Source organism: Syntrophorhabdus sp., from assembly GCA_012719415.1.
Classification (GTDB): domain Bacteria; phylum Desulfobacterota; class Syntrophorhabdia; order Syntrophorhabdales; family Syntrophorhabdaceae; genus Delta-02.
The window spans coordinates 1-57,671 of record JAAYAK010000137.1; the positions used below are offsets into that span (position 1 = coordinate 1).

A 57,671-nucleotide genomic window follows, 5' to 3' on the forward strand; every position below is an offset into this window, starting at 1 on the left:
CACGCAGCATGCCAGTAGGTAAGGTGAAATGGTTCAACGATTCCAAGGGGTACGGTTTCATCGAACAGGATGGCGGCGAGGACGTGTTCGTCCACTTCTCCGCGATCCAGCAGGATGGTTTCAAATCACTCAAGACCGGCGAGAAAGTGGAATTCGAGATAGTGAAGGGGCCGAAGGGTCCACAGGCGGCAAATGTAATGAAAGCTGAATGAGTCAAGGGGCTATTTGCCCTTATCCTCCAGGGATTTGCTGTCATTCCAGAGTTTGTCCATCGTGTCGGCGTCAGAATTCCGGATATCCGTATTGTTCTCTATGTAGCTGAATCTTCGTGTGAACTTGTCCGAGGTTGCCCGTAGCGCATCTTCGGGGTCCACCGACAGGAACCGGGCGATGTTGACGATGGTGAAAAGCAGGTCACCGACCTCCTCCCTGACCCGCTCCGGGTCGCCTCCCGCCTCGGCCGCCTTCAACTCGGCGATCTCCTCGTACATCTTGTCGTACACGTCCTCGATCCTCTGCCAGTCGAACCCGACCTTCGCGGCCCTCTTCGTCATCACATAAGCCCTCAGGAGAGCGGGCATGGAAGAAGGGATGTTCGCGAGAAGCGAGTATCCATCATCCTTCTTCTCCTCCCTCTTCAGATCTTCCCACTTCACCTCGATGGGAACGTCGAGGACCTCTTTCCGGAAGACATGGGGGTGGCGATGGTACATCTTTTCGTAGACGTTCTCGATGACGTCGTTGATGTCGAAGGCGTCGCGTTCCCTGGTAATCTGGGCGATGAAGACGATATGGAAGAGGAGGTCGCCCAGTTCCTCCTTGAGTTCCTTCGTGTCGTCCTTCTCTATGGCCTCGATGATCTCATAGACCTCTTCGAGCATGAAGGTTTTGAAGGCCGAGATCTTCTGCTTGCGGTCCCAGGGGCATCCCTCGTCGCTTCTCAACCTCTCCATGAGCCATACAAGCCTGTCAAAGGATTCCATTCTCAGTCCGTTCTCCTGTTTCGAGGCCCGGCGAGGCCTTTTATGATCCTCGCCGTTTCGTCCATGACGTGCTTCTGGTCGGCAATGATCGCGTAGCCGGCCCGCTGCACGGAATCGTACAGGTCATTGTCGGCAAGGAGCCTCATCACGGTGCGGTGTATGTCGTCGGCCGTCTCAACGAGGAAGCCGGCCTTTCTTTCAAGGATGGAGGCGGCGATGTCATGGAAGTTCTCGGTGTGGGGGCCGAACAACACGGGCGTGCCCACGAAGAGAGGTTCGAGCATGTTCTGCCCCCCGTAGGGCGCAAGGGAACCGCCGACGAAGGCGGCCATGCTTCTCGCGTAGATCCCCAGGAGGTCACCCACGGTATCGACGATCACGATATCGGCGCCGTCGTCTCCTTTGCCCTCTTTCATGCGGGAGTACCGGGCAGTCCTGAAGGTTTTTGAAAACTCCTCCTCGATCGCAGCGGCCAGGTGGAGTTCCCTGGGTGCTATGAATATCCTGTGATCGGGGAGATCGGACTTGAGGAGCTTGACCGCCCTGTATACCTCGGCAAGCTCCTTTTCCTTCACGCTGCCGATGACGATGGTCCTGTCTCGCGCTTCCCTGCCCGGGATGTCCTCCGGGACCGGCCGGTAATACTTGATGTTCCCCGTGGTGAAAACGCGCTCCGGGGACATGCCGATGGAGATGAAACGCCGCCTGTGCTCCGCGGATTGAGCGACGACGGTGTCCACCGCCGCCAGGGCCGATCTCATGAACACAGACAATCTCCGGTATGTGGCGAGGGTGCTGTCCGATATGCGGCCGTTGACGATGGCGACAGGGATGGCCCGCCTCCTGGCCTCCCAGATGAGGTTGGGCCAGATCTCCGTCTCCACGATGATGATGACCGAGGGTTTGTGATGGTCGAGAAAGCGGCGCACGGAGAAGCTAAGGTCGAAGGGAAGGGCGGCCACCCTTCTGCCTTCCCTGGCGCCTTCCTTTCTTTCAAGCATCTCCTGCGCGTAGGACGTGTTGGCGGTGAAGAGAAAGTCTGCCGGGCCACCGTTCTTCGCGAGATAGTCGGCCATGCCTTCGGCGATGACGGCCTCTCCTATCGACGCGCCGTGGATCATGCACGATCCTGTTGCCGGTTTACCCTTAACCCGCGGGAAAAGGCGTTCGCGAAAATTCTTCCTCATCTTCGCGTTGGCGAGGCCGATGACGATGAAGACGGGCAGGGCGCAGAGGGTGAGCAGATTATAGATCACTTTCCACATGCCGCTTCTTCCGCTTTTTCGGTCAGTTGGATGAGTGTTGCCTCGAGCTTGAGGCGCGTTCTCTCGGTCTCTTCGGCGCTGAGGTCACGTGCTACAGGGATAGGGTCTCCCCAGAGAAAGACAACCCGGGAGAAGGGGTAGGGGAGTATGAAGCGGTCCCAGGAATGAAAGGTTTTTTTTTACCCGCACCGTAGCTGACGGGGAGGAGTTCCTTGCCGGAGAGCCGTGCAAGCTCGACGATGCCTTTCTTCACGGTAAAGCGCGGCCCCTTGGGGCCGTCAGGGGTGATGGCGATATCGATGGTGTCCTTAAGGTCCTGGAGGATCTCCCTGAGCGAGGAGACGCTGCCCTTCCTGTAGGAACCCCGGACGGTGCCGATCCCGAAGTAATTCACTATCCTGGCAATGAACTCCCCGTCCCGGTGGCGGCTGATGAGAACCTTGCCCCCTCCGCCCTTCTTCGCGAAGGGCATCATGAGGAGCCTGCCGTGCCAGAAACAGACTATGTAGTTGCGGAGGTTCCCCCACGCGTCGTCGGGCGGCCGGTTCACGTGTTCGACGCGCAGTGTTAACCGCAGCGCCGTCAGGAACACGAATACCATGGGAGGCATGACGTGCAGCATCAGGAAGGATTTGATCCTCTTCTTCATCAGCGCTTCTTTCCCAGGGGGATGACCTTCTTGCGGGCCCCTTCACGGAACTGGATCTCGTAGAGCTTCCTGTAGGGTCCTTCCTGCTCGATGAGCGAGCCGTGAGTGCCTTCCTGGACTATCATACCCTTGTCGATGACGATGATACGGTGGGCATTGATGATCGTCGAGAGCCTGTGGGCGATGATGATCGTCGTCCTGCCCTTCATCAGGTTCTCGAGGGCCTTCTGGACCTCTATTTCCGATTGGGCGTCGAGGGAGCTCGTCGCTTCGTCGAGGATGAGGATGGGGGCGTTCTTGTAAAGCGCCCTGGCTATGGCGATGCGCTGTTTCTGGCCGCCGGAGAGACGGACCCCTTTCTCGCCGACGACGGTGTCGTATCCTTTTGGAAGCTTGAGGATGAAATCATGGGCGAAGGCCATCCTGGTCGCGGCGTAGAGCTGCTCTTCATCGGGCTCGACGCCGTAGGCTATGTTGCTCCGTATCGTATCGTTGAAGAGGATGACGTCCTGCGTAACGAGGGCGATGTTCTTTCGGAGGGAATCGAGGGTGACGTCGCGGATATCGGTGCCGTCGACCCTGATGAGACCCTCGGTGACGTCGTAGAACCGGGGGATCAGGTTGACAAGGGTCGTCTTTCCCACTCCGCTCTTGCCGACGACGGCGATCACCTCGTTCCTCTCGATCCGGAGGCTCACGTGGTTGAGGACCATCTTCTCGTCGTACCGGAAGGAGATGTCCTCGAAGTCTATGACGCCTTCGACCTTCTCGAGCGGGGCGGCGTCCGGCCTCTCCATCACCTCCGGCTGCCTGTCGATGATCTCAAAGACGCGCTGACTGGCGGCGAGGCCCTGCTGGACGTTGTGGTTCTCCTTGTTGATCTTTTTGATGGGTTCATAGAGCATGATGAGGGATGCCATGAAGGCGAAGAAGGTGCCGGGGGTGGAATTTCCCAGGATGACTTCCCTGCCGCCGTACCAGATGACGACACCGACGGCAACCCCGCCGATGACCTCCATCACGGGATGGGACAGTGCCCGGATCTTCGTGCGTTTCATGGATATCCTGAAGAGCGTTTCGTTCTCCGCCGTGAACCTCTTGTTCTCGTACTCCTCCATGGAGAAGGCCTTGACGATCCTCTGGCCGGTGATGGTCTCATGGAGAAAACTGGTGAGCCGCGCGAGGTATTGCTGGATATTGAGCCCTATCTTCCTGAGCTTTTTGCCGAAGGCGACGATGGGATAGATGGAGAAGGGCAGGATAAGGAAGGCGATGAGCGTCAGCTTCCACTCCATGCGGAAGGCCACAATGACGAGACCGATGATCGTGAAGGCATCCTTGAGGACCGCCGCAACGGAATCGGAGACGGTGCTCTGGACAAGGGAGACATCGTTCACTATCCGGGAGATGTTGGAGCCCGTGGGCGTCTTGTCGAAAAAGGAGAGGGGCTGCTTCTGCATGTTGTAGAAGACGAGGTTCCTGATGTCGGTGACCACCCTCTGTCCGACATAGCCCATGAAATAACCCTGAACATACTCGAAGGCGCCCTTGATCAGAAAGAGAAGGATGACGGCGCCGGGCATGATGTAAAGCTTCGTCATGTCCTTCTCGAAGAATATGGAGTCGAGGACGGGCTTGACGAGGTAGGCGCTGAAGCTCTGGGCGCCGGAGCACAGCGACATGAAGATCATGGCAATGATAAGCTTTGTCTTATAGGGGTACGCGAATCTCAGCAGTCTCAGGTAGAGGTTCATGTTCTCTCGAAAAAGTGCAATATCGCGTTGGCGGCCAACCGGTAGGAATCCTCTTTCTTGAGTTTATCGACGATCGATCCCAGTTCGCCCGCAACGCTCTGTCTTCCTTTATCTATCATAGAAAGAACCTTCCTGGCAATGGTTTCAGGGTCGAGGCGCTGAATGAACTCGGGAAAGACCTCCTTGCCGGCAATGATGTTGGGAAGGCCAATGAAGTCGACGTGGACGATGAGGCGCGCGATGGAGTAGGAGAGCCAGGATATGCGGTAGATGATGGCGGTGGGTGTCTTGAGAAGGGCCGCCTCCAGGGTCGCGCTGCCGGAGGCCACCACGGCCGCGTCGCAATATGCCAGGGCGTCATGAGAATTCCCCTTCAGGACCGTGATACCGTGGTCGCCCTGAAGAAAGGGCCTGACATCCGTTTCGTCGATATTGTCCGCGAGGGGCAAAAGGACGGTGAGACCGGGGATGCTCCGGCGCATGATGCCCGCCGTCTCCATGAGGACGGGCATGTGCCGTCTTATCTCGTTCCGTCTGCTTCCAGGCATGACGGTGACGATCGGCTTGTCCCCGCGGACCCCCGTTCTCGTGAGGAACTCGCGACGGGTGAGCGACGGCCGCACGGTCTCGGCAAAAGGGTGGCCGACGTAGACCGCCGGGACCCCCGCCTTCGCGTACAGGTCTTCCTCGAAGGGAAGGATGCAGATGACCATGTCGACGCACTTCCGGATGTTCCTGAGGCGCCCCTTCTTCCAGGCCCAGACCTGGGGCGGGATGAAGTATGCCACGGGCACGCCGAGAGACCGGGCGAAGGCGGCGATCCTCATGTTGAACCCCGGGAAATCGACGAGGACGACGAGATCCGGCCGCTCCTGCCTGATATGGGTCTTGACGGTGTCGAAGGCCCTCCGGATATTTCCCGCGTGGGAGAGCACCTCGCTGAGTCCCGTCACGGAGATGTCCCGGTAATCCCGGACAACCGTGACGCCGGCCGCGGCGAGTCTTTCGGACCCCATGGCGGTTATGCGCAGGCCTTCCGTTTTGTTGAGGGATTCGACGAGATGACAGGCGTGGGTTTCCCCGGACAGCTCGCCCGTCGATATGAATATCTTCCTATCGATGGCGTGTACCCTGTCCACCCGCTATGCAGTCCTGGATCCTGCTCGCGAGCTCGAGCGCCCTGAGGCCGTCCGCTCCGCTGACGCTGGGGGACGAATTGCCCCCCACGGCCGCTACGAACTCGATGAGCTCGTCCCTGACGGGGTCCATCTGCGGGGCGGAATACTCCGTTGTGTCAGCCTGTTCCCCTTCCTTTCTGAGGATGCCCGTGAGCTTCCCCTGCATCAGGTCAAGGGAGAAGTACCTGTCCTCTTCGTAGATGGTCAGGGAGCGCTCGCGGAACGTCGAGACCCTGCTTGCCGTGATGTTTGCCACGCACCCGCCGGTGAATTCGATACGGGCGCTGGCGACGTCGGAGAGGTTCGTGAAGAAGGGGACGCCCTCGGCCCTGACGTCGGCAACCTCTTCGCCGACGAGGGACAGGACAAGATCGATGTCGTGGATCATGAGGTCGAGGACGACATCGACGTCGGTGGACCTGCCCGTGAAGGGACCGATCCTGCGGGCCTCGATGAACCGCGGCCTTCGAACGAGGGGCAGCGCCTGCCTGAGCGCGGGGTTCAACCTTTCGAGATGGCCCACCTGGAGGACGAGTCCCCGCGCGCTTGCCATGTCGACGAGTTCCCGCGCCTCTTCCGGGAGCACGGTGATTGGCTTCTCCAGGAAGACATGGATGCCCCGTTCGAGACACGCCTTGGCTATGGCGTAGTGGGACTCGGTGGGTGTGGCGATGACGGCGCAGGCCGCGTCGGGCAGCGCATCGGAATAACGGGAGAACGATGGTACCCTGTATTTTCCGGCATATTCGCCGACGAGAGCGTCATCGACATCCACAACACCGCACACGCGGACGTCCTCGAAGGAGCAGAGCTTGCCGAGATGGATCCGGCCCATGTGTCCGAGACCGATGAGGGCGACATTTACCGGCATATTCCCCTCGTTGACGATTCTATGAACTCGATGAGATACCCGATGTTGTCCCCGTCCAGTTCCTCCCGGATGATCTTGAGGGATGTCTTGAGAGGGAGAGCGGACCTGAAGAGAATGCGGTATGCCTTCTTCAGTTTCACTATCTCTTCCTTGGGGAAATTGCGCCTTTCGAGGCCCACGAGATTAAGACCGTAGAGCTTTGCCCTGTCACCGGCGGCAATGACGAAAGGGGGCACGTCCTTGGGAATCCCCGTGAGGCCGCTGATGAACGCGTACTTGCCGACCCTGCAGAATTGGTGGACGGCGCAGAGGCCGCTGAAGATGACGAAATCCGAGACCTCCACATGGCCCGCCAGGGTCGCCCCGTTCGCCATGATGATATTGTTCCCCACCTTGCAGTCATGGGCGATGTGGGCGTACGCCATGATGAAGTTGTTGTCCCCCACCTCGGTGACGCCGCCTCCCTTCATGGTTCCCCGGTTGATGGTGACGTATTCCTTTATGGTGTTGTTCCGGCCTATGACCACCCGGGTGGGCTCGTACTTGTACCCGATGTCCTGGGGAGGCCCCCCGATGGACGCGAAAGGGCTCACGGTGCAGCCTTCGCCTATGAACGTGTTCCCCTGAACGACGACGTGGCTTTCAAGTCGGCTGCCCGCCCCGATCCGCACGCCCCCTTCCACTATGCAATAGGGGCCGATCTGTACGTCCTCTGCGATCTCGGCTTTGTTGTCGACGATGGCGGTTTGATGTATCACGTGGATCTCCCTCACTCCTGTTTGAGCATTGCCATTATGCGTGCCTCGGCCACGACGTCGTCCCCGACGAAGGCCTTCGCATCGAATACCCAGATCTCCCGTCTGTGCTTCACGACGTCGACCACGAACCTGAGCTGGTCCCCGGGAACCACCGGTTTGCGGAAGCGTGCCTCGTCGATGCCGGTAAAGAAGACGGAACCCTTCATACCGGGGAAGGACTTGAAGGCAAGGACGCCGCCTGCCTGTGCCATCGCTTCCAGGATGAGAACGCCGGGCATGATGGGCCTTCCCGGGAAATGACCCTGAAAGAAAGGCTCGTTGATGGTCACATTCTTTATGGCGACTATCCTCTTCGTCTCCTCGAATTCGATGACACGGTCCACGAGGAGAAAGGGATATCTGTGGGGCATCAGGCTCAGTATCTCATTTATGTCGACCATCGTCTTCCTCCGGTGAGAGTCGCTTTTCCAGCTCCCTGATCTTTTCAAAAAGGGCGGGGAGCTTCTTTATGTACATCTGGAGTCTCATGTATTCCTTGTGGGGCATGTGCGGGGTCCCCCATATGAGGGACCCGGCGGGAACGTCCTTCGTGATGCCCGTTCGTCCCCCGGCCATGACCTGGTCGCCCACGCTGACGTGGTCCTTGACCCCCGTTTGACCGGCAAGGACGACATTGTTCCCTATGCGCGCGCTGCCCGCTATACCGACCTGGGAGACGATGATGGAATTCTGTCCTATCGTAACGTTGTGGGCGACCTGAACCAGGTTGTCGATCTTGGTCCCCCTGCCCACCACCGTGGCGTCGAGCGCGGCACGGTCAATGTCGGTGTTCGCCCCGATCTCGACATCGTCCTCGATGATGACGGAACCGACCTGGGGGATCTTCGCGTGTCTCTTGCCGTCCCAGGTGTAGCTGAACCCGTCGGCGGCTATGACCGTGTTCGCGTGGATGATGACATTTCTCCCCACCGTCGTGTCCCGGTAGATGGTGACATGGGGGTATATGGTGCTGCCCTCGCCGACGGTGACGTTGGGGCCGATGTAGCAGAAAGGATAGACCACCACCCTCTCCCCGATCTTCGCCTGACCCTCTATGCAGGCGAAGGGACCGACGGAAGCACTGGGGGCGACCTCGGCCTCGGGGCTCACGGCGGCTCGCGGGTCGATGCCGGCGGGCGGGGAGGGTTCCTTCCTAAACATGCCCACGACCTCTATGTACGCGAGGTCGGGATTGTCAACAACGACAACGTTCATTCCCCGGACGTCTTCAAGGGGTGTTTTCTTACCGATGATAACGGCGGAGGCGCTGCACCCGGCGACATACTTGATGTAGCTCGCGTGGGAGAGAAAGGTGATCTGCCCTTCCCGGGCGCTCTGAATGCCGGCAATGCCGTCGATCGGGATATCCCCGTCACCAATCAGATCTCCCTTGACCGCGGCAGCGATATCCCTCAGCCTGACCATTACTTGACAGGTTTCTTTTTGGCCGCCTCGTTGAAGAGTGTAATGACCTTGCCCGTGATGTCTATGGCGGGGGTGGCGTAAAGGATGCCGGCCTGGCTCTTTTCGAGTATGAGGGAGTACTTCTCCTTCTCACCGAGGGCGCGCACCACCTCTTCGACCTCCTTGAGGACCCTCTGGGTGTATTCCATGTCCTTCTGCTGGAGTTCGGTCTGGTAGTCGTTGTACAGCCTCTGGTAATCCTTGAGCTTTGCCTGGTACTGTTTCTCCTTGTCGGCCCTGGCTTCCGGCGTGATGGTGGCGCCCTGCTTCTCAAAGGCGTCCTTGAGCCTCTGGAGTTCGGCCTGCCTGCCATCGAGGTTCTTCTTCAGCCTCTCGGCATCCTGTGTGAGAATGGCCCGTATCTGTTTGCCCTGATCCGATTCAAGCATGACTTTTTGCAGGTCTATGTACGCGACGCTGACCGACTGGCTCATCGCCGCAAGGGGTGTCAAAAGAACGGCTACGACAAAAAAGACCGTGATAAAGCGTTTCATAAAACCTCCTGACTAATATTGGGTGCCGATGGCAAAATCGAAGAGACTTTTCCTCTCGTTTTCCTTGGGGTTGAGGTTGAATCCGAGTTCCAGGCGGATGGGACCCATGGGGGAGAACCAACGTATGCCGAAGCCTGCCGACGACCGCATCCGCAGGCTGTCGAAATTGTCGAAACCGGCGCCGGTATCGGTGAAGAGGACCCCCTTCACACCTGCCGGCTTGTAGATGGGGAATATCCATTCGAAGTTGAAATACAACTGGTTCTTCGCGCCGATGGGTTCGTCGTTCTCGTCCATGGGACCGGCCTCACCGTACCTGAAACCGCGGATGGAGCTGATGCCGCCGACGTAGTACTTTTCGGTGATGGGCACCTGGTCGCCGCCGTAGCCCCTGATCGCTCCCGCGGTGCCTTTGACGAAGAACGAGCTGTCCCAGAACTTGATGGGGAAGTACCTGCCGTAGAAACCGGTGAGGGACCAGAACTTATTGTCGGCGCCGAAGGGGCCGCCGGCTATTTCCGTGGATATGCCGCTGTTGATTCCCTTCGTGGGGTTCATGACATCGTCGATGGTGTTCTTGTTGAGGCTGAAGGTCATGCTGCTTGTCAGGCTCGAACCGGACTGCTCCTTGATATAGGTGCTGGCGTCGTCCGTGACGTTCGTGACGTCGATCTCCTCGAGGCGGTACATGACGGTTCCCTTCACGTCATCGGTGAGGGGCTTGATGAGAGATACGTTGCCACCCGTTCTCTTGTAGTCGTACGTATCCATGTAGCGCTTGAAATTGAAGAGACTGATCCCTGCCGAGAGCTTCTTGTCGAAGATGTACGGTTCAAGGTAGCTCAAGCGGAACTCGTTGGTGTAGCTGCTGAGAGCGGCTTCGAGGACGATCCTCCGGCCGGTGCCGAGGAAGTTCTCCTCCGAGACCGCCCCGGAGACGATCACCTTTTCAGCCGTGCTGTAGCCGGCGCCGACACTGAAGGTGCCCGTGGGTTTCTCCTCGATGCCGAGGTCGATATTGACCTTCCTGGGATCGTCGGTCTTGACGACCTTGAAATCGGTGTCCTTGAAGAAGGTGGTGTTCTTCAGCTTTTTCTTGCTGTCCTTGATGGTGGTGATGGAGAAGCGGTCACCCTCGGCGAATTTCAGCTCCCTGCGCACGACCTTGTCACGGGTCCTCGTGTTCCCGATGATGTTTATCCTGTTGAAGTACACCTCCTGGTTCTTCGTGACCTGGAAGGTGACATTGACCACATGGTTGGCATCGTCGATGGTGGTGAGCGGAGCGACGTCGGCAAAGGCGTACCCCTTGTCCTGATAGAGGTCCGTCACCGTGAGGACGTCCTCGTAAAAAACGGTGGTCCTGAAGAGCTTGCCCTGTTTGGTCTTGATCTTGTCGAGGAGCTCTTCCCGGGGGAAGATGATGTCTCCCGCGAAATCGATGGTCCCGACGGTGTGTTTGACGCCTTCCTCGACGGGTATCATGATGGAGATGCTCTTGCCGTCCTTGGAGAGTTGGATATCGGGCGCGCCCACGTGGACCTTGGTGTAGCCGTTGTCGTGGTAGAAGGCCTCGAGGTTTCGGCGATCTTCCTGGAGGACATCCTCGTCGAGTATGCCCGATCCCGTGAACCACGAAAGCCAGCCTTTTTCCCTGGTTTGCATGTAACCCTGCAGCTTGCTGTCCTTGAAGTTCTTGTTGCCCGTAAAGGCGATCTTCCTCACGTAGGATATCTGCGGTTCGTCGATCACGAAGTTCACCGTGGCCTCGTACTTCTCGCCGTAGTCTATTTCGTAGGTGATCTTCGCGGCGTAGTACCCTTTGCTGGCATAGAACTTCCGGATCTCGTCCATGCTCTCTTTGACCTTTTCGATGTTGAGGACGGTACCGGTCTTGATCTTCAGCTTTTCCGTGAGATCATCGGTCTTGATCTTCTTGTTGCCTGTCATCAGGATGCTCTTGACGGGGGGCCTTTCGATGACGACGAAGGTGACGTTCTTGCCCTTGTCGGTGTCCTTTACGTCTATCTGGACATCGCTGAAAAAACCCGTCTTGTATATGCTCTTCATGTCCTCGCGGAGCTTGTCGAGGTTGTATGCGTCGCCTTCCTTCGTCTTGATGTTGGCGGATATGACGGCGGTGTCGACGCGTTCGTTGCCGGTGATCTCTATCTTGGCAACCCTTTCGGCTTCCTGGGCCTCTATCAGGAGGGGCAGGCACAGTATCAGGAGGAGGAGGATGACGCACTTCAATTTTTTCATAATGTTTTGCAAAATTACCAAATAAACCTACTCTTTGTAAAGGTAAAAAATGATGGTCACCACGATTCGGTCCTGAGCCCTTCCATTCCCTGGTAGACGATCTCTCGTCCGGCGGAGTCCCGGACCACTCTCTCCAGCAGCTGCCTCCTGTCGATGCCCGATGAAGACGTGAGCCTGGCAAGGAATCTCAGCCTGTCCCGCGGCCCGATCCTCTTCGGCAGCGTGGTGTTGAGCTGGAGGAGCATCCTGTGGAGGACGTCCCCGTCGGCTTCGTGGAAGGTGATATCCTCGACATCGAGGAAACGGAAAGTGCCGTCGTCCAGCCTGAAGACGTTGCAGGCCTTCAGATCGCGGTGGACGACCCCTGTTTTCATCGCCCCCTTCAGGAAGAGGGCGAGGGAGTCCGCCAGGGCCTTCCTCTGCCCGACGGAGGCCCCGTCATATACCCTGTCCACGTGGCGGTCCAGTTCCTCGCCCTTTCCGCCAAGATCCTCCATGGCAATGTACCCGCGCCGGAAGAGGGCGGGCAGGGAGAGGCGGAACGTCTCCGGGATCAGGGGAAGGTTCAGGTAGGCGAGGGCGATGTGTGCCTTCCACGCACGTCTCAGCCTCCTCCTGCCGCGGTATATCTTCCTCACGTGGTCGGTGTACCTCTCGACGACGACCTTCGCGTCCTTCTTGATGGTCTCGAGGTAGGTCCCGCGGCCGCTGTCCTCTCTGCCTACGATCAAGAGGTGCCTGCCCTCCCGCCGTGTCTTCGACGTGTTTTCGAAGGCGCGGCGCTGCTTTCTCAGGATCCATCGCATGTGCATGGCCCGGAGAGTCTGCTCCGTTTCATCCCGTATTCCATCTTTTCCGTAGCACCGGAAGAACGTCTCCTTTTCATCGGGGGTCATTGTCCAGTAGGCCATGGCAAGGGCGTGGGAGAGGTTCGAGATCTCGTCGCCGCCGGTGAAGGACCCTTTTATCTTCATCTTGTGGAGGTCTATGAGGTAGAGCCGGCCGTTGGCGACGAGCACGTTGTGCAGGTGGAGGTCGTTGTGAAGGACATGGTGCCTTTCCAGCGTCTTGAGCAGCTCCGCGAGGGCCGCGATGAGCTTTCCCCGGTCACCGGACCTGTGGAAGACATCTATGAAGCTCTCCCCCTCGATGTACTCGTGAACGACGCATGAGGTCCCCGGTCCCGATCCATAGCCGTAGGAGACCGGTGTCGATATCCCGAGAGAGGCGAGTCTCCGGCTCATGAGATACTCGACCCGTCCCCGGGGATGCACCCTGTTCCGTATCGCCCCGAGGAGGCCCTTCTCCAGGAAGGACTTGACGAACACCCTGCCGGCCCTGAAGGGATAGGCGCCATAGGCTCTTCGTTCCCCTCCCCGGTGGGAGAAGGGCCGCAGGACCTCGATGAGCCCCCTGTCGTCGAGGTGCCACTCGATGCCGTTCATGCTGGCGACCGTCAATCCATCAGGGTCTTTCATAGGGTGTCCATGATCTCGGCAAACCTTTTGCCCCAGGTCTGCAGGGAATACCTTTCCACCGCTGTCTGCCGCGCCGCCGCGCCGATCTGCCGGCGAAGGGCCACGTCGGAGCCGAGCGCCCCTATGGCCTCTTCCCATCCCCTCATGTCGGCCCTCAGGAACCCGTTAACGCCGTCCGCGACGATCTCCTTCGAGACGCCGACGGGGTTTGTGACCGAAGGGAGCCCCATCGCCATGTACTGGATCAGTTTCAGACCGCATTTTCCCCGGGACCAGAGGTCGTCCTCGGCGGGCATGATGCCCATGTCGAGATCGAGGAGCATCGCCTTTTCCCTTTCCTTGTTCCATCTTTGAAAGGTTATTCCCCGTTTCTCGACGCCGAAGGGCTTGTCGGCGATAACCCTGAACTCGAGCCCCTCCCTGTCGGTGATGGAAAGGATAAGCTCCCTGATGCTGTCGAGATACCTGAGCGTCGAACTTGTCCCGATCCACCCCACGACGAAGATTTTCCGCTCTTCGTGGACCTTCACCGGGTATTCGTCGATGTCCACGGTCGTGGGCATGTAGTGGATGCCGGAATCCCTGTATCTGCCGGCCTCCTCCATGAGAAAGGAGTTTCCGCAGAGGACAGCCTTCGAGGCCCTGACGATGGCGGAGAACCTCTTTCTTCTTGTCGCGCTCTCGCCCTTGTTTCCATGCATGACGGCGTCATCGAAATCGTAGACCATCTTCTTCGCGAACACCTTCAGGAGGGAGAGTTTCATGGGGCTCGGGAGGAGCCTCTGGACAACGACGACATCGGACCGCGACGCGGTCCTCAGCACGGTGCCGAAATCCGCCTTCGTTGTCAGGAGGGAGACCTTGAAACCTCTTTCCTGGAGATACGGAAAGTACTGCTGGATCCTGTATCCTACAGGGTTCTCCTTCGTGAATATGTTGTGGGTGTAGAAAAGTATCTTTTTCATGGGGTACGGCGCGCCATCGCCTTTAAGGACATGTTGAATATATCATCGCCGTATCGGGCTGTCAACGGCGGGGACGGGCAGGGGCTGATCGTTGCGACGGCTGCCCCCCTATCTCGACCTCGTCACCCCATTCCTCGGGCAGAGGTCTTCAATGGGGCACTCACTGCATTTCGGCGACAGGGGAGTGCATATCCGCTTGCCGAAGGTCACGAGCAGGGAGTTGTAGACGATCCAGTATCGCCCGGGCAGGACCTGTCTCAGGGCGTCTTCGGTAGCGTGGGGGTTCTTCGTCGAGACGATACCGAGCCTGTTGGATATCCTGTGCACGTGTGTATCCACGCAGATTCCCGGCTTCCCGTATCCTTCGGTGACGACGAGGTTCGCCGTCTTGCGGCCTATTCCCCGCATGGAAAGAAGCTCCTCGATCGTGTCGGGGACCCTCCCGCCGTACTTGTCGATGATGGTTCGGGCGACCTCCTTGAGGACCTTCGCCTTGTTCCGGTAGAAACCAACGGGATAGATCATCCTCTCCAGCTCCCCGTCGGGGATGCCGAGGAGTTCCCGGGGGGTCCCGGCGCGAGGTGTCAGGGCCTCCATCACCTTCTCCGTCGTCTCGTCCTTCGTCCGAAGGCTGAGGAGCGTCCCGACGAGCACGACGAAGGGGTCTGACGTCTCCCCCCGGGAAATGCGGGTGATGATCGGTGCCGCATCCTCGGGGAAGACATCCTTGAGGGTCTTCATCATTTTGTCGAAGGGGAATCCTCTTTTCAACGCTTGTACCTCGTATACCCCCGTGCCCGTCGGCTCATCGACCGGCACGGTCGATGAGCTTCTCAACCCACTCAAGCATTTCTTCCGCGTGCGAGCCCTCCCAGTAAACCTTTTTGCAGGACGGGCAGGTTCTGAACCGGTCGTGATGGTGGTATATGTATTCCGGGACGAAGGGCTCGATCTCCTCCCTGGGCGTGTCGATGAGCGGTACGTTGCATTCAAGGCAGCGCGACATGAACGCCTTCGGGTCGATGTATCTCTCTATGATCTCTTTTATCTCGAGGATCTGTTTCATGGGGTCGTTCTCATGGATGACCACCGTGTGGGGACGGCCCGTCCTGTCCTGTCTTCTCGTGAGGAAGACGCACCTGTCGGAAGGCGCGGGAAAGGACGCCGGGTCCTCTCCCTGGCGGATGTACGGGGCGTCGAAGCCCAGGGTCCTCAGGTACCGGGCAAGCTTTCCCAGCATGACGTCGCAGACGAATATCATCTCATGACGAGGGCGCGGGCCGTCTCGGCGGCCTTTGCCATGATCTCCTCTTCACCGGGAACGATCCGGTTCTCCATGAGAACCTCTCCCAGGCAGATGACCGTGTCCACGGCCGAGCTGTTGGCCGCGTAGACCATATCGGAATAGATGTCGAAATTGGGGACGAACTCGGGTCTCGCCAGGTCGATGAGGATGATGTCGGGGCTTAAGCCTTCCCTGATCGACCACTCGCCTAGGCGGAAGATCTCCGCGGCGGTCCGGGTGGCCATGTCGAATGTCTGCCTCGCCGGGAGCATGGTCGGGTCCGATGCGTGGAACTTGGCGAGCAGGGAGGCGAACTTCATTGTTTCCAGAACGTCGAGATGGTTGTTCGAGGCGCATCCGTCTGTCCCGAAGCAATAGGGTATCCCGGCCTTCCCGACAAGGCGGTGGGGAAAGACCCTTCCCACGGCGAGCTTGAGATTGGAGACGGGCACGTGGACGAGGCGGGCGTGCCGCTCGCTGAGCACGCGGGCGTCGGCCTCCTCGAGGGCGCAGCCGTGGCAGCCGATGTAGCGCTCGGAAAGGATGCCGATGGAGTCAAGGAAGTCCACGGGGGACATTCCATACTTCTCCTGAGAGAAACGTATCTCGTCGGCGGTCTCCGCGAGGTGCATGTGGATGAGGATGTCCTTGTCGATGGAGAAATCGCGCATCCATTCGAGGCTTGCCTTCGATACCGTATAGAGCGCGTGGGGGCCGAAGGTAAAGGTGGCGTAGGGCTCGTACTTCTTCGAGAGGGCGTAGAGTTCACGGTTGAGCGCTATCTGCTCCCGGGCCTTGCCGTCCTCGAACATGTCGATGAAGACGGCGCTGATGAAACCCCGTATCTTCATATCAGTGACGGCACGGGCCGTTGCTTCCCAGTGCCAGTACATGTCGTTGAAGGCGGTGACGCCGTTCCTGATCATCTCCAGGCAGGCAAGCTTCGCGCCCCAGTACACGTCCTCTTCGGTCAGCTTCGATTCGAGGACCCATATCTTCTCTTCGAGCCAGGTTTTCAGGGGCATGTCGTCGGCATAACCCCGGAAGAGGGTCATGGCGGCGTGGGTGTGTCCGTTGATGAGAGAGGGCAGCGCGGCCTTGCCCGTGCCGTCTATCACCCTGTCGGCCGGGCGGGTGCATGACGGGGAGATCTCGAGGATGACACCGTTGTCGATGAAGATGTCCCTGACGGCGCCGTCGAGGAGGACGCCCGTGATGAGGATCGTCACGAGAGGCCCCGCGTGATGAGGGTGTCAAGCACGCTCTCGATGGTTGAGAGGTTCCGTGTCACGTTCGCCCGGATCTCGTCCATCGTCAGGGGCACCTCGACTATGCCATGGCAATAATTGTCGATGGAACAGATGCTGGCGTAGGGCAGGTCCATCTCCATGGCGAGGGTCGCCTCGGAGGCGAGCGTCATGCCGACGATGTCCCCGAAGCCCTTGAGGATGTTGATCTCTGCCCGTGTCTCCAGTCTCGGCCCGATGGTCTGGACATAGATGCCTCCCATCCGCACCGCCATTGTGTGTTCCCTGCATGCCACGAACACCTCGTGGGCGAAGTTCCCGTCCATCACGGGTATCATGAAACGCATCTCATCGTCGAAGAAGGTTTCGATGTGCCAGGGAGAGACGAAATCGTCGGGAACGAGGAGGGTGCCGGGCTCAAGGGAGAACGTGAGGCTCCCCACGGAATTGACGGCCACTATCTTGTGGACGCCCAGTTCCTTGAGGGCCGCGATGTTGGCGCGGTGCCGTATCCTGTGCGGAGGTAGAGGGGGGCTGCCGTGTCTCTGGAGAAACACAACCCCATCTCCCCTCTTCACGGTGACGGTGCCGAAAGGGGTTTCCACGGTTTCCTCGGTCCAGCCGGAGAAGATCCGGCAGTCGAGCAGCGATGTTCCTCCAATTATCGCGAACATGGTTTTCAGATAATCTTCTACAGGGAATGAGGCGACGAGTCAATAGAATTGTTGGAAACCACCCCGGCTCACCATGTAAGGGTGATGGCGGGGGAATCGCTGTACCCGCCGCTCGATGTGGGCTGATCTGGATCTATCCTGCCGTAGACGGGAACATACACCTCTTCATTCGCGCTCACCCCAACCGTCACCATTGCTCCGGTGGTGCCGTCACCCCACAACCGTTTACGTGCCGGGTCCGTGTAAAGGTTATATCTCAGGGGATTCGCTCCTGTCATTGTCATCGTTCTGTTGACTGTATTCCCCGATGCACCGGGGCCAATGGCAATGGTCACCGTTGCGGGTGCATCGCATTTCACGGTGATCCATCCGTCCATATAGGCATATCCTTCATCGAGGGCGTTGTATTCGGAGCAGTGGATGCCGGCCCCGAGCACGTTGCAAGCGCCGGTGCCCTGGGCATCCGCGGCGAGGGGAAGCAACAGGAGGCATAGTGAAAGGAGAAGCAGCAACGGCCTCACCGGCGGTTTCTTCGGGTCAATGGAGGTCTTCGGCAAGGATACCTCCCAGATCTACGGTCATGTCGTCGGAGGACGGAATGACCAGGGTAAATGAATACGTCCGGCGGGCGTCGCGGAGCGTGCCGGTGTACCGGCCGGCGGGAATGTTCTCGAGATAGAACTCACCGTTTCTGCCGGTGACGAAGGAGACCTCTTTTCCGTTCAGCGTGAATGCGGCGTGCCCGAGGGCCACGGGGACGGATCGCCCTGCCGGTCTTGTTTCCATCCGACCGGTGAGAGCCCTGGTCTTCACGGCGTCGAAGGTCAGGAATGTACCACTTCTGAAGGGGGGCGAAACGTATTTCCCCACCTTCTCCAGGGAGTACTCCACGGGTATGTCCCTGTCGTCAATAGAGACATAGTTGTCCGCGTAAGAGATCATATTCGGTATGAAGAGCCGGCCGGAACGGTCTGTGCGGCCCAGTAGATGGTTGTTGTGATATACCCCGACACCCTCGAGGTCCCCCACCCTGACCACGCCGTAACTGTCGCTCACGGGGCGTCCGAAGTGCAGCTTCCTCCCCACGTACGCAATGCTCCCTGAGGCGCCGATCGACATGGACTGCCGGGAATCCGCAGACCCCGCGCCGTAGTCTCCGCGGAACTCAGCGCTATAGGTCCCGTATGTTCCTTTGTACTGGACAAAGGGATCGATGGAAGAGGTTTCGCTTCCCGACGTGCGCGTCCGTGATGCCGTCACCCTGTAACCGCAACCTTCACCCGCGGGGGTACTCTTCTGCAGCTGAACGGTCTGGTAGTCGCTGCCATCGCCCTTTTGCAGACTCGCCGAGAGCGTGACATCCTTCCAGGGGTAGAAAATAAGGCCAAGATCGAATCGGGTGTCCGAGCAGCCGTTCTTCATGCGCGTCACTGAAAAATGGAGGTTCGCATTTCGCGTGATGCCTCGTGAGTATCTCAGGGTGTACCTCTCGCTGTCAGTGGCGGTGTACCTGCCGATGGCCACGAAGTCGAGGGAGACCGAACCAAGCCGGGGCGTTCCGTATCCAATACCCGCTCCCAGTTCCGTCCGTGTTCTGTCGTCCGTGGTCTGTGTCGAGATCGTCGAGTATTCCCTGGTGTACCTGGTGAAAAGGAGCCTGAGGCTCGCGTTGCGTGCCTGATAGGTATAGCCCAGGGAAGCCGCATAGCCGGCCTGTTTCCCCCGTGAGAGGCTGACACCCGCGCCGAGACCAAGGGTGCCGTAGCGCCTGACAAGGCAGGACATTCTGGGGCCCACGTTGACGTGATCGCTCAAGCCCTCACCTCTTACGCCGATGGTGAGGGAGTCGGTCAGGCCGTAGTTGTGGAAGAAAGACGCGGCGAACCTCCCGTAGTCGCTGCTCTCAGTTCCGTAGTTTCTCCTCAGGAAACCGGTGTTGTAGCTGAACTCATGCAGGCCGCCGCGCAACAGCGTGTCCGCGGAGTAGAAGGGATAGCGAACCGTTTCCTCTCTGCCGAAGGCGTCCCTGACGGTGATCGTGAGATCGTGGACCCCGTTGAAGGAGAGGATGTTCCTGAGATCGAAAGGGCCGGGACCCAGCTTTTCCGATCGGATCTGTGCGCCGTCCATGGAGACCCTGATCTCCGAGGGCAGCGTCGCGAACCCCGTGTAGTCCACCATCGGTTGCTTTATGAAATAGGGATCGATGCCGAAGTTTCGGGAGAAGCTGATACCGCCCATGTTCACGGTGCTGCCGAGGTGACCGGAGGTGGCATAGAGGTCACCGAGTACGGCGCGATCGAGGTTAAGCCGTGACTCATGGATCATGTTCGTCGACAGCCGGACAAACCTTTCATCGTCGCCGCTATTGGTGTAGGTTGAATCACCCAGGAAGAGGAAATCGCCGGCACGCACACCGACCTGAGTCGTCCCCGTAAAGGCTGTGTGGCCGAGGGGCTGCCGGCCGGCATAGTTCAGGCCGTAGTTGAAAAAGGCGCCGGTGTCTCTCGGGTAATAGACTTCGGGCCTTCTTGCGGGCCTGAGATCAATGGAGTTTCTCCTCAGGAGATGGGGTGCGGCTGTGATATGCAGCGATACCGTTTCCTCGTCGAGGTGATACGTCACGTCCTTCATCGATCTCAGGGATATGAACGTCTTTCCTCCTATCCGCGATGTGGTGCCCGCGGGGGCCTCGAAGCCAATGGCGACAAGGTCTTCCCTATCTATGAGGGAGTCCCCGTCATGCGTAAGATAGACAAAGAAATCGCCCTTCGTCTCCGTGTTGAGGGCCACCTCCAGGACAACGTGTTCCCAGGCCCGGCATTGTGAGGGGGTCGCGAAGATGAAAGGAAGCATCAGGACAACCAGCATTGCTTCCGCGCGGATCCGGAACAGGATCATTTGACGGGCGGTCCACACATGCTCCCTGTCACCTCCACCACGTCCTCAAAGGAATTCCTCTCCGTCCTGACAACCGCGCGGAGTCTTGTAAGCCTGGCGCAGAGCGCCTGCGGAATATCGGCCTCATAGGTCCTGGATGAGCCGCTCAGGATATACCAGCCGGTGAGGCTCTTCGAGAATACCTCTTTCTCCCGGGAATCCTGACCGATCATGCTCACGGATTCAATGGTGGTGTGGGCATTGTCGTTGTTCAGAGCGCTGACGAGGACCTTTCCCTTTTCGACCGCCAGGGAGACGCTGAGCTGCTCCCGGGAGTTCTGAAGGGGGCTGAGGAATACGGGTATCCCCACCTTGAACACAAGATCGATCCCTGAGCGCGGCGTTTTCGGGTCTCTGACGGGCAACTCTTCCACGAAGACCCTGTAGGCACGTTCCCGCGACGCGGGGCCGGGCGTTGTTCCCAGGCGCACAAGCCTCTGTTCTCCCTTCCTGACCGTGAAGATCCTGGGGAAGATGACGATGTCGGAGGTATCCTCGTATATGTCTCTGCCGTCCTTATCCTGGGACCATTTGCAGACGCCCGCCTGGAGGGAAAGGTCATGAGCGCTCCTATTCCTTATGACCAGCTTTTGCGCCTTCGTGTTCCTGTCGAACGATACCTTTGTGGGCTGTACGCTGAAACTCTGCGCGCAGGCCGGTGCACAGGAAAACAGAACGATGGCGATAAGCAGGATGAAAGGCGGAACAGGACGATGGCCGGTTTTCTCAACCGGCCATGCCAGGGTGTCTCTCTTCGACATGTTGTTCTAGTACAGCAGTGTGACCGTCAGGGTCTTGCTGTAAGAGCCTGCCTTCAGGGACTGACCGTCTCCCGCCGATATCTTCCCGTTGATCGTGAAGGGGACCTCTGCGTTTGACGCGGCTTCCAGTTCCCCGGCGGTCGACTCCGATTCAGGAAAGACCGTCGAGTAGTCGTCCTTGTAAAGCTGGAACGCGAGCTTGTTGGTCTCGTCCGTGCCGTCGAGCAACATCTGCCGTTCTCCTTCTATGTAAAGCCTGTATTTTGTTCCTGTGACACACCTGTAACTCCACGACGCCTGCGCTATGGTTTCGGTGTTGCTCAGCGGGTCGTGCGGGCCGAATGCGAGATTCGTCCCCTGTGTCAGGAACTCACAGCTTGCGGAACACGTGGCGGATACTTGCAGGTTTGCGGTCTGCGATCCGGCCATGGCGTTCGCGCAGAACCCCGCCCCGACGACGATGAGTGCGAGACAGAACAACCCGGAAAGACTGGTAATGCGTTTCATTGCATCCTCCTTGCTGTTTATTTGTCTCTATTAATGTACGCAAACAGGGTCGAAGGGTTTGTTGACGTGCCCAATCAGACCTGAGAAGTGACGAATCGTTGGGATGTGGAGGGTTTTTGAACTGGCTACGCGAGGAGGTCCATGAATTCCTGTTCCGTGAGTATCGCGAGGCCGAGCTGCCTTGCCTTGTCGAGCTTGGAGCCGGCCTCTTCGCCGGTGACGACGTAGCTGACCTTCTTGCTCACCGACGAGGCGGTCTTAGCGCCGAGTTCCTCGACCTTTGCCCGCGCCTCGTCGCGGGACAGGGACGAGAGGGAGCCGGTGAAGACGAAGGTAAGGCCGGCCAGCTTCCGCGTGCCGCCCCGTTCGTACTCGAGCTTGACGCCGGCGGCCAGGATCCGTGCTATGGTCTCGCGGTTCTTCGGATCGCGGAAGAAGGCGGTGATGCTGCCCGCCGCCTCGGGACCGATCTCGGGTATGGCCAGCAGCATCTGTGTGTCCGCCGCCATGAGCTTGTCGATGGAGTCGAAGCGTTCGGCCAGAAGGTCCGCCGCGTGTTCGCCCACCTGGCGGATGCCCAGCGCGTTGATGAAGCGCGCGAAGGGCCTCTGCTTTGACGCCTCGATGGCGTCGATGATGTTCCCGGCTGATCTGTCGGCCATGCGCGCGAGGCCGGCAAGGGTTTCCTTCCTTATATAATAGAGGTCCGCCACGTCGCGGATGACCTGCCTGTCGACGAGCTGCTCCACGAGCTTCGTCCCCAGGCCGTCGATGTCCATGGCCCGCTTGGAGGCAAAGTGCTCGATGCTCCCCTTGATCTGGGCGGGGCAGTTGATGTTGACGCAGCGCCGAATGGCCTCTCCTGCGGGCCGCACCACCACCTCGCCGCAGACGGGGCATTTTTCGGGCATTCTGAAAGGCCCGGCCCGGCCCGGCCTTCCGGCATCGAGGACCCTGACGACCTCGGGGATGACGTCGCCCGCGCGGGTCACGATGACCCTGTCGCCCACCCTCACGTCCTTTCGCGCTATCTCGTCCTCGTTGTGAAGGGTGGCCCTTGAGACCTCCACCCCGCCCACGGTGACGGGTTTGAGGGCGGCGACGGGGGTTAGGGCACCCGTCCGGCCGACACTGACCAGGATGTCCTCGACCGTCGTCTCCTCTTCGATCGCTTCGAACTTGTAGGCGATGGCCCAGCGGGGTGAGCGCGAGACGGTTCCAAGAGTTGTCTGGTGATCGATCCTGTTCACCTTGATGACGGTGCCGTCTATCTCGTAGGGAATTTCCTCGCGGATGGACCTGATATGGTCGTAGTGGTCCACCACCTCATCGATGGTACGGCAGAGCCGGGTGTTGCCGTTGACCCTGAAGCCCCACGCTTTGAGGCGATCGAGGAATTCCATGTGGGTGGAGAAGGGGGCCTCCGAAACGTTGCCGGGGGCGTAGCAGAATATGTTGAGCTTCCTCGTCGCGGTGACCCTGGGGTCGAGCTGGCGGATGGAGCCTGCCGCCGCGTTTCGCGGATTCGCGAAGAGAGGTTCTCCCGTTTGCTCGCGCTGTCCGTTCAGGGCAAGGAACTCTGTCTTGCCCATGTAGACCTCTCCGCGGACCTCGAGGCGGGACGGCACGGGTGCGTCCCCATCGGTCCGAAGACGCAACGGAATGGCCCGGATCGTGCGCAAGTTCTGTGTCACGTCCTCGCCGACGTTGCCGTCGCCCCGCGTGGACCCCAGGGTGAAGATCCCCTCGATGTAGACGAGCTCCACGGCCAGGCCGTCTATCTTCACCTCCATGACGTATTCGACATCGCTCGTCCCGAGGAGCTTCGTGACGCGTCTGTGGAAATCCCTCACCTCCTCCTCGTCCATGGCGTTCTGCAGGCTCAGCATGGGGATGGAGTGCGGGACCGAGGTGAAGGCATCGAGGGGTCGCGACCCCACCCGCTGCGTCGGTGATGCGGGGTCCGCGAATTCCGGGTGTTCCGTCTCGAGGCGCGTAAGCTCGCGCATGAGGTCGTCGTATTCCCTGTCCGTCACCGCGGGGTCGTCGAGGACATAGTACCGGTAGTTGTGGTACTCCAGCTCCTCCCTGAGGTGCCCGATCCTTTTTTCGATATCTTCCCTGTCCATGCGTTCCTTCCTTCTTATGTCCGGAACCCGCCCGGGGGCCTGTCGATGATGTGTCTATCATATCGCAGGTGTCAATTTGGCGTCCACATATTTGCGGCGATGGTGTACCCGGGTGGTTTGAACGTGCGATATTCGGAGGAATATGGTAAACGATTTCAAAGACGTGCCGATAAGCCAGTTATACGGTGGCCGGCAGCGGCACCGAAGAAGGGACATCTATGAACCACAACAGGGCTGTTGAGGGGCCCAGAGACCGACAGGTCAGGATCGTCACGCTCCGGGTTTTCTTTGTTGTTCTGTTTTCCCTTATCATCGCGCCTGCCTTCGCGGTGGCCGAAGGGGAGGGCAGGGAGCCGTCGGGACTCGCCGCGATGCCCATCGAAGAGTTGATGGGGGTGGAGGTATCGACGGTACTCGGCGCGTCGCGGTACGAGCAGAGGATATCGGATGCTCCCGCCTCCATCAGCATCATCACCTCCCAGGACATAAAGCGCTACGGATACAGGACCATGGCGGACGTTCTCAACAGCGTGCCGGGGTTGTACGTCACGTCCGACAGGAATTACGGGTACCTGGGCGCGGGCGGTTTCCTGAGGCAGGGCGACTACAATACGCGAATGCTGCTGCTTGTCGACGGCCACAGGATGAACAACAACATTTACGATACCGCGGCGGTGGGCAACGATCTCATCCTTGACCTCGACCTCGTGGACCGCATCGAGGTGATACGGGGGCCGGGGTCGTCGCTCTACGGGAGCAACGCCTTCTTCGGTGTCATCAACGTCATAACGAAGGGTGCGGGCCACGTGAGCGGTCTGGAACTATCGGCCGAAGCGGGCAGCTCGGATGCGAACAAGCAGAGGGCCACCTTCGGCCGCGCCTTCGGCAGGGGATTGGAGATGGTGCTGTCGGCGACCCGCTACAGCAGCAGGGGACAGAGCCTGTACTACAAGGAATATGACAGTCCGGCGACGAATTCGGGGCGGTCCGACGGCAATGACCACGAGGGATACTCATCGTTCTTCACCAACCTCAGGATCCACGGCCTCGACGTTCAGGCCGCCTATGGTTCCCGCGCCAAGGGCATCCCCACGGGGGCCTGGGGAACCGTTTTCAATGACGACAGGACGAAGTCGACCGATACCCAGGGCTACATAGACGTCAGGTACCGCAGGGCGCTCAAGGACAACCAGGACCTCTCGGTGAGGGTCTTTTACGATTATTACCGCTATGACGGGAAATACCTCTTCGACTATCCGCCCCTTACCATGAACAGGGACCTTGCGGTGGGCAAATGGTGGGGAACGGAGGCGTTCTACAAGACCCGGATAAAAGACCGGCACACCGTGATAGCGGGATTGGAGTACCGGGATAACCTTGTACAACAGCAAAAGAACTATGACGACAGTCCCCATGCGGTCTACCTTGACGACGACAGGGGATCGTACAGCCTGGGCGCCTACGCCCAGGGAGAGTTCGTAGTCACCGACAGGGTGCTTGTCAATCTGGGCGCCCGGTACGACCACTACAAGGATTTTTCGGGGAGGCTGAACCCCAGGGCCGCGCTCATATGGAACCCCATGGAAAAGACGACGGCGAAGCTCATCTATGGTGAGGCCTATCGCATACCCAACACCTACGAGCTGTACTACACCGACGGGAACGTGACGCAGGGGGCAAACCCCGGCCTCGACCCCGAGACGATCAGGACCTACGAGCTCGTTCTCGAGAAATACGTGAAAGACTTCCGCCTGTGCCTTTCCGGGTTCTACTATGATGTGGAGAATCTTATAAGCCAGCAGATCGACCCCGCCGGGCTCATGGTCTTTGCCAACACGGGAAGGGCCGAGGGTAAGGGTATCCAGTTCGAGATGGAGAGGAAGTGGCTTGCTGGTTTTTCGGGACGGTTCTCCTACTCGTTTCAGGAGGTCTCGAGCGATCAGGACGGCGTTGAGTTTGCGAATTTTCCGAAACATCTCGTCAAGCTCAATGTTTTCGGCCCGGTGATCAGGAACTGGCTCGGCGCGGGAATGGAGATACAGTACGCGAGCGCGCAGAAGAACCTCGACGGTACCCGCGACGGGGGTTACACCCTGGTGAACGCCACGCTGCTCAGTGAGAGGATCTTCAGGGATCTCGACCTCTCTTTCAGCGTTTACAACCTCTTCGATAAGAAGTACAGCAATCCCGGGTCGCGTGAGCATGTCCAGAGCGACATCGAGCAGGATGGCAGGACCTTCAGGCTGAAGGCGACGTACCGGTTCTAGAAAGATGAAGACCCTGTTGATCATAGCGGTCCTTTGGGGATTCGCACTTACGGTCCAGCCGGATTCCCTTCACGCCCAAGTCCGGGAGTTCGGCGAATACGACGTGAAGGCGGTGTTCATGGCGAACTTCTTCAAGTTCGTCGAATGGCCTTCCCCGGTCCGGGAATACAGGATGTGCATTTACGGTTCGGACCCCTTCGGAGAGAGTATGCGGATCGTGGAAGGCATGACGGTGCGGGGACGGACCCTGGAGGTCAGAAGGCCGGCGTCCTTACGTTCCCTCGGCGACTGCCACGTGCTTTTCATCTGCTCATCGGAGAGACGGCGCATCCATACCATTCTCGACGCGGTCAGGGGTATGGACCTCCTGACCGTGGGAGACACGGAGGGTTATGCGCAGGAAGGGGTCATGGTGAATTTCTACATAGAGGCAAGCAAGGTGAAGTTCGAGATCAATCTCAGGTCGATACAAAGCTCCCGCATCACGGTCAGCTCCCAACTCCTTAAGCTGGGAAGGGTGGTGGACGGTGAGTAGGAGCAGGGACCTGCGCTCCCGGGCAATGGCTCTTTTCAGGAATCTGCCCCTGAAGCGCAAGCTCATTCTTATCCATCTCATTTCCACGATAGCCATCCTGGCTTTTGTCGGGACGATCATTACCGTCAACGAGGTGCTGTCCGCGCGGAAGACCTTCATATCCGATTCGGAAGGGCTCATGGAAGGTCTGGCGAAGAACAGTGCGGCGTCCCTCGTCTTCCGCGATCAGAAGGACGCCGAGGAGACCCTGAGGGTCCTTCAGGCGTTTCCCGATGTCCGGTACGCCGCTATCATCGACAAGGCTGGGGCCATGCAGGCCGAGTACAGGCGCGACGCGTCGCCCGGCGAGATTCGCCGGGGGAGGGGACTTGGGAGCGGGTACGGCTTCGGTCTCTCGGAGGCGTGGTTCTCTCGTGCCGTAACGCTGGACAGTGAACGGGTAGGATCTGTTTATCTTCTCCGCGACCTGACGAGGCTCTATGGGAACCTCTATCGGAACATCGGGATCCTGGCCCTTGCCGTCATCGCGTCCCTCGTCATCGGATACTACCTTTCTCTTTACCTCCAGCGGATGGTTACCGACCCCATGACCAGGCTCCTCGGGATGATGAAGACCATCGCCGACAGGCAGCAGTACGAGTTGAGGGCAGATGCGGCGGGGAAGGACGAGATAGGTGACCTCGCGCGGGGTTTCAATGATATGCTTCAAAAGATAGAGGAAAGGGACACGGAACTGACCGCGCACCGCCAGCACCTGGCCGAACTGGTGCGGAAGCGCACGGAGGAGCTCGTCAGGGTGAACGCGGAGTTGACGCGGGAGCTGGAACAGCGTGAAAGGTTCGAGCAAGCCCTCGGCGAATCGGAGAAACGCTACCGTGCCATCTTCGAGAACACGGGCAATGCGAGCATCATTATCGAAGAGGATTCCACGATCTCTCTCGCGAACGCCGAGTTTGCCCGCCTCTCGGGATACGATCTCGATGAGGTGATCGGCAAGAGGTCCTGGACGGAATTCATCCACCCCGACTTCGTGGAGCAGCTGAAGGAGTACCATGCCCTTCGGAGGATGAGCGGTGACGGCATTCCGAGCGGTTACGACGTCAAGGCCGTCGACAGGTCCGGCAGGACGCTTGAGGTGCATCTCACGGTGGGTCTCTTGCCTGACTCCAGGAAGACCATCGCGTCGATCCTTGACATAACGGAATGGAAGGCCATGGAAGTCCAGCTTCTGCAGTCCCGGAAGATGGAGGCCGTGGGACAGCTCGCAGCGGGTGTCGCCCACGATTTCAACAATATCCTGACGGCCATCATCGGCTATGGCAGTGTCCTGCAGATGAGCCTCAGCGCGGAGAGCCCCGAGAGGACATACGTGGATTCCATACTTCACGCCGGGCAGAAGGCCGCCGCGCTCACACAGGGCCTTCTTGCCTTCGGCAGGAAGCAGGTAATAGCTCCCCGGGAGATCGATCTCAACGATGCCGTCAGGAACATGGAGGGGCTTCTGCGGAGAATGATCGGTGAGGACGTGGAGCTGAGGTGCCGTTACCGCCCGGAGGAGACGGTGGTCCTTGCCGACTCCGGGCAGATAGGGCAGGTGCTGATGAACCTGGCGACGAACGCCCGGGACGCGATGCCGGGCGGTGGTCTCCTGTTGATAGAGACATCGGTCGTTACCGTCGGGAGGGACTCCGGAGGGGAGGACGCGGGCATGGAGCCCGGGAGCTATGCCCTTCTCACGGTGAGCGACTCGGGGACGGGCATACCGGAGGAGATCGTGGAGCGCATCTTCGAGCCTTTCTTCACCACAAAGGGGGTGGGGCAGGGGACGGGCCTCGGGCTCTCGATCGTCTACGGGATCGTTACCCAGCACTCCGGGCATGTCCATGTTCGGAGCAAACCGGGAATAGGGACCGTCTTTTCCGTCCATCTTCCTCTCATCAAAGGCGCTCACGCGGCCGCGGTCGATGTGGATCCCTCCATATCGACGGGACTCACCGACGGGACGGAGACGATCCTCCTTGCCGAAGATGACGAAATGGTGCGGAGATTCATCGGGATGGTCCTTACGGAGCGCGGCTACGAGGTCATCGAAGCCCGGGACGGAGAGGAGGCCCTGCGCATCTTCGAAGACCGCGGGGACTCTGTCGACCTGCTCCTTCTCGATGTCGTCATGCCGGGGATGAGCGGGAAGGCGTTCTATGACAACGCCGAAAGGATGAGGCCCGGCGTCAAGGCCATCTTCATGAGCGGCTATACCGCGGACATCATCCACAGGAAGGGCGTGCGGGAGGAAGGGGTACACTTCATCTCGAAGCCCATCATTCAACAGGAACTGATGAGGAAGATCCGGGAAGTGCTGGACGCATAGAACGGTGTTCAAGGCCAAAGAAGGTTCAAGAGTTCAAGGGTTCAAGGGTTCAAGGGGGTTTGGGGGGGGATGGGAAGGCGGGGGCAGATTGGTCCCGGAAGTACCTCGCAGGGCGTTGCCTGTTCGTGAAATTTGTCTTGACAAACAGGGTGTATGGCTGTAATTTGGTTGTACTTTTTGAGCTGGAATTTTGCCGAATCCAACCGAATGAGGTTAATACGTGATCAAGTCACTGAAACTGAGATTCATTCTCATTGCTGTTTTCCTCGTCGTTTCCATCGTTTACTGCCTTCCCAATGTTGTGGAGCTCGAGGGCGTCTGGAAGAAATACCTTCCCAGCGATAAGATCCACCTCGGGCTTGACCTGAAAGGCGGCATGCACCTGCTCCTCGAGCTCGATACGACAAAGCTCATGGACAACATAACCGACCGGCGGGTGAGCGCCCTCAAGGACGGCATGATCTCCGACGGCGTGAGGTTCCTCGGCATAGACAGAAAAGGGAGCAGCATTCACGTCTCTATCAGGCCCGACCAGAAAGAGAAGCTCTTCAATGTTGTGGGGAACAAGTTCCCGGACCTCAAGGCCGGCACGGCGAAGGCGGAAGGGGATCTTTTGAATATCGAGTTCCTTCTGCCCGAGAAAGAGCTTGCCTCGATCAAGGAGAACGCCGTCAACCAGGCCCTGGAGACGATACGCAACAGGATCGACCAGTTCGGTGTGTCGGAGCCTGTGATCGTGAAACAGGGAGAGAACCAGATACTGGTGCAGCTCCCGGGCGTGAAGGACCCCGACAGGGCGCTCGAGCTCATAGGCAGAACGGCACAGCTGGAATTCAAGCTCGTCGACGAAGAGGCCATGAGACAGGGCGGCGAGACCGGGGCAATACCCGCGGGCAGCGAAGTCCTCAAGATCAGGTCCAAGAACAAGGAGACGGGTATTGAGACCACAGCCCCCATCGTTCTGAAGAAACAGGCCGTCCTGACGGGCGAGCTTTTGACGGACGCACGGGTCCACATGGGCAGCGGGGATATCGGCAGCGAGATATCGGTGGGCCTCGAATTCAACAGCGAAGGCGGGAGGATCTTCGACAAGGTGACGGCGGAGAACGTGAACAGGAGACTTGCCATAGTCCTTGACAACACCGTCTATTCGGCACCGCAGATCCGCGAGAGGATCTCCGGCGGCAAGGCGTCCATCACCGGCGGCTTCACGCTCAATGAGGCAAAGGATCTTGCCATCGTGCTTCGGGCGGGCGCCCTCCCGGCGCCGGTGAAGGTGGTGCAGAACATCACCATCGGTCCGACGCTCGGTCAGGACTCGATCAATAAGGGCATGCTGGCCACGCTCCTCGCGACCCTCTTCGTTGTCATATTCATGATCGTCTACTACCGGTATTCGGGCATCATCGCCAATATCGCCCTTGGACTTAACCTCATATATCTGCTCGGTGTGTTCAGCGCCTTCAAGGCCACGATGACCCTGCCCGGCATAGCAGGTATCGCGCTCACCATCGGCATGGGCGTCGATTCCAATGTCCTCATCTTCGAGAGGATACGCGAAGAGCTGCGGTTGGGGAAGACGGTCCGGGCGGCGGTTGACGGGGGCTACGCCAAGGCGTGGGTGGCGATATTCGACTCCCACATCACCACGCTCATCACGGCGGCCGTCCTCTTCATATTCGGAACAGGGCCGATAAAGGGTTTCGCGATAACCCTGATCTTCGGCATGATCATAAATCTCTTTACCGCGGTGTTCGGATCGAAGACCATCTTCGACTGGATACTCGTGAAATTCAAACCCAGAACACTGAGTATATGAGGCGGCGCCCATGATGGAGCTCATTAAAGATACGAAAATAGATTTCATCTCGCTAAGGAAGAAGGCATTTGCCATATCGGCGATACTCGTGGCCGTGGGGATATTCTCTTTTATCATGATCTCTCTCGGCAAGGCCAACCTCAGCATCGACTTCACGGGCGGCACGAACGTGCAGGTGAGGTTCGCCGAGAAGGTCAATATCGGCGACCTGAGGTCCGCCCTGGAGAAGGGCGGTATTGACGATGTGCAGATCCAGGAGGTCAGCGGAACGCGGGATTTTTTCATCAAGACGAAGCTTTCGGACACGGAGAAGGAGTCCCTCACAACGAAGATAACCTCCATCCTGTCGACGCAGTTGAAGGGCGCCAAATTCGAAATGCTGGGAAGCAACATGGTCGGTCCCGGCGTAGGCCAGTCGCTGAAGAAATACGCCATCATCGCCATCGTTCTGGCCCTGCTCGGGATCATCATCTACATTGCCTGGAGGTTTACCTTCCTATCGGGCATCGCGGCGACCATCGCCACCTTCCACGATGTTCTCGTTATAGCGGGGGTTTTCTACTTCCTCAACAAGGAGTTCAATCTCCTCATCATCACAGCTCTTTTGACCATAGCGGGATATTCCCTCCAGGACACGGTCGTTGTCTTTGACCGCATCAGGGAGAACTCGGGCAAGATGAAATCCCGCGAGGATTTTGGCAGTATCATCAACGCGAGCATCAACGAGGTCCTTTCCAGGACGATCGTCACGGGTATCAGTACCCTTATCAGTCTAGCCGCCATTATGATCTTCGGCGGGGAAGTGCTCTTCGATTTCGCCTTCGCGCTTTTTCTTGGCCTCATTGTGGGCACTTACTCTTCGATCTTCGTGGCGAGCCCGATTCTCTATGCATGGCGCCAAAAGATCCGTTAACGGTAACGTTGCCGTTCAGACACCCAGGAAAGATGTAATGCGGACGATCTGCTGCAGACTCGTGCGGCCGGGGGAGATTGCGTGAAGGCGAAGCTGGAAGAGGTCCTGAAGGAGAAGGAGAGGGAACTCAAGCTCTACCGCAGGTTCCTCGACCTCAGGAGCTATTGCGAGAAAAAGGTCTTCCCGCGGATAGACGCTCCCATCGCGGAGCACGTGGAAACCTTGAAGGGCATCATCGAGAAACTCATCCCGGACCCCAAGGACCGCACGGAAGAGATGTTCTCGGGCGAGATCTTCGCCCTCCTCGGGACGATCTACCTCCACGATGTTTCCCTGATGAAGGAGTTCGACTGGCCGCTCAACGGGAACATACTCAACGCCCGGGACATGGATGTGAAGGGCGTCTTCATGAACTACGAGCTGGCGCGGCGCCTCGAGATCCCGGAGGGTGCCGTGGAGGCCATCAATGCCCTGAGCTATGCGCATCTCGTCAAGAAGGTCCCCCTTGAGACGGAGATAACGGATAACACCTCCAAGGCCATAATACGGAACATGAAGGTCTTTGAGTACCTTTTCAACTTCGCCCATCTCCTCGTGGACGTTTTCTTTACCGATCTGTCCCACAACCGCTTGAAGAGGTACAGTGACCACGAACTGGCCTTGAGGCCGGGAGAGGCGGTGCTCGATGTCGACAGCCGGGAGGGGATCATTTCCATAGAGTACAACAGCAGGGTCCCTTATGAAGCGCACATGCTCGAGAGTGTGAAACGGTACGTGGAAAGCATGTTCGTAAGGTTCAAGAACCACGTCAACGGGAAACTCGGATTCCAGTACCGCGAGATCGTGTGGATCATCACCAGCAACTTCTATTACGAACGCGACGTCTTCAGGATACCGAAGGTCTCGCCATACTTCGAATTCGAGGGTGTGCCCGTGCAGCGCTGGGATGAGGCGTCCATCGTCCTCGACAGGCTCTTTAACGAGCGTTCCGTTGTGGTGGCGGGCGAGGTGTCGGCGGGCAAGACCACACTGCTCACGTACTTTGTCCTGCCGCAGCTCACCACTGTACACGAAAACGTCTATTACTGCGAGCTCTGGTCGCAGCCGACAAAGGAATTGCGCGATGTGATAGGAAAGCGCCACAGGATCCCGCGGGTGGACGACCTCGACATAACTTCACTGAGCAAGACACTCCTCAAAAGGGGGCCGTGCTTTTTCATCATCGACGGCCTGGAAAAGATCGTTTTCATGGAACAAGGAGAACGGGAAAAGCTGGTGCGCTTTGTCGAGTTCATGCTCGGGGAGCCGGGGGCCTACTTTGTGCTTTGTGGTGAGAAGGAGACATTCTTTGACTGGTACCGCGTGTTCCAGGGTATGCAGATATCCTCTCTCTATGAGCTGAAGGCCTTCGAGAGGACATCCTACGGGCACAGGCCGGCAAACCCGCGGAGGATAGAAGGCCACGCACGGACCCTTCCCCTCGATGAAGATCTCCCGAGGAGCGCGACCGAGACGGATAGTTTCGTGCGGGAGGCTTTACAGGGGATCGAGAATGACGGCGACCTTGCCCTTATCATGTCGGTCTTTGTGGACGCCGCCGGCCCTATCATGAAAAGGTACGATGTTGACGACATTCACGGCGAGACGGCGATTCCCCACGAGGGGATCATGCCTCTCGTGTCCTCCCTGAAAGAACGCGGGATCCTCCGGGAGGCCGAGTACCAGGGAATTTCCTATTATGTTCTCGCCAACAGGGTTCTCAGGGAACCGCTCTGGCGCATCCTCGATCTCGGCCGGTTCGAGGAGAAGAAGATGCTTCGTAACAGCCTCGGCAATTTTATTGTAAACGAGACCTTTCTTGATGACGAGACCCTGGACCTCGCGGAAAGATGGCAGGACCGGATCGTTATGTCGAAGGAAGAAATGGGTGTCACCCTCGCAAGTCTCATCGCGCGGGGAAGGGATTGGAGGGTCCTTTTCGAAACCGCGAACAGGTCGGAACGGGGCATCGACATCCAACCCATCCTGAAGCTTCTCTACAGTGAAGACGTGGAGAAGAGAAAGGATGCCATCAGCATCCTCGTGGAGATCAACGATAAGGATATGATCAACCCCTTGCTGTTGCACCTCAAGGAAGAGGACGTCCTGGAGATCAAGGACCTTGTCATTCAAGGCATCAGCCAGACGGGCAAGAAGAGGGCCATCATCGCCATCATGAATACCCTGAAGGAGATAGGGGACAGGGACGTGAAGCTCCGAGCCCTCAGCTTTCTCCAAACCCTCTTCGGCGACAACTCCCACAACATCCTCGCCGAGATCAAAGAGATCGAAGAAGACCCGCTCATCACGAAAAGGATCAACGAACTCCTCAGAGCCTGAACCCTTGAACCCTTGAACCGTCTTCCTATCCTATTTTCTCCGCGCCGTGCATGTACGGTCGTAAGGCCTCGGGGATGGTTATTGTGCCGTCTGCGTTCTGGTAGTTCTCCATGACGGCCATGACCGTCCTGCCTATGGCGAGGCCGGAGCCGTTCAGGGTGTGGACGAGCTCCGTCTTTCCTCCCTGCCTGCGGAAGCGGATCTTCGCCCGGCGGGCCTGGAAGTCGGTGAAGCAGCTGCATGAGGATATCTCACGGTAGATGTCCTGCCCGGGGAGCCAGACCTCGATGTCGTAGGTCTTGGCCGAGGAGAACCCGAGGTCTCCTGTGCACAGGGCGCTGACACGGTAATGGATATTGAGCTTCTTGAGAACGTCCTCGGCATCGAGCAGGAGGCCCTCCAGCTCGTCGAAGGAGTTGTCGGGGTGGGCGAACTTGACGAGCTCCACCTTGTTGAACTGGTGCTGGCGCGTAAGCCCCCGGGTGTCCTTCCCGTGGGCCCCCGCTTCCTTGCGGAAACAGGGGGTGTACGAGACATACTTGACGGGGAGTTCCTCTTCCTTGAGTATCTCGTCGGCATGGATGTTGGTCACGGGTACCTCGGCGGTGGGTATGAGGAAGTAGTCCACCCCCTCGAGGTGGAAGAGCTCTTCCTCGAACTTGGGCAACTGGCCCGTGCCCGTCATCGAGGCGCGGTTGACCATGAAGGGAGGCAGCACTTCGGTATATCCGTGCTCCCCGACGTGGAGGTCGAGCATGAAGTTGATAAGGGCCCGCTCGAGGAGTGCCCCCGGGCCCTTGTAGAGGGTGAAACGCGAACCGGTGATCTTGGCGGCACGCTTGAAATCGAGTATGTCGAGGCCCTCGCCGAGGTCCCAGTGGGCCTTCGGTGTGAAGGCGAAGGAAGGCTTCTGACCCCAGGTCTTGACGACCGTGTTATCCTCGTCCGTCGACCCCAGGGGAACCGAGGGGTCCGGTATGTTGGGAATGACGAGGAGAAGCTGCTCCCATTCCTCTTCAACGGCCTTGAGACCGTTCCCTGTCTCCTCGATCCTCCTGCCCAGCGAGCGCTGGTACTCTATCTTATCGGCGGCATCGGCACCGGACTTCCTCAGTTTCGCTATCTCGTTGGAGAGGGTGTTCTTCTCGTTCTTCAACTTCTCCGTTTCCTGGATAAGCCTGCGGCGCTCCCCGTCGAGCTCGACGAGCCTGCCGGCATCGAATGAGGCCTGCCTTTTCGCCAGCGCGGCATTCACCGCCTCTATGTTCTCGCGGATCATTCTTGGGTCGATCATTTAATCCTCCAACATCTGAGAGTTGAACTCTATCGGTTTGTAGGTGTAGACGGTCCCGCCTATGGTAAAGATGGCCTGGCCCGCGGCGAGGAGCTGAACGTCCTTCGCCTTCGTGAAGTTTGCAAGAAAGGAGTTGACGATGGCATAGACCGTCTGTATCTCCATCAGCGGATCGAGTTTCAGAAGGGCTATGTCGGGCGTGAAGTTGAGTATCACCGTTCCCTCCATGTCGGCCGCGAAATCGGTAAGGGAGAGGGTGTCGGGAAGGACCTTGCCCGTCTTGAGGGCCGACATGATGGCATCGGCCTTTTCCCTGTCGGTGAGCGTGTTCTTGACGGGGACGGCTTTCAGGCTCAGCTTTGCCGCCGGGGAAGGATAATAGATCTTGAGCTCGTTCACTTCCGCTACGACCACCGTCTTCGGGGGCCTCGCCAGCCTGGCGTAGCGGTAGGCGAAAAAGCCGGCCGCCGCTGCAACTATGACCACCAGGACAACGATGTAGGGAGTGCGGATGAGTTTCCTGCGCGCCGGGGGTCTTCCCCCGATATAGATGTCCTGCTTCTTCCCTCTCATCGCATGTCTCTTTTGAGCTCCTCGATGAGCTCATTGGAGCTCATTACGCGGAAGATGGGATACAGCACGTTCTTGCGGTAGGCGTCGAGGAAATTCTCATGGATCTCTCTCTTGTAAGCGGCGCTCATGTCCTCGAGGATGATGGTCGCGAAGTCGTTGCATATGGCATCGAGGGCGGTGGCGAGCACACAGAAATGGGTGTTGATCCCTCCCACCGCCACGGTGTCGACGCCAAGGGTCCGGAGCGTCTGGTCGAGGTCTGTCTTAAAGAAGGCGCTGAATCGCCGTTTGTCGAGGACGATGTCCGACGGCTGGGGTTCCAGCTCGGAAAGCGGTTTCGTCCCTTCCGTTCCCCGGATAGCGTGGGGTTTCATGCGGCCTTCGAAGATGAAATCATTTTCCAGGAAGCTGTCGCAGGCAAAGATGACGGGGATATCGAGGCCCCGGACGATCTTGAGGAAGTCCCGGACGACGGGGACGATCTTCTCTTCTTCCTTGATGCCCGTGATGGGTTTGGTGTAGTTGCCTTCCAGCATGTCAACGATGATTATGGCGGGTTTCATGATCTGTCCTTTCGTGGATCCCTGAGAAAGAGGCTGACGAAATTATCTCGCAGGAGTGGCGCCAGTTCACCGGTCTTAACGCCGCGCTCCTTCGCCATGGCCTCGATGGTTATCTTTACATGGGAGGGGATGTTCCGTTTTCCCCGGTGCGGTACGGGTGACAGGAAAGGTGCGTCGGTCTCGGCAAGGAGCCGGTCGACGGGAACGAAACGCACGACGTCCCTCAAGCCTCCGGCGGTCTTGTATGTGACCGTTCCGGGGATGGAGATGAAAAATCCCATGTCCAGGAACTGACGGGCGGCCGGCACGTCGTAGGAGTAGCAGTGGATCACCCCGTAACCCGAAGGGTACTCCTTCTTCAGGATGTCGAGGGTCCGCTCCTTCGACTCGCGAGAGTGGACGATGATGGGCAGTCCGAGTTCCTGTGCCAGACCGAGCTGCCTGATGAAGACCTTCTCCTGGACCTCGCGGGGCGAGTGGTTCTTGAAGAAATCGAGGCCGACCTCCCCGTAACCCACTATCCTGGGATGCCTCGCCGCCTCGCGGATGACGTCCTCGGTCCTTTCGCTGAAGTCCTTCGCGTTATGAGGGTGGATGCCGATGGCCCCGTAGATGAAAGGATACCTCTCGATGAGTCCTCGCACCTTTCCGAAATAAGATTCCTCCGTCCCGACGGTGAGGACATACTCAAGCCCCTCGTCGACACAGTTCCTGACGACAACATCCAGGTCCCTGTCAAAATCCTCCATCTCAAGATGGCAGTGAGAATCAACGAACATGTCTGTTTATAACATGAAGACCGTTCAAGGTTCAAGGAAGTGAAGACCGCGAAGACCGTTTCAGGGTCCGGGGTTGTTCCTGCTTTTAGCTTAAAACGTAAAACCTAAAACCTAAAACCTAAAACGGTCTTCTATCCCTGGAACCGCTTTTACATGTGACACAGGTTTCTTGCCGTGCAGTCCGCGCAGCGGTCGGTGTCGAAGGCCTCGAAGGGGTTGTCCGGGTCGAGCATGTGACTTATCACCGTTTCGATGCCTGAAGTGTAAGCGTCGAAAAGGCGTATGTTCTCCTTTTCGTCCTTTCCCTTCAGAAAGACCTCGTCGGTATTGTTGCCGAGCAGTATCAGTGCGGCGTCAACCCTCTCGACGGGTATGTTCCTCTCCGCCGAGAAGATGTGGATATAGATGGGCAGCTGGAATGAGGGAACGTGATCGTGGATGGACCGGATGTCGCCAAAATCCGCTTTTTCCATGATCCTTGGCGGATACTGTCTCGTTGTGCCCGTCTTGTAGTCGAAGACGGTGTACCTGGCGGACGTGATGTCGCGGTCGACGCGGTCGATGCGTCCGTAGAGAGAGACGGCGGAGCCCCGTATCTCCAGGCGTTTTCTGAAACCCTCCTCCAGGCATTCTATGGCCACGGGTTCGTTCAAGGTCCTCATGTGGCGTCTCAGGAAGGAATCCAGCTTGTACGAGGCTATGCGCTGGAAGAGATAGTAGTCTCCCGACCCCGGAATGTCTTTGAAATTCTTTTCCAGCGCCCTCTGCAGGCTTTCCCGGAGGCCGTCCTCGCTCTTTCTGGTCAGGGTGAGTCCGAGGTAGGGGCTGAAGGTGTCGCTGAGGATGCGGTGAATGATGGTGCCGCGGTCCGTCGCCTCTATGTCGCCGGAGAAGACCCTGCGTTCCTCGAGGCCCATGAGGCGCGTGAAATAGAAGAGCAGAGGGCATCGCACGTAGGTGTCGATGGCACTCGGCGACAGAACGCTGTTCGTGAGGGCGCGAAGCACGGTCCGGGTTTTTTCGATGACGGGGGAGGATGCCTGTCTTCTCAGGTTGACGGGGACCGGTTCCTGCCGAACGGGAATGACATCCAGCCGTCTCTGCCTCTTCTCCTCTTCCCAGAGGATCTCCTCAATGTACCTGCTTCTCGACCTGTCATCGGAGTTGCGGTATATGAGATGGACCTCCCCGGCGCTTCCCACGAGGCGGTAGAAATTGTACCTGTATATAGCCTCCGTGAATTCGGGGGGCGGGATGCCCAGCGTTTCGAAGACACCGGCAGGGATCACGGGGCTTACCTCCCTCGGCCCCGGCAGGACGCCCTCGTTGACATCGAGGATGATGACCCTATCGAAAGATATGTTCCTCGATTCGAGCATGCCGATGATCTCGAGCTCCTCCACGGGGTGCGTGTCGAAGGGCAAGGCCGTGCCTTCCAGGTGATGAAGGGTGAGGTCACAAATGGCGCGCGCGTTCTCAGCCGGCTCGCCGGACAGGGGCAGGGAACTGAAGAGGGAGGCTTTCAGAGAGCCCAGGGCCCCGAAGATGCTCTCGAAGATCGTCCCTGAGAGTACGTAGGAGCGCACGTCCGTCTTAAAGATTATCGCTTCCAGGGCCTCCTCCAAAGCCACAGCGACGTCTCCCACGGTGGTGACGTTCTCGAAATTCCGGAAGAAGAGCCGGTGCACCTCAAGGAGCGCTTCGAAATGTCCCTCCTGTCCCGAAGAAGATATGAAGGCCGCCGCGGCCTTCTCTATATCTCCGAGGCTCACAAGCGACCGGCCCGCCAGCAGGCCTTTTCCGGTCTCGTCCGACAGGGAGCGCTCCACGTGCACGAGGAGGCTCCTGAGACCCGAGTCGGATTCCAGGTTCTTTATGAAGGGATGGAGGACCACGGCGAGATATCGCGGCGAGGGGTATTGTCCGTCGGTCCTTCTCTCGACCCGTGCGGCGAGGATGGCGCGCGTGAGATCAAAGATGGGTGTCCTGTCCACGGGGTAGCCAAGGGAGATGTTGCACCGCAGTTCGGTCCTGTCGGCGACGAAACTGAGGAGCGGGAAGAGGGGATCAGCCTCGGGAAGGACGATGGCGGTCTTTTTTCGGGGCGCTTCCTGGAGGATGCGGTATGCCTCGAGGACCTCTGCGTGCGTGTCGTGGCCAGCGTGAAGGCTGACCGCCGGACGGCCGCCTTCAGCGGCGTGCCCGTATTCCACCTTTGCCTTGAGATGCCCCACGAGGTCCTTGAGCACCGGCCAGTCCTCCGGGTCGCCGGAGAGGAGAACCGTGGCCTGCCCGGCGTCCCAGAAGGACCTGAGCACGTGTCTCTCCCCCCCCGTGAGGCCGAAGAGCCCGGCGAAGACCACCCGGCGAAGGTCATCGGGGACACGCTCACCTGTCTCTTCAACCGCTGCTATGCGTTTTGTACCCCTCGTGAACCACCGGCCATCGGCCAGAACGCGGTGGAATTCTCTCCTGAGCAGAGAGATGTTGGACAGGAGTTCGTTGATGCTTTGAGGCACATCGTAGCCGATGGACGCGTTCCTCTCCACGTTGACGAGGGCGCTGTTGTCGATCCCCTCCATATCGAGCCTGTCGATGAAACTGAGGAGGTGTCTTCCCCAGTGCAGGAAATCACCAAATTCCTTCCTGGCGAAGGCGTGGCGGTCGAAGACCCTGAGGGACCGTATCAGGCCGAAGAGGATAAAGACAGCGTCGCTCTGATCGATGTCGGCGAACCCGGGGTTCCGCCTCCGGGCTATCTCGCCGATGAACTCTTCCAGGGAGAAGCAACGGGGAGGGAAGAAGGTCCTCGGGCCCTTCATGGCTGCCAGTCTGGCCTTGAGATAAAGGGAAGGGCGCTTCCCCGGAAACACGATGACCCTGTCTTCGCCGCTTGAGACATCGGTCCCGATGATGCTGGCGATCTCTTCGATGATGTCCGAGGCGAAGGGTATGGAGCGCAGCACACTGCTCATATCCTGACGACCTCCCCGTCATCGAGGTACAGAAGGAAGCCTCTCACGTCCCGGTCTGGATATACCTCGGAGAGGAGCCTGCCGTAACGGCTCACCTGGCCAACATGGGTGTCGGAGCGGATCTCCCCGGTCTTGTAATCGATCACCTCCACCAGGCCGGGCCTTAGGATGATCCGGTCCATTTTGAAGGTGTTGCCGTTCCCGTCCACTATCTCCCTCTCGTTGAAAAAGGAGACGTCCGGTCCGGTCTCGAAGAAGGGCCGGAAACGATCGTTTGCAAAGAAGGCCTTCAGCGACCGCCCGACCTCCTGGGCAGCGTCGGGTATGCCTTCATGGACCGCGGCGGTCCTGGCAAAGGCTTCAATGGTCTCATCGCCGATGGGCAAAAACCCGATCCAGGAGAGGGCCCGGTGTATGGCATTACCTTTCTTTCGCGCCCTGACCGCGTGCCGTGACAGGTGCCCCGGGTCGGAGATGCTCCCCTTGAGCTTCACGGCCCACGCCGGCTCGCCGGTGAAATCGCTGAAAGAAGCCGGAGAACCGGACCCCGGTGAGGCGGCATCTTCGTCCCCTCTAGCTGTCATCCTTGCCCGCCCCAGGACGATCACCCCGTCCTTCGCGGCGGACCGGAAGGCCTTCATTCCAAAGATGTGGTCGATGAGGTGGTTCTTCTGTCTTTTCCTGTCGGTGAGAAGGATATACAGTTCCTCCTCGGCACGCGTGAAGGCGACATAGAGGTTATTGAGCTCGTCGGCGAGATACTCCCGTTCCTTATTGCTGTACAGGGCGGCAAGCTCGGGTGAGACCCCGGTGTACTCCTTTTTCAGGTAGAAGAGCCTGAGACCGTCATCACCGGATTGGAAACACCGCTGCTTGTCCCTGCCCGATGACGCGGAGAAGGACGTCAGGGTCACGAAGGGAAGTATGACAACGGGGAACTGGAGCCCCTTCGCCTTGTGTATGGTGAGTACCCTCACGGCATTGAGCGAATCAGGGGTACGCAGGAGGAAGGCCTTTTCGCTATCGGAATTGCCGTATGGTGTTCTCCGGGATCCCTCTTCCAGGAAGTCGATGAAACCGGCAAGGCTGCCGTTCCCGGAGCGCTCCCTTTCCCTGACCAGTTCCAGGAGATGCAGGAGATAGGGCACATCGTCGGGGAAACGGGCAAGAACCTCCCAGTGCCTGTAGAAGTTCACCAGGAGGTCGTAGAGGGGCATATAGCCGACGCGGGAAAGAAAACCCGCGAATTCCTTCTCGAAGATGGCCCCGTGATCGGACTTGAACAGGAGGTACAGGAATTGGCCCCGGTCAGCAAGACATCTTTCCGAGAGCCACGCGGACATCGGGCCCGTTCCGGAGCCGGTCCTGGCTGTGAATATCCGTCCCGTTATGAAGGACGCGAAGGAAAGGTTGTCATCGGGTTTGTCCAGGAACTTGAGAAAAGAGATGACCTCCCGGATAAGGGCGTTGTTCCTGATACTGACGGTGTGCTCCGACTCAACGCTGAGCCCCATGGACAGGAGGACGGCCACGACGGCGCCGGCCTCTTCCCGCGTCCTCACCAGCACGGCGAGGTCGCTCTGGCGAAAGACGCCCCGTGCCATTATTTCACGGACAAGGGCTTTAAGCTTCTCCTCCACGAGTTCACGGGCCTCATCCCCGGTGAAGACATCCTGGCCGTTCTCGTCATCTCCGTCGGCCGTGATCTGTTCGATGGATACGAACCCCCCGCCTTTCTTTGCCTCCAGGAAGAGCTGACGCGATGTCCGGTACGGCTTCACCACCTCCTTGACGGTTTCCGGGGGGTGTCCCGCGAGGACAACTCCGGCGAGGACCGCAAGGTTTTCCGCGTCGAAGACCTCGTTGTTAAAGGTGACGATGTGCTCCAGGCTGCGGTAGTTCGTGTCGAGGTGGAGCTCCCCCACGCGATAGTGGTCCCGGTATCGTTCGGCTATCTCATCGACGAGCTCGGGCCGCCCTCCGCGCCAGCGGTATATCGCCTGTTTCCTGTCGCCCACGAGGAAAAGGCTTCCGCCGCGGCTCAGGGCCTCCTCCGCCAGGACCTCGATGTTCTTCCATTGCAGGAGGCTCGTATCCTGGAATTCGTCGAGAAGGAAGTGAATGTACCGTTCCGACAGGGTGTAGTAGATCTCGGGAACAAAATCCCTGCGGCTGACTATGTCCTGAAGCAGGCGGTTCAGCTCCTCGATGGGGATGACACGCCTGTAGTACGTGACCTCCCGCTGGAACACCTCCTTGAAAAAACTGTAGACCTGGAGGTAAGGGACGTACTTCGAGGCCGCCAGTGCCCCCGCGTAGAGCCGGCGCAGATTGACCACCGTGTTCCAGAGATCCTTCTCCGCGGGGCCGGGCAGGCCGCTCCCCTTCCTCATGCAATCCTCCAGGGGGCGCTGGAAGTACACGCTCTGCGAAAGAGGGTTTTCCCGCGGATCGGCACATCTTTCAAGGGCGGTGAGCAGGTGGGAGAGAGGTTTCACACCGGTGTCGGCCGCGAGCGCCGCAAGGAGTCGGGACGCGCTGTCAGCCATCTTTTGGCGCAGGTCGGCTACACCGCCACGCGCTCCCCCGGAGGGCATGATGAACTCCCTGTTCTCCTTGGTCTCTTCATTCCAGAGGGACGAGATCGCGGTTCCGAGGAGCTCCCGGGGGACCCAGCCCGCGCGGTCACCCTCGAGTTCTATATAGCTATCGAGAAAGGCGTCGAAGATGGCCTGTGCGCGTCCATCCTCCGCCGTCCTCTGCAGGCACTCCCTGAGAGCGAGATCGATGAGCTCTTTCGTTTCCGTGGATACCTCGAAGTCCGGCGGCAGGTTGAGCTGCATCGCGGAGGCCTTCAGTGTGAGGCTTACGAAACTGTCGATGGTGCCGACGTTGAAGTGACCGAAGTCCTTGAGCAGCTCCGTGAACCGCCGGTCCATGTCGCTCATGAGGTAATCCCTGAGCTTGACGGCTCTGTCCGTAAGTTCCCCTGTCCGGGCGGTGTCCCCGGCCTCCCCCGGGAGGGGGGCGTCAGGCAGGACCGTCGTTATCCCTTTCATGACCGTATCAAGCGGCTTGAGAGATGAGTTGGCGAAGGTCAGGTCGAGGATGATGCGCTTCATCCAGTCGAGGATGCGGGTGCGCATCTCCTGCGCCGCCTTGTTGGTGAAGGTGATGGCGACAATGTTCGCCATGCGCGTGGGGAGGGTGGCGTCCGCCAGGGCGGCGGTAAGGAGGACACTCAGGTAATGTTGTGCCAGGCTGTATGTCTTGCCCGAGCCGGCCGAGGACCGGACGGTGATGATCTGGGAAATGGTGTCGGTTGTTCTATTGTCTGTCGTGGATGGCTTCACGTGTAAACCTGTGTGTTGGTGGCGGTCCTGCTCGGACTGGCATGGATCCCCACATGCCTCTGTTTAGAGTGAACTATTGCAGTGAAGGATATCACACAGCTTTTCGGGATGTCAAAATGAGAGAAGGGTTCCCGTTTGCGGCAACCATGACAATAGATAACGGGGTCTAAAGAAGAATGTCTGGTCCTTGCATTGCCGTGGTCAATGAACGGCCTGGTCCGGCCTGTTGACGAGCATGTCGATAAAAGAGGTTGCGATCCTCGACAGGTCATTCCTGTTGAGGAAGACGATGTAGGCATCCATCGAAAGCTTAACATCACTTACTGTCAATTTTTTCAGCAACCCCTGCGCCAGTTCTTTCTGCACGACGGGTTCGACGATGAACGAGGCGCCTTCTCCCCTCCCGATCAATTCCTTGGTGAATTCGAGGTTGCTTGCTTCGTAGAGCACGGTTGGCACAAGCCCCTTATTCCTGAACGCTTCCATGACGATCCTTCTTGTCCCGGACCCCTCCTCCCTCATGATGAGGGGGACCCTGGAGACTTCCTTGAGAGTGACGGTTTCCATTTTGGCCAACGGATGCTCAGGTGAGATGACGAGAAGGATGTTCTCTTTCCGGAAGGTGATGCTGTTGAGGAACCTGGGATCCCGGTCGCTGGCCACGATGGCAAGTTCGTTCTTCATATGAAGAAGGCTTTGCATCATTTCCCTCGAACTTCCTTCTCCCAGGTGGATGCTTATGCCCGGATGAAGGGCGTGGAACATGGAGATGTAGTTGGGCATGAGGAAGCGCGCGTATGTTTTTGTCGTCCCGATGTGCAAGGTGCCTGTCTGCACCTTTCTTATCCTGTCGAGGACTTGTTCGGCCTCATTCTCGAGCTGAAAGATCTTTTGAGCGTAATCGAAAAGCATTTGACCCGCTTCAGTCAGGTAGGTCCTCCCCCCAACCCTGGTGAAGAGCCTGAGGCGTGTTATAGCCTCCAACTGTTTGATCTGGGAGGAGACAGCGGGCTGACTGACGCAAAGATGTTCCGCGGCCCTGGTGAAGCTGTGCTGTCGGGCCGACTCATAGAATATTCTCAACTGGTTGAGGTTCATGGCCACCACCCTGCTTCTCCTGCCGCAAGGCAGAAGAAAAGCATTTGTCAACGCTCAGTCGATCGATGAATGTCCGCCCGTCCGGGATTGCTCCAAGGGCCGATGGTATGGGAAATGTTGTTCGCAACGTCAGTTCCTGATGTCTGCTCGTTGCGGGCGGCAACCTCTGTTTAAGGCTATAGGAACAAGTATACATAAGTTTTTCTTATGTGCAACATAATTTATATGTATTTGACATCATTTCATTATCTTTCGATGATTTAAGAAATACGATCAGGAGGGGCACCGATGAAGGACATGAGAGATTTTATCCATGATGCCGAAGAGGTGGGTCAGCTCAGGAGAGTAAAGGCAGAGGTGGACTGGAACCTCGAGCTTTCCCACATTGCCAAGCTGAACGAAGAAAAGAGCGGACCGGCGCTTCTCTTCGAGAATGTCAAGGGCTACACTTCACCCGTCATAACCAGCGTTTGCACGACGACGCAGAGACTTGCCCTGATCATGGGCGCGCCTTTGGAATCGAGCCTGGTGGATCTCATGCGCTACTGGGTGGAGAAGGGGAAGACGCTGGTGCCCCCGAAGTTCGTGGACAGGTCGCAGGCGCCCTGCAAAGAGAATATTATGAAAGGGGACGACATCGATCTTTTCAAGTTCCCGGCACCCCACTACTACCCCAGGGACGGGGGAAGGTTTATGGGTACCGCCCACTTCTTTATCACCAAGGATCCGGATTCGGGTTGGGTCAACCTGGGGACGTACCGGGCCCAGCTTCTTGCCAGGGACAAGATAGGTACCCAGTTCATCAAGGGGAAACATTCCGATATCATGTTGAAGAAATATGCCGCCCTGAAGAAACCCATGCCCGTTGCGTCTATCGTGGGTTGTGACCCATTGCTCTTTCTCACCGGAGCGGCGCGCCTTTCCGCCTTCTTGAGCGAATATGACTTCGCCGGGGCCGTGCGGGGCGGACCCATAGAGGTGGTGCGGGGCGAAACGGTCGATCTCCCTATTCCCGCGACGGCGGAGATCGTCATCGAAGGCTTCGTGGATCCCGAGACCTTCATGGAGGAGGGTCCCTTCGGAGAGTACACCGGCTACTACTCCGGTGTGGGGACGGACAAACGGAACTTTGAGCAGGTGACATGTGTGACATACCGGAACAACCCCGTTTTCTGGGGGACCACCGTGGGGCGTGCCGTCACGGACACTCACATGACGATGGCCCTTACCTACGGGGCTACCCTCTGGCAGCAATTGACGGATATGAAGATCCCCGGCATAAAGGCTGTATACTGCCCTCCGGAAGGCTCGGGACGGTTTCTCGCCATCATATCGATGAAGCAGATGTACCCCGGGCACGCCGACCAGGTCGGGACGGCCGCGATCTCCACAGAGATGGGGGCCTACGGGTTGAAGACGGTGATTGTCGTTGATGAGGACATAGATCCCTGGGACATCCCCAGAGTGTTGTACGCGCTGAGCTTCCGGTTCCAGCCGAACCGCTGCCAGATCATCAAACGGGGTCGCTCAACACCTCTTGATCCTTCGCTTCCCATAGAATCCAGGGACATAACGGGGAGGATCATTATGGACGCGACCATTCCCTATGAATGGAAGGAGAAGCCGATACCCGTGGAACTCGACCCGGAGACGGTGAAGAAGGTCGAAGCAAGGTGGTCGGAGCTCGGACTTTAAAATGTTCTCGTGCCAAGGGGGGTTATCGTGAGACCGATCAGATACACCGATGAGATGATCAACGAATTCAGAAACGACGGGTACTGGACGGAGGAGGTCTTCTCTGATTTCTGGAGGCGAAACGCCATGGAGCTGGGAGACCGCGAGGCCCTTGTCGACTCCAGATACCGGGTGACATGGAAAGAAGCGTGGAAGATGCTCAACAACCTTGCCAGTGCCTGGGTCGACATGGGAATACCAAAGGATTCCCGGATAATAATCCAGGCTCCGAACAGCGTCTATGGCTTCATTGCCAGGATAGCGGCCGACAGGGCCGGGATCATATCGCTTACCGTCTATCCTTACCTGAGAGAGAAAGAGCTCATCTACATGGTGGAGAGGACGGAGGCGGTAGCCGTGGCCATTCCGCACATCTACCGTAAGTTCAATTACCTCGAGATGTACAGGGAATTGCAGAAGACCTCACCCTACCTGAAGTATTTCTTCCTTTTTGACGAGGAGGTACCCGAGGGCGCGCCCGTTGGATCCTACTCACTCTTCAAACTGGCGAACGAAGACGTTGACGGAGCAAAATACACGGCTCTCGACGAGAGAAGGTTCAACGCGTGCCACGATGTGGGTCTGTTGACGAGCACGACGGGAACAACGGGTCTCCCTAAACTGGTGGAATGGCCCATCGCCTCACGGGTCTGCACGTCAAAAGCGAGGGTCGATATCTGGCGTCTGACCCGGGACGACATCACGCTGGCCATCGCCCCGCACGCGGGCGGCGCCGCGGGGACCCTCACGTACTTCGCGGCTCCCCTGGTCGGGGCAAAGACGGTCATGATGGAAGAGTTCGAACCGGAAGGGGCCCTGAAGCTCATTGAGAAGGAGAAGGCCACGGCCATAGGGGTTGTACCCACCCACCTCGTCCGCATGCTCGAGGTGGACGAGACCGGATATGATCTGAGTTCGCTAAGGTTTATTCGAAGCGCCGGCGGTTATCTGCCTCCCCAGGTTGCCGAAGAAGCGGAGAGAAGGTTCGGGGCGACGATAACGAGCGACCTCGGGACACAGGACGTTGGTTCCGTGTCCGGGTGCACCATCGATGATCCCGGCGAGATACGCCGGAGGACGGTGGGAAGGATGCTCCCCGGGAACCGAATGAGACTTCTTGACGACGAGGGCAAAGAGGTGTCCGACGGAGAGGCTGGTCAGCTCTGGTTTCGCGGGCCCCACGCGCCGGCGGGGTACTATCGCGACCCCGAATCCACGGCACCGGTCTTTGACAGGGACGGGTGGACGACGACGGGTGATATCGTCAAGTATTCCGACGGCTGCCTGTGGATAATGGGCAGGTCAAAGGACATGATCATACGGGGTGGGCAGAACATATATCCTGCCGAGATAGAAGGCATCCTCAACGAGCACCCCAGGGTGGCGAACGTGGCCATCGTCGGGTATCCGGACAGGGAAATGGGAGAGCGTGCCTGCGCCTTTGTGGTGCTCAAGGCCGGCGAGACGTTCTCCAAGGAGGAGATGGTCGCCTTCCTCAAGGAAAAGAAGCTGGCGGCCTTCAAGCTGCCCGAGAGGCTTGAGATAGTCGATGCCCTTCCCACCGTCGGTGATTCCGGCAAGGTGGATAAAAAGGTGCTTAAGACTGAGATGGAAAAAAGGGTTTCCGGGGGATGACGATGAAAACGATCCTTATTATCTCCACCTTGAATACCAAGGGAGCGGAGACGTTCCACCTGCGCGACATGATCAGCCGTTTTGGTGGCTCGCCTGTCGTGCTCGATATCTCCATGCGGCCGGCGGACGGAGAGGCTTCGGCCGATATTTCACCCGACGAGGTGGCGCGGGCTGCGGGAAGCACCATGATGGAGATCCTGGCGTCCGGGGAGAGGGCCAGGAACACCGCCATAATGACAAGGGGGGCTGCCGCGAAAGCCCTCCAGATGCTCCGGGAGAACAGACTTGACGGAGTCATAGGCATAGGCGGTTCCACCGGGTCCCTGATGGCGACGGACGTGATGCGTTCGCTGCCTTTCGGTCTTCCCAAGTTGATGGTGTCGTCCACCGCAGCCCTGCCGGGCATGTCGACGAAATACATCGGTACCGGAGATATCGCGCTCATGCATTCGGTGGTGGAAATAGCAGGACTTGGAGACGCGCTCAGAAACGTTATCGAGAGGGCTGCACGGGGGATATGCGCGATGGCCGAGGCAGCGCCCATCGTATCGAGAAAGAAGAGCGGTGACAGCAAGGCGGTGGCGATCACCATGCTGGGGCCGTGTGACAGGTGCGCCACGGCTGTAAGGCTTGCCCTCGAGGAGAAAGGGCACCAGGTGACAGGCTTTTCCGCGGCCGGTATCAGCGATCGGGCGATGGAACTCATGGTGTCACAGGGGCTCTTCGACGCGGTCATCGACCTTGCTCCGGGTGGAGTGATGGAGCATCTTGTGGGCGGAATGAGGGACGCCGGGCCGAGCAGGATGGAAGCGGCAGGCAAGGCGGGTATACCGCAGGTTATTTCCACCTGCGGCGTCAACCACATAACACCACCGAAATCCAAGTACACCGAAGATCACAAGACGCGAAGGAAATACGACATCGACAGGTTCAGAACCTGGCTGAGGGCTTCACCCGATGAGCTTCGGTCAGCCGCCCGGGCTTTCGCGGAGAAACTGAACGGCGCGGGTGGTCCGGTCAAGGTCATCATACCCATGAGAGGTTGGTCATCCGTTGATGTGCCGGGTAATGCCACGTATGACCCGGAAGAGGACAGATGTTTCTTGAATGAGCTCAGAAGGCACGCGGCGGCAAGGATCGAAATAGCGGAGATAGATGCCAACATGGAAGACCCGGTGTTCGCTCGATCCGTGATAAGCGCGGGGATAGAGATCCTGGGCCGGTCGGGCAGGGGGCTTAAATGCGCGTGAGGAGGATCGCGGTCTTTGCATTTCCATGTGGGCTGATCCGGGACGATGTGGACGAGAAGAACGAGGAAGGAGGTATCGATGACAAACCTGCTGCCGAAATTTGACTATTACGAACCCAGGGACATTGCCGGGGCGTGCAGATTGCTCTCCCAGTTCAAGGGATCCGCGAAGATAATAGCCGGAGGCACCGACATCCTGGTGAACATGAAGAAGGGCCTGATCGCGCCTGAACGGCTGGTGGGCATCGGGAAGATCCCCGGCATCTCGGAGGTGCAGGCTGTGAATGGAGGGATCTCCATTGGGGCCCACCTCATTGTGGAGAAGCTCGTGGAGTTCGATCTCGTGAGAAGAAGGTTTGGTGTTTTGTCCAGGGCAGCCTCGGTACTCGGCTCTCCCCTCGTCAGAAATCGGGCGACGATAGGAGGCAACATCGTAAACGCCCGGCCCGCCGCCGACCTTCCGCCTCCCCTCATGGCCATGGATGCCAGGGTGATCCTGACGGGCATGCGGCGGGAGAGGGAGGTGCCGCTGGACAAGTTCTTCAGAGGACCCGGTCAGACCGTGATAAAACCGTCGGAGGTGTTGACCCGGGTCGTGATGGACAACCCGCCCCCCTTTACCGGTGGAGATTACATGAAGCTCATGCACCGCAGGTCCCTGGAGATCGCGATAGTGGCCGTGGCCTCGAGGATAACCCTTGACGGCCCGGACGGGACGATCACGGACGCGAGGATCATTCTGAGTTCTGTGGCGCCGAAAGCCGTGCATGCCCCTCGCGCCGAGAAGAGCCTGCTGGGGGAGAGGCCCACGGAAAACCTTTTCGCTGAGGCGGCACGGATCGCTTCGACAGAATGCGCGCCGATAGACGATATCCGTGGAGGGGCCGGGTACCGCCGCAGCATGGTCGAGGTGCTGACGAGGCGAACGTTGCGGGGCGCTCTTGATGAGGCCCTGCGTCAGACCGGAGAAAGGGGTGGACGATGAAAAGACTGATAACCCTTATCGTGAACGGGAGGGCTTGCGAATTGGCGGTTGAGCAGAACAGGACGCTGGCGCAGGTTCTCAGGGAGGATCTTGGCCTGCTGGGGGTAAAAGTGGGCTGCGGTGTCGGGGATTGTGGTGCCTGCACAGTTGTCCTTGACGGTCGCTGCGTCAATTCCTGCCTCGTGCTTGCCGTTCAGGTGGACGGCAGCGAGGTTGATACGATAGAAGGCGTGTCCGAAGGTGGGAATTTGCATCCCGTCCAGGAGGCGTTTGTGGAACACGGGGCGATCCAGTGCGGTTTCTGCACCCCGGGGATGGTCCTGACGGCGAAAAACCTGCTCGAGAGGCGCCCGGACCCTTCCGAGGCGGAGGTAAGGGCGGCGCTGTCGGGGAATCTGTGCAGGTGCACCGGGTATCAGAAGATCGTCGAGGCGGTCCGCCTGGCGGCGAAGGCGATGAAGAAATAGGGAAGAGGAGAGCTGACCATGAAGGAGTACAGTGTCATCAACACGAGATTGCCACGGGTGGACGCCCGTGAGAAGGTGACAGGCTCGGCCCGGTACTCGGACGATCTTTCCATGACGGGAATGCTTTACGGAGCGCTTTTGCAGAGTCCGGTGGCCCACGCGAGGATAAAGAGGATCGATGCCTCGAAGGCGAGAAAACTGCCCGGAGTGAAGGACGTGGTAACGGCGCAGGAAGCCGGGAACGTCAGATACGGAGTGAGTCCGGCGCGATACGACGAGACCATTTTCTGCATCGACAAGGTCAGGTATATCGGGGACGAGATCGCGGCAGTTGCCGCTGAAGACCTGGACACGGCCATGGAGGCGATCGGACTGATCGAAGTGGAATACGAGGAACTGCCCATCGTCCTTGACCCCTTCGAGGCGATACGTGAGGGCGCCCCGGTAATACACGAAGACTTTCCGAACAACATCGGGGCCGAAGTCCACCAGGAATTCGGAAACGTGGAAGAAGCTTTCAAGGAATGCGATTACATCAGGACTGACAAATTCACGAACAAGAAGCAAGACGGGGCGTTTCTCGAGCCCCAGGCGTGTCTGGCCGTCTATGATTCCGGAGATGGTCTCACGCTCCGCTCGTCAACGCAGGTACCGCATTACGTCCAGAGGACCCTTGCGATGGTGCTGCGTCTGCCCGTGGGGAAGGTGAGGGTGGCGCAACCGTATGTAGGTGGAGGGTTCGGGCCGAAAGCTTCGGCCAGCACCCTCGAACTCGCGGCATGCCTCATGGCCATGAGGACGGGAAGACCGGTGAAGATGACCTTCACCAGGGAACAGGTCTTTCTCCACAGCCGGGCGCGCCACCAATTCTTCCACGAGTTGACAACGGGGGTGAAAAAGGACGGTACCCTGATGGCCCTGAAGAACACCTGCTATCTTGATGGAGGTGCCTATTCCAGCTTCGGCATCGCCACGGTCTATTACGCCGGTTCGCTTCTGGGAGCGCCTTACAGGCTGCCGAACATGAAATACGACGGATACCGGATCTATACCAACAAACCGGCCAACGGCGCGCAAAGGGGACACGGTGGAGTTGCCGCCCGGGCCGCGTGGGAGCAACAGCTTGACGCAATCGCGCAAGAATTGGGGATGGACCCCATCGAAATGCGTCTCAGAAACATCATGCAAAGGGGAGACGTCACCTGCAACGATTTCAACATGAGCAGCCTGGGGATGAAGGAATGCCTGGAGGCGGTTCGTGATGGTTCGGGATGGGAACACAAGAAGGGCAAACTCCAAAAGGGGAAGGGGATTGGAGTTGCCTGCGGTTTCTTTGTTTCCGGTGCCGGTTTTCCCATATATCGGTCCGAGACGTTCCATTCCACCGCTGTGATCAAGCTGTCCGAGGATGGGGGCACGGTGAACCTTTACACCCCGGCGGCGGAGATCGGACAGGGATCGGACACAATACTCACCCAGATGGCAGCCGAGGCGTTGGGGGTCAGGTATGGCGACGTGAGGATAACTTCCGGTGATACCGATCTTGGCGTGGATCTCGGTGCCTATTCGTCGAGGCAGACGCTCATGTCCGGCCAGGCGGTCAAGCAGGCGGCGGAAGACGTAAGAAGGCAGGTGCTCGAGGTGTTGTCGGAGAAGCTGGGTATTCCCGTCGATGACATGGACATCAGGGACGGCCATATTCTTTTCAAGAGGGACGGCGTCGACTTCTCGACCATAAGGACGGGCTATATCAAGGAACATCGCGGTTGGACCGATCCACCGGCAGGCGACCGGCTCACCTTCGTGGAGGCCGCTCGCGGCGCGTACCTGTCCCGGGGGTCCATAGTGGGCAGGGGGGCCTACAAGCCCGGAGAACTTGGCGGCAAATACAAAGGAGCGGCCGTGGGAACGTCTCCGGCCTACGGGTGCTCGGCCCAGGTGGTGGAGGTAACGGTGGACATGGAGACGGGGCAGGTGACCGTGGACAAGATGACCGATGCTCATGACTGCGGCTTTGCCATCAATCGCACCAACGTGGAGGGCCAGATGCAAGGTTCCCTGTCTATGGGACTCGGTGAGGCCCTTTTCGAGGAGATAAAGTTCGACGGCAGTGGGCGTGTCACGAACCCGACGCTGGGGGAATACCGCATACCAACCAGCCTCGATATGCCGAATGTGGAGACCATCATCGTTGAGAGCGATGAACCCAACGGTCCTTTCGGGGCGAAAGAGGTCGGCGAGGGTGCTATCATGCCCACCATCCCCGCGATACTGAACGCCGTTTACGACGCGACGGGGGTGCGAATATGGGAGTTGCCGGTGACATCGGAACGGATCTTCAAGGCCTTGAAGAGCAGGGAACGCAAATGAAAGGAGGTTGGACGTTATGTCGATCCTGTTTACCCAGCACTGGGACCTGATACCCGGTGCCGAAAGCGAATACATGCAGTTCATTGCGGAGAGGTACATACCGGAGACCGAGGAAAAGGGTTTCCATCCCGTGGGAGGCTATTACGTGGAGGTCGGTTTTGGGCCGAGGATCGTTGCCGTGTATGCGGCCGAAAACCTCGGTCGACTCACGGAGGTTGTAGACACGTCAAAATTCAGGGAGCTGACAGTTGCGCTAAAATCGCTTGTGTACAATTATGTCTCCGGTGTCTACGCCCCCACGGGGAACGTGAAACATGAGGATTATTCCATTCAAAAAGGAGTATGGAAGTTCAACCAGTACTATGACCTGAAGCCGGGGATGAAGAAGGAGTACGCAGATTTTATCATCAACGAGCACGTCCCGACGATGAAGAAGCTCGATTACCTGGAAGTGACGGGCGGGTGGAACGTGCTCTTTGGCGGTTTTTCGGAGATCATAGCGGAATTCACTTTCAAGGATCCCATCGATATCGCGAGGCTTCTCAACAATGAGGATTTCAGGAAGGTCACCCTGAAACTGCGCAGTGAATTCGTGATCAACTACAAGAGCAGGATCCTTCGTTGCACGGAACGGTTTGATGAAGCCAGGTGGTTCAGGCTTTAATACAAAACAAGGGGGAGGAGAAGCTATGGCCGCAACGACATTTATGGATCCCCATGATGTGCCTGTCATCACGGGTACTCAGGGATGGGAAAGGATGTATCCTTACCAGTACCAGTTCTCGAAGGACGATCCGGAAAGAGAGTCCTTTGAGAGCAGCCAGATATGGTATTATGACGGTCTTCATTATCCCGAGCCCCATTACCCGTTCGACCTTATATGGGACGAGGCGTGGTCCCTCGCGCTGTCGCAGTACAACACGAGACATTTCATAATCCCGCCGGCCATGGGTATCGATCACCGCATCGTCAACGGCTATGTGTACATAACCCCCGTAGGAATAGCCGATCAGGAGGTGGTGGCGAAAAGGGTGCCCCATTTCCTTGAAAGGGCTGGATACTATTACCAGAACTGGGACAGACTCTACGAAAACTGGAAGAAGAAAGTTACGGCGCTGATCGAGGAGCTGGATGCTCTCGACTTCAGCGAATTGCCCGAAATGGAAGACATCAGCGTCGTCACGGAGGGGGTCGGCAGAGGCCGCGGCTTCGACCTGCTCAAAAAGTACGACGATCTGATCAATATGGGTCTTCTCAACTGGCAATACCATTTTGAGTTCCTCAATCTTGGTTACGCGGCATATGTGACGTTCATCAACACGACGAACCAGATCTTCCCGGGCATCCCCATGTCCACGCTGACCAAAATGGTTTCCGGCATCGATGTTGTCATGTACAAGCCTGATTCGGAACTGATACGGCTGGCAAGACTTGCCATTGACACGGGGCTCGAAGAGATGTTCATGAAGCCCCTCAAGGCGGAAGGGTTGATGGGGGAACTGGAGAAGTCCGCGGCGGGCAGGGATTGGCTGGCCGAGATGGAGAAGGCCCGTTATCCATGGTTCTACATATCCACCGGAACGGGGTGGTATCATCACCACATCTCCTGGAACGATAATCTTGACATTCCCTTCGACGCCATCAGGATGCATATCACGAGTCTCAAGGAAGGAAAGGAGGTCGGGCGCCCGACGGAAAAGCTCGTGAAGGAGCGCGACAGGATAGTCGAGGAATACAGGAAACTGATAAAAACTGACGACGACCGGGAGGCCTTCGAGCAGTCGCTGGCGGTCGCGAGAACCGTTTTCCCCTATGTCGAGGACCATTTGTTCTACATCGAACACTGGTTCCACAGCATCTTCTGGGGGAAGGTGCGCCAGATCGGGAGGATCCTGCAAAAGGAAGGTTTTATCGGGGACGTCGAGGATATCTGGTACCTGAAAAGGGACGAGATAAAACAGGCCCTGTGGGACTACTGCACGGCATGGGCTACCGGTGTCAAGCCAAGGGGACCTTCGTATTGGCCGAAGGAGGTTTCATGGAGGAAGGAGGTCTATAAGAAGTTCAGAGAGTGGGTTCCTCCACCGGCACTCGGGGTACCGCCCGACGTCGTGACGGAGCCTTTCACCATAGTGCTTTGGGGTGTGACCACGGACGTGTTGGGCGAATGGCTCAAGGGCGGGAGCGACGGAGAAGAGGAAGTGAGGGAGTTCAAGGGTTCGCCCGGTTCTTCCGGTCTGGTGGAGGGAAGGGCGCGGGTTCTCAGGAACGTTTCGGAACTCTCCGATCTCAAGGAGGGGGAGATCCTTGTTGCCACCACCACATCGCCAAGCTGGGCGCCGGCCTTCGTGAAGATAGCTGGCGCCGTGACCGATGTCGGAGGGCCCATGTGCCACGCGGCGATAGTCTGCAGGGAATACGGTCTTCCCACGGTGGTGGGGACAGGAAAGGCGACCCACCTCATCAAGACGGGAGACCTCATCAGGATAGACGGCGACAGCGGTGTTGTGACCATTCTTGAGAAAGCTTGACGGGCTGATGCCGCTTCCTCTCCTTTGGGATGGGGCGGGCACGGGCCGTCAGGTTCGTGAACCGCCCCGCGTAAAGGATCTGACAAGGAGGAAAGGGATGTCAGGTAAAGAAACGAGATACACGCTGTGGTATGAGGAAACGCGGGGTGACGATTTCAACTTCGTGGGAAAAAAGAACGCCAACCTGGGCGAAATGATCAGCGCCGGCATCAGGGTGAGTCCCGGTTTCTGCATCACTATAAACGCCAACGACAGGTTCATCACCGACACGGGGATACGGGAGAAGATCGAGACCTATGTGAAAGACATTGGCCCCGTGGCCCTGGAGACGACGAGAAGGGCGAGTGAATACGCGATCGGTCTCATTGAATCATGCGCGATACCGGCGGAGATCGAGGACGAGATCCTGACGGGCTACCGGAGGCTTTCTCAAATGTCGGGTGGCACCGATGTGCCCGTCGCGGTGAGGAGCAGCGGGGCGATATCCATGCCGGGTCAGATGGAAACCTACCTGAACATTCGGGGCGAGAAGGATCTCATAGAATACGTGAAGAAGTGTTGGAGCAGTGCCTATAACGTGGAAGCCATCATGTACCGGGCCAACAGGGGGATGGGTTTTCTCTTCAACATCGGGGTCGGTATCCCCAGGATGGTCAATTCCCGGGTGTCCGGTATCATATTCACCATAAACCCCCTCAACGGCGATCCTTCGAAGATCTCCATCGACGCGAGCTACGGGTTGGGCGAGGCTGTTGTGAGCGGTCTTGTCACTCCCGATACGTTCCTTGTGGACAAGATCACCCTGGATCCGGTGAAGACCACGGTGGGGAGCAAAGAGGTCAGGTGCGTCTACCGCCAGAATGGCAGCGACATTGTTCAGACAGACGTGCCCGACGACATGCGCCGGAGGCTCTGCGTTTCTCCCGAGGAAGTGCGTGAGCTCTGCCGTCTTGGCAAGTTGATAGAGGAGTACTATGGAAAGGCCTACGACATCGAGTTTGGGATCGATGCCGATCTGCCGTTTCCGGACAACATCATCATACTGCAGGTCAGACCCGAATCCGTCTGGAGCAAGAAGGAAGTGGCCGCCAAAACGGAGCGGAAGAAGGATCCCATGGAAAGGATCCTCGGTCAGCTTCTGACGGGCGTCAGGCTGAAGTGAGAGGCAAAAGCCGGGGAATGGTTAAAAGGACCCTGCTTATAGTAGCCACGTTGGACACGAAGGGCAAAGAGGCCGCCTACGTGAAGGAGTGCGTCGAGTCTCTGGGTGTGGATGTCCTCGTAATGAACGTGGGAACGATGTCTGAACCCTCAATGGGGGCCGACTTTTCCCTTGAGAACGTCTTGAAGGCGGCGGGCCGGGGTCCGTTCCCGGGCACATCGGGTGTGCTTCGCCGCTCCGAAGCGGTTGAAGCGGTGCAAGAGGGTGGGATTGCCATCGCGCGGAGGCTGTTGAGCGAAGGACGTGTGGACGGCATACTCGGTCTTGGTGGAGGCACCGGTACCTCAATTGCCGCCGCTGTCATGCGGTCTTTGCCCTTCGGAATACCGAAGGTGATGGTCTCCACGGTGGCCTCACGGGATGTCAGGCAGTACGTCGGAACAAAGGACATCGTCATGTTCCACAGCGTGGCGGACCTTTTGGGATGGAACCATTTTGTCGGTCGGGTCCTTCAACAGGCGGCCCATGCCGTTTATGCCATGATGGAGGTCGGTGTCACAGGAAAAGAGGGGAGGCCGATGGTGGCCGTCACAGCCTACGGGATAAACTCGCGCTGCGCCATGAATGTGGAACCCCTGCTTGAGGAGAGGGGATACGAGATGATCGGTTTCCACGCAAACGGCGTCGGTGGAATGGCAATGGAGGAGATGACGGGTGAAGGGCTCATAGAGGGTGTGCTCGATCTCACGGTCCACGAGGTGGCGGACGAGATGTTCGGGGGTTATTGCAGGGGGATCGGGCAAAGAAGGTTCAGGGCTGCGGGCGAAGTCGGGATACCCCTCCTTGTGGCCCCCGGAGGTCTTGACAACGCGGTCTTCAGCCCGTTCTATCCGATGCCGGACAGGCTGAAAGGCAGAAG

At 58.4% G+C, this 57,671-nt stretch carries 46 protein-coding genes (1 of these 46 running past the window's edge); 17 read left to right on the forward strand and 29 right to left on the reverse strand.

The annotated features are described in order from the left end of the window. Positions 1-8 precede the first annotated feature (8 nt). Positions 9-212: a cold-shock protein gene (locus GXX82_08585; protein NLT23088.1), complete on the forward strand. Its 204-nt coding sequence runs from the start codon at positions 9-11 to the stop codon at positions 210-212. A 9-nt stretch (positions 213-221) separates the two neighbouring features. Here GXX82_08585 and mazG read toward each other — a convergent pair whose 3' ends face one another. From mazG to ligA, 22 genes are all read right to left on the reverse strand, one after another. Then, the gene (gene mazG / locus GXX82_08590) at positions 222-983 is read right to left on the reverse strand and encodes a nucleoside triphosphate pyrophosphohydrolase (GenBank protein NLT23089.1); all 762 of its coding nucleotides are present in this window, start codon (positions 981-983) and stop codon (positions 222-224) included. Between the two features lie 2 nt (positions 984-985). Then, entirely contained in the window at positions 986-2,248 is a 1,263-nt protein-coding gene (locus GXX82_08595; protein NLT23090.1) for a hypothetical protein, read from the reverse strand. A gap of 91 nt (positions 2,249-2,339) precedes the next feature. Further along, entirely contained in the window at positions 2,340-2,897 is a 558-nt protein-coding gene (locus GXX82_08600; GenBank protein NLT23091.1) for a DUF374 domain-containing protein, read from the reverse strand. After that, positions 2,897-4,651 carry a lipid A export permease/ATP-binding protein MsbA gene (gene msbA / locus GXX82_08605; GenBank protein ID NLT23092.1) on the reverse strand — a complete coding sequence of 585 codons (1,755 nt, stop codon included), beginning with the start codon at positions 4,649-4,651 and terminating at the stop codon, positions 2,897-2,899. Before msbA ends, GXX82_08600 begins: the two co-directional genes overlap by 1 nt. Further along, positions 4,648-5,790 (reverse strand): lipid-A-disaccharide synthase, encoded by a 1,143-nt coding sequence (gene lpxB, locus GXX82_08610; protein NLT23093.1) that lies wholly within the window; start codon positions 5,788-5,790, stop codon positions 4,648-4,650. Before lpxB ends, msbA begins: the two co-directional genes overlap by 4 nt. Continuing rightward, positions 5,765-6,700 carry a Gfo/Idh/MocA family oxidoreductase gene (locus tag GXX82_08615; protein NLT23094.1) on the reverse strand — a complete coding sequence of 312 codons (936 nt, stop codon included), beginning with the start codon at positions 6,698-6,700 and terminating at the stop codon, positions 5,765-5,767. The genes lpxB and GXX82_08615 overlap by 26 nt, the downstream gene beginning before the upstream one ends. Beyond that, positions 6,691-7,464 carry an acyl-ACP--UDP-N-acetylglucosamine O-acyltransferase gene (gene lpxA / locus GXX82_08620; protein NLT23095.1) on the reverse strand — a complete coding sequence of 258 codons (774 nt, stop codon included), beginning with the start codon at positions 7,462-7,464 and terminating at the stop codon, positions 6,691-6,693. The genes GXX82_08615 and lpxA overlap by 10 nt, the downstream gene beginning before the upstream one ends. A gap of 5 nt (positions 7,465-7,469) precedes the next feature. Continuing rightward, on the reverse strand, positions 7,470-7,898 hold the full coding sequence (gene fabZ, locus GXX82_08625) for a 3-hydroxyacyl-ACP dehydratase FabZ (protein ID NLT23096.1): 429 nt from the start codon (positions 7,896-7,898) through the stop codon (positions 7,470-7,472). Further along, positions 7,882-8,922, reverse strand: coding sequence for a UDP-3-O-(3-hydroxymyristoyl)glucosamine N-acyltransferase (gene lpxD / locus GXX82_08630; protein NLT23097.1), 1,041 nt, complete (start codon positions 8,920-8,922; stop codon positions 7,882-7,884). Before lpxD ends, fabZ begins: the two co-directional genes overlap by 17 nt. After that, positions 8,922-9,455, reverse strand: a complete 534-nt coding sequence (locus GXX82_08635) for an OmpH family outer membrane protein (GenBank protein NLT23098.1) — start codon at positions 9,453-9,455, stop codon at positions 8,922-8,924. Before GXX82_08635 ends, lpxD begins: the two co-directional genes overlap by 1 nt. Before the next feature lie 12 nt (positions 9,456-9,467). Then, positions 9,468-11,717: an outer membrane protein assembly factor BamA gene (bamA, locus tag GXX82_08640; GenBank protein ID NLT23099.1), complete on the reverse strand. Its 2,250-nt coding sequence runs from the start codon at positions 11,715-11,717 to the stop codon at positions 9,468-9,470. A 56-nt stretch (positions 11,718-11,773) separates the two neighbouring features. Then, the gene (locus GXX82_08645) at positions 11,774-13,195 is read right to left on the reverse strand and encodes a phosphotransferase (protein NLT23100.1); all 1,422 of its coding nucleotides are present in this window, start codon (positions 13,193-13,195) and stop codon (positions 11,774-11,776) included. Further along, on the reverse strand, positions 13,192-14,160 hold the full coding sequence (locus tag GXX82_08650; GenBank protein ID NLT23101.1) for a glycosyltransferase family 4 protein: 969 nt from the start codon (positions 14,158-14,160) through the stop codon (positions 13,192-13,194). The genes GXX82_08645 and GXX82_08650 overlap by 4 nt, the downstream gene beginning before the upstream one ends. A 108-nt stretch (positions 14,161-14,268) precedes the next feature. Next, positions 14,269-14,904 carry an endonuclease III gene (locus GXX82_08655; protein NLT23102.1) on the reverse strand — a complete coding sequence of 212 codons (636 nt, stop codon included), beginning with the start codon at positions 14,902-14,904 and terminating at the stop codon, positions 14,269-14,271. A gap of 61 nt (positions 14,905-14,965) precedes the next feature. Further along, complete coding sequence (locus tag GXX82_08660) at positions 14,966-15,421, reverse strand: hypothetical protein (protein NLT23103.1); 456 nt, start codon at positions 15,419-15,421, stop codon at positions 14,966-14,968. Beyond that, positions 15,418-16,674: an amidohydrolase gene (locus GXX82_08665; GenBank protein ID NLT23104.1), complete on the reverse strand. Its 1,257-nt coding sequence runs from the start codon at positions 16,672-16,674 to the stop codon at positions 15,418-15,420. Before GXX82_08665 ends, GXX82_08660 begins: the two co-directional genes overlap by 4 nt. Next, positions 16,671-17,366, reverse strand: coding sequence for an MTAP family purine nucleoside phosphorylase (locus GXX82_08670; GenBank protein ID NLT23105.1), 696 nt, complete (start codon positions 17,364-17,366; stop codon positions 16,671-16,673). Before GXX82_08670 ends, GXX82_08665 begins: the two co-directional genes overlap by 4 nt. 68 nt (positions 17,367-17,434) lie before the next feature. Then, a complete protein-coding gene (locus GXX82_08675; protein ID NLT23106.1) occupies positions 17,435-17,923 on the reverse strand; it encodes a spore coat protein U domain-containing protein in 489 nt (162 codons plus the stop codon). Beyond that, entirely contained in the window at positions 17,904-20,237 is a 2,334-nt protein-coding gene (locus GXX82_08680) for a fimbrial biogenesis outer membrane usher protein (protein ID NLT23107.1), read from the reverse strand. Before GXX82_08680 ends, GXX82_08675 begins: the two co-directional genes overlap by 20 nt. A 26-nt stretch (positions 20,238-20,263) precedes the next feature. Beyond that, positions 20,264-21,067, reverse strand: a complete 804-nt coding sequence (locus tag GXX82_08685; GenBank protein NLT23108.1) for a molecular chaperone — start codon at positions 21,065-21,067, stop codon at positions 20,264-20,266. A 6-nt stretch (positions 21,068-21,073) separates the two neighbouring features. Then, on the reverse strand, positions 21,074-21,574 hold the full coding sequence (locus GXX82_08690; GenBank protein NLT23109.1) for a spore coat protein U domain-containing protein: 501 nt from the start codon (positions 21,572-21,574) through the stop codon (positions 21,074-21,076). 125 nt (positions 21,575-21,699) lie between these two features. Then, positions 21,700-23,703 (reverse strand): NAD-dependent DNA ligase LigA, encoded by a 2,004-nt coding sequence (ligA, locus tag GXX82_08695; protein ID NLT23110.1) that lies wholly within the window; start codon positions 23,701-23,703, stop codon positions 21,700-21,702. A gap of 218 nt (positions 23,704-23,921) precedes the next feature. Here ligA and GXX82_08700 point away from each other — a divergent pair, with 218 nt between their 5' ends. The 6 genes from GXX82_08700 to GXX82_08725 all read left to right on the forward strand — a co-directional run bounded on the left by GXX82_08700 (position 23,922) and on the right by GXX82_08725 (position 33,984). Further along, positions 23,922-25,970, forward strand: a complete 2,049-nt coding sequence (locus GXX82_08700) for a TonB-dependent receptor (protein NLT23111.1) — start codon at positions 23,922-23,924, stop codon at positions 25,968-25,970. 4 nt (positions 25,971-25,974) lie between these two features. Further along, entirely contained in the window at positions 25,975-26,505 is a 531-nt protein-coding gene (locus GXX82_08705) for a YfiR family protein (protein NLT23112.1), read from the forward strand. Continuing rightward, entirely contained in the window at positions 26,498-28,873 is a 2,376-nt protein-coding gene (locus GXX82_08710) for a PAS domain S-box protein (GenBank protein ID NLT23113.1), read from the forward strand. The genes GXX82_08705 and GXX82_08710 overlap by 8 nt, the downstream gene beginning before the upstream one ends. 220 nt (positions 28,874-29,093) lie before the next feature. Next, complete coding sequence (gene secD / locus GXX82_08715) at positions 29,094-30,692, forward strand: protein translocase subunit SecD (protein NLT23114.1); 1,599 nt, start codon at positions 29,094-29,096, stop codon at positions 30,690-30,692. A 13-nt stretch (positions 30,693-30,705) separates the two neighbouring features. Next, on the forward strand, positions 30,706-31,605 hold the full coding sequence (gene secF / locus GXX82_08720; GenBank protein ID NLT23115.1) for a protein translocase subunit SecF: 900 nt from the start codon (positions 30,706-30,708) through the stop codon (positions 31,603-31,605). A gap of 81 nt (positions 31,606-31,686) precedes the next feature. Continuing rightward, positions 31,687-33,984: a hypothetical protein gene (locus GXX82_08725; protein ID NLT23116.1), complete on the forward strand. Its 2,298-nt coding sequence runs from the start codon at positions 31,687-31,689 to the stop codon at positions 33,982-33,984. 25 nt (positions 33,985-34,009) lie between these two features. On the opposite strand, the gene serS is transcribed toward GXX82_08725, so the two are convergent. From serS to GXX82_08760, 7 genes are all read right to left on the reverse strand, one after another. Further along, on the reverse strand, positions 34,010-35,278 hold the full coding sequence (gene serS, locus GXX82_08730) for a serine--tRNA ligase (GenBank protein ID NLT23117.1): 1,269 nt from the start codon (positions 35,276-35,278) through the stop codon (positions 34,010-34,012). Beyond that, a complete protein-coding gene (locus GXX82_08735) occupies positions 35,279-35,851 on the reverse strand; it encodes a GerMN domain-containing protein (protein NLT23118.1) in 573 nt (190 codons plus the stop codon). Beyond that, the gene (locus GXX82_08740; protein NLT23119.1) at positions 35,848-36,414 is read right to left on the reverse strand and encodes a cysteine hydrolase; all 567 of its coding nucleotides are present in this window, start codon (positions 36,412-36,414) and stop codon (positions 35,848-35,850) included. The genes GXX82_08735 and GXX82_08740 overlap by 4 nt, the downstream gene beginning before the upstream one ends. Beyond that, positions 36,411-37,193: a TatD family hydrolase gene (locus tag GXX82_08745; protein ID NLT23120.1), complete on the reverse strand. Its 783-nt coding sequence runs from the start codon at positions 37,191-37,193 to the stop codon at positions 36,411-36,413. The genes GXX82_08740 and GXX82_08745 overlap by 4 nt, the downstream gene beginning before the upstream one ends. Positions 37,194-37,342: 149 nt before the next feature. After that, positions 37,343-40,168, reverse strand: coding sequence for a hypothetical protein (locus GXX82_08750; protein ID NLT23121.1), 2,826 nt, complete (start codon positions 40,166-40,168; stop codon positions 37,343-37,345). Beyond that, positions 40,165-43,521, reverse strand: a complete 3,357-nt coding sequence (locus GXX82_08755; GenBank protein ID NLT23122.1) for a UvrD-helicase domain-containing protein — start codon at positions 43,519-43,521, stop codon at positions 40,165-40,167. The genes GXX82_08750 and GXX82_08755 overlap by 4 nt, the downstream gene beginning before the upstream one ends. Positions 43,522-43,722: 201 nt before the next feature. After that, on the reverse strand, positions 43,723-44,625 hold the full coding sequence (locus GXX82_08760; protein ID NLT23123.1) for a LysR family transcriptional regulator: 903 nt from the start codon (positions 44,623-44,625) through the stop codon (positions 43,723-43,725). A 282-nt stretch (positions 44,626-44,907) separates the two neighbouring features. On the opposite strand from GXX82_08760, the gene ppcB reads away from it, so the two are divergent. From ppcB to GXX82_08810, 10 genes are all read left to right on the forward strand, one after another. Continuing rightward, on the forward strand, positions 44,908-46,314 hold the full coding sequence (gene ppcB, locus GXX82_08765; GenBank protein ID NLT23124.1) for a phenylphosphate carboxylase subunit beta: 1,407 nt from the start codon (positions 44,908-44,910) through the stop codon (positions 46,312-46,314). Positions 46,315-46,341: 27 nt separating this feature from the next. After that, positions 46,342-47,988 carry an AMP-binding protein gene (locus GXX82_08770; protein NLT23125.1) on the forward strand — a complete coding sequence of 549 codons (1,647 nt, stop codon included), beginning with the start codon at positions 46,342-46,344 and terminating at the stop codon, positions 47,986-47,988. Further along, positions 47,985-49,238, forward strand: a complete 1,254-nt coding sequence (locus GXX82_08775) for a UPF0261 family protein (protein ID NLT23126.1) — start codon at positions 47,985-47,987, stop codon at positions 49,236-49,238. The genes GXX82_08770 and GXX82_08775 overlap by 4 nt, the downstream gene beginning before the upstream one ends. Positions 49,239-49,316: 78 nt before the next feature. Beyond that, the gene (locus GXX82_08780; GenBank protein NLT23127.1) at positions 49,317-50,222 is read left to right on the forward strand and encodes a xanthine dehydrogenase family protein subunit M; all 906 of its coding nucleotides are present in this window, start codon (positions 49,317-49,319) and stop codon (positions 50,220-50,222) included. Continuing rightward, positions 50,219-50,689, forward strand: a complete 471-nt coding sequence (locus GXX82_08785) for a (2Fe-2S)-binding protein (GenBank protein ID NLT23128.1) — start codon at positions 50,219-50,221, stop codon at positions 50,687-50,689. The genes GXX82_08780 and GXX82_08785 overlap by 4 nt, the downstream gene beginning before the upstream one ends. 18 nt (positions 50,690-50,707) lie before the next feature. After that, positions 50,708-53,059 carry a molybdopterin-dependent oxidoreductase gene (locus GXX82_08790; protein ID NLT23129.1) on the forward strand — a complete coding sequence of 784 codons (2,352 nt, stop codon included), beginning with the start codon at positions 50,708-50,710 and terminating at the stop codon, positions 53,057-53,059. A gap of 16 nt (positions 53,060-53,075) precedes the next feature. Further along, positions 53,076-53,723, forward strand: coding sequence for a hypothetical protein (locus GXX82_08795; GenBank protein NLT23130.1), 648 nt, complete (start codon positions 53,076-53,078; stop codon positions 53,721-53,723). Between the two features lie 25 nt (positions 53,724-53,748). Then, positions 53,749-55,590, forward strand: coding sequence for a PEP-utilizing enzyme, mobile region (locus GXX82_08800; GenBank protein NLT23131.1), 1,842 nt, complete (start codon positions 53,749-53,751; stop codon positions 55,588-55,590). Positions 55,591-55,687: 97 nt separating this feature from the next. Next, entirely contained in the window at positions 55,688-56,752 is a 1,065-nt protein-coding gene (locus GXX82_08805; protein ID NLT23132.1) for a phenylphosphate synthase subunit beta, read from the forward strand. 17 nt (positions 56,753-56,769) lie between these two features. Continuing rightward, positions 56,770-57,671: the 5' portion of a UPF0261 family protein gene (locus GXX82_08810; GenBank protein NLT23133.1), read on the forward strand. Its footprint extends 358 nt past the window's final position; only the first 902 of its 1,260 coding nucleotides appear in the window; its start codon is at positions 56,770-56,772; its stop codon lies beyond the right edge, outside the window.

Coding starts and splice junctions, on each gene's coding strand:
- GXX82_08790 (NLT23129.1), top strand. CDS start 50,708: ATGAAGGAGTACAGTGTCATCAACACGAGATTGCCACGGGTGGACGCC.
- lpxD (NLT23097.1), bottom strand. CDS start 8,922: ATGGTCAGGCTGAGGGATATCGCTGCCGCGGTCAAGGGAGATCTGATT.
- GXX82_08680 (NLT23107.1), bottom strand. CDS start 20,237: ATGCTGGTTGTCCTGATGCTTCCTTTCATCTTCGCGACCCCCTCACAA.
- GXX82_08805 (NLT23132.1), top strand. CDS start 55,688: ATGTCAGGTAAAGAAACGAGATACACGCTGTGGTATGAGGAAACGCGG.
- GXX82_08600 (NLT23091.1), bottom strand. CDS start 2,897: ATGAAGAAGAGGATCAAATCCTTCCTGATGCTGCACGTCATGCCTCCC.
- GXX82_08645 (NLT23100.1), bottom strand. CDS start 13,195: ATGAAAGACCCTGATGGATTGACGGTCGCCAGCATGAACGGCATCGAG.
- GXX82_08795 (NLT23130.1), top strand. CDS start 53,076: ATGTCGATCCTGTTTACCCAGCACTGGGACCTGATACCCGGTGCCGAA.
- GXX82_08700 (NLT23111.1), top strand. CDS start 23,922: ATGAACCACAACAGGGCTGTTGAGGGGCCCAGAGACCGACAGGTCAGG.
- fabZ (NLT23096.1), bottom strand. CDS start 7,898: ATGGTCGACATAAATGAGATACTGAGCCTGATGCCCCACAGATATCCC.
- GXX82_08615 (NLT23094.1), bottom strand. CDS start 6,700: ATGCCGGTAAATGTCGCCCTCATCGGTCTCGGACACATGGGCCGGATC.
- mazG (NLT23089.1), bottom strand. CDS start 983: ATGGAATCCTTTGACAGGCTTGTATGGCTCATGGAGAGGTTGAGAAGC.
- GXX82_08585 (NLT23088.1), top strand. CDS start 9: ATGCCAGTAGGTAAGGTGAAATGGTTCAACGATTCCAAGGGGTACGGT.
- msbA (NLT23092.1), bottom strand. CDS start 4,651: ATGAACCTCTACCTGAGACTGCTGAGATTCGCGTACCCCTATAAGACA.
- bamA (NLT23099.1), bottom strand. CDS start 11,717: ATGAAAAAATTGAAGTGCGTCATCCTCCTCCTCCTGATACTGTGCCTG.
- GXX82_08655 (NLT23102.1), bottom strand. CDS start 14,904: ATGATGAAGACCCTCAAGGATGTCTTCCCCGAGGATGCGGCACCGATC.
- GXX82_08690 (NLT23109.1), bottom strand. CDS start 21,574: ATGAAACGCATTACCAGTCTTTCCGGGTTGTTCTGTCTCGCACTCATC.
- GXX82_08735 (NLT23118.1), bottom strand. CDS start 35,851: ATGAGAGGGAAGAAGCAGGACATCTATATCGGGGGAAGACCCCCGGCG.
- secF (NLT23115.1), top strand. CDS start 30,706: ATGGAGCTCATTAAAGATACGAAAATAGATTTCATCTCGCTAAGGAAG.
- GXX82_08785 (NLT23128.1), top strand. CDS start 50,219: ATGAAAAGACTGATAACCCTTATCGTGAACGGGAGGGCTTGCGAATTG.
- ppcB (NLT23124.1), top strand. CDS start 44,908: ATGAAGGACATGAGAGATTTTATCCATGATGCCGAAGAGGTGGGTCAG.
- GXX82_08685 (NLT23108.1), bottom strand. CDS start 21,067: ATGTCGAAGAGAGACACCCTGGCATGGCCGGTTGAGAAAACCGGCCAT.
- GXX82_08745 (NLT23120.1), bottom strand. CDS start 37,193: ATGTTCGTTGATTCTCACTGCCATCTTGAGATGGAGGATTTTGACAGG.
- GXX82_08800 (NLT23131.1), top strand. CDS start 53,749: ATGGCCGCAACGACATTTATGGATCCCCATGATGTGCCTGTCATCACG.
- GXX82_08750 (NLT23121.1), bottom strand. CDS start 40,168: ATGAGCAGTGTGCTGCGCTCCATACCCTTCGCCTCGGACATCATCGAA.
- GXX82_08650 (NLT23101.1), bottom strand. CDS start 14,160: ATGAAAAAGATACTTTTCTACACCCACAACATATTCACGAAGGAGAAC.
- GXX82_08705 (NLT23112.1), top strand. CDS start 25,975: ATGAAGACCCTGTTGATCATAGCGGTCCTTTGGGGATTCGCACTTACG.
- GXX82_08670 (NLT23105.1), bottom strand. CDS start 17,366: ATGTTCGCGATAATTGGAGGAACATCGCTGCTCGACTGCCGGATCTTC.
- GXX82_08775 (NLT23126.1), top strand. CDS start 47,985: ATGACGATGAAAACGATCCTTATTATCTCCACCTTGAATACCAAGGGA.
- serS (NLT23117.1), bottom strand. CDS start 35,278: ATGATCGACCCAAGAATGATCCGCGAGAACATAGAGGCGGTGAATGCC.
- ligA (NLT23110.1), bottom strand. CDS start 23,703: ATGGACAGGGAAGATATCGAAAAAAGGATCGGGCACCTCAGGGAGGAG.
- GXX82_08780 (NLT23127.1), top strand. CDS start 49,317: ATGACAAACCTGCTGCCGAAATTTGACTATTACGAACCCAGGGACATT.
- GXX82_08595 (NLT23090.1), bottom strand. CDS start 2,248: ATGTGGAAAGTGATCTATAATCTGCTCACCCTCTGCGCCCTGCCCGTC.
- GXX82_08635 (NLT23098.1), bottom strand. CDS start 9,455: ATGAAACGCTTTATCACGGTCTTTTTTGTCGTAGCCGTTCTTTTGACA.
- GXX82_08660 (NLT23103.1), bottom strand. CDS start 15,421: ATGATATTCGTCTGCGACGTCATGCTGGGAAAGCTTGCCCGGTACCTG.
- GXX82_08740 (NLT23119.1), bottom strand. CDS start 36,414: ATGAAACCCGCCATAATCATCGTTGACATGCTGGAAGGCAACTACACC.